We start from the raw sequence: 57117 nt of genomic DNA on the forward strand, positions 1-57117 counted from the left end.
CCGATCGCCGTACCGCCACCGGCGCCGAGCGCACGCAGGGCCTCCTTTGCCTGGGCCTTGGTCCGCGCATCGGCGACGGCGAGCCTCCCGTTGCCCGGGTAGACCTCCTTGGCGACGTGCGTACCGCCGACCACGGCGAACGAGGTGCCGTCGCGCAGGGTGTTGATGGCCGCGGCCGTCGCATCGCGGGCGTTGCGCATCTTCGTCGGCGGATAGTCCATCGAACCGGAGCAGTCGACCATGATCACCACAGCGGCTTTCGGCGCCTGCCCCGGTACGTGCGTGGGCGTTGCGGCCGCACCGGACAGCGGGACGCCGCCGGTGGTACCGCCTCCGGTCGAGGTGACCGTGACGATCGCGTTGACCTCGCGACCGCCCTCCGGAAGATATTCGTTCTGGTACACCTCGACGGAGAACTGCGGCACGTTCGACTTGGAGAAGTTGGCCATCTGGTCGGCTCCTTGAGGCTCCAGGTGTCAGATGAAGACAGCTGTGAGGGCAGAAATGCGGGCGAAAGCGGGTGAACGTGGGCGAGGGCGCCGGGGATGGAGTGGGCGGACGGAAACGGAATCAAGCGCTACGGAACGGGACTCATGTGGTGCCGCAGGCCGATCCTGCCCCCTGAGGCGGTACCGCGAACGGCAGCAGAGCCACTGTTACGTTGTCGTGGCCCCCACCGTCGAGTGCATGACCCACCAGCACCTGGGCGCCGTGCAACGGCCTCAGCTGGGCATCGGCCGGCACCGCCGCGGCCATCTCGGCCGCCGACTCCGCGTAGTTCCACAGGCCGTCCGTGCACACCACCACGAGACCGGACCGGTCCGGCTTGAAGGACGCGGTGTGCGGCTCCAGTTCGTACGCGTCGGCGCCGAGCCACCCCGTGATGGCGTGCGCGCGCTCGTCCGCGTACGCCTCGGCCTCGTTCATCAGGCCCGCCGCCACCATCTGCGCGGCCCAGGAGTCGTCCTCGGTCAGCCGGGCGGGCGGGTTGGTGCGGTCGTCCGGCACCCAGTAGACGCGGCTGTCGCCGACCCAGCCGACGACCAGCAGACCGCCTGCCATCACCGCGCCGACCAGGGTGCACGCCGGGGCGTTCTGGTGGCGGTGCGGGTCGTGCTCCATGGCCCGGCCGGGCTCCTCGGCCAAGGAGTTGACCGACTTTGAGGCCGCGACGATCGCCTCGTGCATCGCCTGTTGCGGATGGGTGCCGCGCGGCAGCGACTCCAGAAGCGCTTCGTTGGCGGCGCTCGCGGCGGCCGCCGACGCCTCGTCGGGGCGGCTCGCCGATGAGACGCCGTCACAGACGATCGCGACGACGGCCGGTGAACCGTCGGGCAGGGTGGTGGTCGACACCGCGAACGAGTCCTCGTTGCGGTGGTGGCGCAGGCCCCGGTCGCTGACGGCGGCCACCGAACCGAGCTCCTGCTCCATGTGGTCGCGCTCGCGCGGCTGGGCGTGACCGCAGTTCTCGCAGTAGCCGTCGTCGTCGACACGGCCGGCGCGACAGGCCACACACAGTTTGCTGCCGGCCGGTGGCGTGGAGGGCAGTTCCACGGCAGGGGTACGGGGGTCGGGCGCGGGCGCGGACGCCTCGGCGGCCGGCGTGGATGCGGGAGCGGCCCCAGGTGCGGCCCCGGGTGCGGCCAGCTCGAAGTCGCCCGATCCGCCCGGCTCGTCGAACCGCACCGCTGCAGGGCGGGCCGCCTGAGTGCGGGCGGTGGCCGCCGCGCCGCTCTCCGCCGGCACGGCCATGGCGATCGTCGGGTGGTCCTGCGGCGGTTCGGGCACGACCGACAGGTCGTACCCGCACGCACCGCAGAACAGGTCCCCCGGCTCCAACGGCTCCTCGCAGCCGGGGCACTTCGACAAGGCCGTCTCCTGGGGCTTCTGCGACATTTTCACACCCACGTCCGGGGGCGGAAACGGTTGGCCCGCTCCACCAGTTCGATCCTCTCGTCGCCGGGCTCCGCAAGCCGGGCGAGCATCCGGTACGAACGCTCCAGCCCGAAACGCAGGCCGCGCTCGTCCAACTCACTGCCGAGCAGTGTTCTCGGCCCGGGCGACCCGGCAGGCGCGTGTGGCTGCGGGGCCGAGGGGTGAGCCGTTGGACCACCGGAGAGTACCCAGTCGAGCGCCGTCCCCAGCACCTCTGTCGACAACTGCTCGCGACGCACCGCGTCCAGACCGAAACCGGCCAGCCCCCAGACCTGGTCGGCGGCGGCCGTCAGATCGGCGATCAGCGGCTCGTCCGGGGACCGTTCACGCAGCCGCGCCCGCACCGCGGCGACCCTGGCCGCCGTGTAGTGGATCGACGCCTCCGGCACGGACTCCAGCGTCGTCACGGCGCCGGCCCGGTCCCCGGCGGCGATCTGCACCCGGGCCAGGCCGAACGCGGCGCTGACGAAGCTCGGGTCGGTCGTCCACACCAGGCGGTAGTACTCGGCGGCGTTGTCCAGCTGGCCCAGGACCTCCGCGCAGATCCCCAGCGCCAGCTTGGGCGCCGGCTCGCCGGGGAACGCGTCGTACACCGCGTCGAAGGAGAGCGCCGCGTTCTCGTTGTCACCGGTCACCAGCGAGGTGATGCCGCGGTACCAGACGACCCGCCAGTCGTCCGAGTACTGGCCCTCCAGCGCCGTCAGGGTCTGTCTCGCGGCGCCGGCTTCGTGCATCTCCAGACGGGCACGCAGCTCACGCAGCCGGGTCTCCAGCGAGGCCGCGGGTACGGCGCTCAATGCGGCAATCAGTTCGGCGGGGGCGGTGGCCATCAGTCCGGCGAGGAAACCCGCGTTGGGGTCGCTCGCGTCGACCCGGGGTACGGGCAGCGCGAGCGAGGTGGCCCGTGCGTCGAGCCCGGCCAGCCGGGGGCCGTTCGGGACGTACGGCCCCGATGGCGCACCGGGATCGGCGGCCGGGACACGGGGGGCCGGAATCGCGGCCTGGGTCTGCGCGTACGAGAAGGCCGCACCGCTCTGGCCCGGCCCGTTGCCCGCCTGCACGTGGGTGGGCGGCGCGGTCAGTGGACCGGCACCCGCCGCGGCGTACCCGGGTGCGGGCGGAAAACCCGCGGGCAGCGCGCCCGGCCCCGGCCCCGCAGGCGGCACGGCGGCTGCGCCCGGGGTCGCACCGGCCACCGGCCCGTTCCGCCGCCCGAAGCGCCCTGAGGACGCCGGAGCGACAGCCCGTGCCCCCAGCCGCGACACATCGGCCGTCAGCTCGGCGAACAACTGCGTGTCCGTGACCCGTACTTCCGTACCGAACAGCGTCGACAGCGCAGGCCGCGGCCGCCCCGTCTGCAGCGACACCACCTCGCGCAGCACACCCGTCAGCTGCTCCGCCATCTCCTCCGCAGAGGCGAACCGCCGCGCCGGATCCGGGTCGGTGGCCCGCACCAGCAGCCGGTAGAACGACTCATAGGTCCGGAACACCTCGATGTTGTCCGGGTCCGGCAGCGAGTCCACGAAGACGTTGGTGTAGCCCTGGAAGTCGAAGGTGAGTACCGCGAGCGTCCGCGCGACCGTGTACAGATCGGAGGCGACCGAAGGGCCGACCTCCGCGACCTCCGGCGCCTGATACCCCACCGTGCCGTAGATGGCCGACTCGTCGTCGTCCATTCTGCGGACCGCGCCCATGTCGATCAGCTTCAGCTGGTTCTCGGTCTGGATCGCGTTGTCGACCTTGAAGTCGCAGTACAGCAGGTTGCGGCTGTGCAGATGGCCGAGCGCCTCCAGCGCCTCGATGCCATAGGCGCACGCCTGCTCGACCGGCAGCGGATCACGCTTACCGGCCGGGGTACGGCGCTCGTTCGCGATCTCCTTGAGCGCCTTGCCGCCGACGTACTCCATCACGATGTAGCCGTCGAGCGAGCCGGTGCGCTGGTCGAGATGCTCGACGAAGTTGTAGATCCTGACGATGTTGGAGTGCTCGATCTCGGCGAGGAAGCGGCGCTCCGAGATGGCGGCCGCCATGGCGTCCTGATCACCTGTGTCGAGCAGGCCCTTGAGGACCACCCAGCGGTCGGACACCGCACGGTCGACCGCGAGATAGACCCAGCCGAGCCCGCCGTGCGCCAGACAGCCCACGACCTCGTACTGGCCGTGCACGATGTCGCCCTCGTGGAGCTTGGGCACGAAGGAGTACGGGTGGCCGCACTTGGTGCAGAAACCCTCCGTGCGGCCCGCCCGTTCGCCGCGCGCCCGGCCCACCGGGGCTCCGCAGTCCGAACGCGAACAGAAGCGCTTGCGCTCCGGCACCTCCGGGTTCTCCATCACCGCGGAGCGCGGGTCGGGACGCGGCACGTCCGGCACCTGCACCAGGCCCGCGCCCAGCCTCCCCCGGCCGGACGTCGCGCCCGTGGACGAACCGGAGGAACGGACCGACACCGAGCGGGACGTGGCGCCACCGGACAGCGAGCGCGAGAGCCGCCCCGAAACGGAACGCCGCGAGGTCGACGAGCGGGACGAGGAACGCGAAGACGCCCGGGACGAGGCCCGCGAACTGCTGTTGCTGTCCCGACTGCCCCTGCTGCTCGTGCCACCGCCGCCCGCGATCCCGGTCGGCGGCGAACTCACCATGCCCGTCGGCGACACGACCGGAGCCAGACCGCAGGTGTCGCAGTACAGCTCACCGCCGCCCACGTCCTCGTAATCGCCCTCGCACCCGGGGCGCTGGCACTGCGTACTCATGGTCCTTCCCCCTGTTCGCCCCGCCGCCGCGGCGGCCCTTCCACCTTGCACATGCCTGTACTCATCGCCGGTCCTCCGGTCCCGAGGTCCGGCGCTGGGACAGCAGTTCGGCCGCCGCCTCCTGATAGCGCAGCACCGCCTGCGCGGCGACCCGCAGATCGCACGGCGCGCTCCACAGCATCCGGCGCGCCGCGTCGTACCGCTCGATCAGCAGCGGGTCCTCGGCCATCCCGTGCCGGGCGACCTTCGCCTTGTACGCGTCGAGCCTGCCGCGCAGCTCCGCCCGTACGGCCAGCGGGGCCGTGACCGCGGTCAGCGACTCCCGGGCCCGCAGCAACTCCTCCTCGGCCTCCCGCTCCAGCGTCTCCAGGAGCGGGGAGAGCCGGTGCCACTGGGCATGCCTGCGGTACTCCGAAGCGGCGGCCAGCCGCTCCTGGAGCGCGGTCGCCGGGCCGCTGACCGCGGGCACCTCGGAGGCGGCGATCTTCGCCAGCACTTCGCCGCGCGCGGACCGGGCCTCGGTCAGGGTGCGGTCCGCGCGGGAGAGGACATCACGCAGGTGGACCAGACGCTGCTCGGCGTCCTGCCGGACCGCGAGCACCGCCTCGATCTCGCGGCGTACGTCGTCCAGGGCGCGGGCCGCCCGGTCGTAGCGCGTGGTGTCGGGGCGTCCGCCGCCGGGCGCCGAACTGCCGGGGCCCGACAGCCAGAAGGCGAGCGGATCGGAGATCACCTGCACCCGCAGCGTGGTCAGTTCATGGGTGATCGCCTCCAGGTCGTCACCCGCCGGGTGCTCCCCGGGCCGTACACCGACGGAGTGCGCCAGCGAGCGGGTGCGGTGCAGCTCGGCGGCGAGCAGATCTATCCGGGCGGGCAGTGCCGACCACACGGAGTCGGAGGCGACGACCATGTCCAGCGAGCGGGCGTACAGGTCGTTCATCCGGGCGACCAGCTCCTCCAGCGTGAACCGTTCGGAGAGCTTGGCCGGGCCCGTGATCGACGGGCCGGGGTGGCCGGCCGCGTGCGCCACGGTGACGCCCTGGCCGCGCAGCAGTTCGGTGAGGGCCACCAGGTCGTCCCGGTTGGGGTGGCGCCGGCGGGCCCGCACCGCGCGGGCCTCGGCCAGCGCCCCCGCGTAGGCATCGAAATACCCCCACAGCAGTGTGATCGACTGCTCGGTGGAGGCCCAGCGTTCCTTGGTGACACCGGTCAGATCGGCGCCCTCCAGGAGCCGGCGGCCCGCGTGGTCCTGCAGGGCGAGGAGCGAGGTCTCGATCGCCTCGTGCTCCGCGCCCAGCCGGGCCAGCGCGCGGTCCGCCTCGTCCCGGTCCATGACCGGGCCGGGGGACCTCCCCGCGTAGCCGGGGAAGGGGCCCGCGACGCCCATCGATCACCTCTCCGCTCTTCCTGCCGGGACGGGCCCCGCAGGATCAGTGCCACTGCCTCGCCGACCGGGTCCGCGCCGTCGCGCACACCCGGCCGGCCCGGCACTAGTTGCTCCGGTACTTGGGTGCCGGCGGCGCCGATATCCCCGGCAGACCGGCCTTCAGCCACTTCCGGTACGACGTCATCCAGGGGCTGTTCGCACCGCCCCTGCGGTAGTCGACCAGCACCTGGTTGACCCGGGCCACCAGATCGTTCGCACCGCGCTTCGTCGCCACGCCGTAGTACTCGGTGGTGAACGGCTTGTCGCCCTTGAGCTCGACCGCCGGGTCCTGGGCGGCCTGGCCGGCCGCCAGCGCGTTGTCGGTGACCACGGCGTCGACCTCGCCCAGCTGGAGCCGTACCAGGCAGTCCAGCTGGTTGGGGACGGTGAGCTGGTCCTCGTCCGCGTCGGTGCCGTCGTGCGGGTCCTTGAAGACCGAGCCGAACGACTGCTTCTGCAGGGCCTCGTACGCGGTGGAGCCCTCGGCGGTGCAGATCCGCTTGCCGGCCAGGGACTTGTCGAACCCGGTGATCAGCGACTCCTTCGGCGCGAGGACCTGCTGCCCGGTCTGGAAGTAGGCCGTGGAGAACGAGACCTGTTCCAGCCGGGCGCAGTTGATCGTCATCGTCCGGACGACGACATCGACCTTGTCGTTCTCCAGGGCGGCGATCCGCTGGTTGGTGGGGATGGCCCGGAAGATCACCGCGTCGGGATCGCCCAGGATGTCCTTGGCGATGGCCCGCACCAGATCGATGTCGAAGCCTTCGAGCTCGCGGTTCTCCGGATTGCGGTATCCCCAGCGGAAGCTGTTCTGGTCGACGCCCGCGATCAGCTTTCCGCGCGCCCTGATCTTCGCGATGCTCGGACCGTCGGCACTCGACGGAAGCAGGCTCGCCTCCGGGTCCGTGCAGTCGCCGGCCCTGGCCTGCACCGCCTGCGCCGTACCCGGCCCCGAGATGTCCCCGCCGAAGGCGCCGGCGCCGCCGTGGGAGAGCGGCAGCAGGGTGAGCGAGGCCGTCACCGCGCAGGCCACGGCCATGGCCGCCACCCCGCCCCAGCCGCGCAGCCTGCCGCGGGTGGACCCAGGGCCCGTGCCGGGCTTCCCGCCGGGCTCACGAGGTCTGGAACCTCCGCCTCCGGCGTTGTCGTCAGTCGCCGACGCTCCGCGTCGACTCCTTCCTCCGCCTTGGATTCGAAGGCCCCGGACCCCGCTCCCTGATCCGGCGGGAAACTCGGCACGGGCCCTCGCGCCCGTGCGCTTCCTGGTCATCGCTCCCCCTCTCACCGGTACTCCGAGAGCCTGCGGTTGACCCCGACGATCGCGGCGAGGGCACCCAGCGCGGCGAGCGCGGCGGCCCCGATCGGCAGCCCGCCCAGCGCCCCGCGCCCGTCCTTCGCGGCCCGGGTGAACTCGCCCTGCTCATGGGCGAGCGCCTGCTTCAGCGCCTCGTCCACCCGGTTGAAGGACTCACCCGTCGAGTTCCTCGGCCCGATGATCTGCTTCAGCGCGCCCTCGTAGTCGCCGTTGTCGTCGGTCGTGCGGGCGGTCCGGTGGCGGCCCTGCCACTCGGAGACACCGTTGATGGCGGTCGCCACCGGCCCGCTCCCCCGGGAGTCGTCGGCGAGCTTCCTGGCTTTCCCCAGCTCTGCACCAAGGGCCTTCATGCCCGTGTTGTAGTCGGACTCGTACTTGTCGTTCTTGCCGTCCGGAGTGAGTACCGCGCCGCGGGCGACAAGAGTGAGGTTCTCATTGGCGCGCGCCTTCAGCGAGTCGATCCGCGCATGATTGAGGACATCGAGGGACTGCTGCCCGTGCACATCGGCGTCCAGCAGTTCGGACCGCGCCACCGTGTGCCCCACGGCCAGCCACAGCAGCACCACGGTGGACGCGGCGGTCGCGACGAGCAGCCCGTGGTTGAAGACCCGGTTCGTCCTGCGGTAGTTGCGCCGCTGCGCCCAGAACAGTGCGGCCAGTGCCACGACACCGAGCCCGAGCGAGAGGAACGGCCAGGCCCTGGCCGAGTCGTTGTCCCGGTCGAGCCGCCCGGTCTCCGCCGTGTACAGCCGCTCGGCGGCCGGCAGCAGTACGTTGGTCATCTTCTGGTTCGCGTACCGGAGATAGGCGCCGCCCAGCGGCAGGCCCTGCCGGTTGTTGGCGCGGGCCCGTTCGATCAGACCCGCATAGCGGGGGAGTTCCTCGTTGAGCGTGGTGATCTCGTGGCCGGAGCTCGTCGACGCGTCCGTGTTGGCCGCGGCCTTCACCAGCAGCCGGGACGCTTCCTTGATGTCCTTGTCGTACCGGTCGTGGACATCGCGTGGCTCCTGCGCCCCGGCCAGGAAGCCGCTCGCCGCCGCGGTGTCGGCATCGGCCAGCGAGCGGTAGATGTCCGCCGCGTCGGCGCTCAGCGGCTGGCTGCGGCTCACCACGTCGTCGGCCGCGGCCGCCCGGTCGGCGATCTCGAACGCCGTCACGGCCCCGAACGCCACGACGAGCAGGGCCAGTACGGCCCCGATGATCTGAAGCCTGCCCGGTTCGGTCGTCCCCGCGGCCCGCAGCCGGTCCGCCGTCGCGGACCAGGCACCGCGCTGCGGCGGAGCGGGTACGGTCGCGGGCACGGGCGGCTGAGCCCGCGCGTGTTCCGGCGCCGTGCGCACATTCGGCGGGTATGTCACTCGACCTCCCCCTCGGTCACTGACGGTGGCCCTGCCCCCCGGCCGATCGGAGGACTGGTACCCGGCCAGAAGTATGGCCGCAGGGACCGACATCCACACCAGGAACGCCTGGATCCTGCACCGGTCCACGGATGGCAGTCACACGCATTCGATCAAGGCCTGAGCCGCCGATCAAGCCGATCGGCGGACCAATCCCCGAAGCGGACCGATCTCCCCACTCATGAACACGTCCGGGACAACTGAACGGTTCCCGTGCGCAAGGGGCGTCCTGCGACGCGAAATGCCGCAGGACGCCCCTTGAGGCGGAAAACCGTCTCAGCTGTACTGTGCACGCAACCTCTCGTGCACCCCGGCAGCCGCCCCCGTGTGATCCAGGCCGAGCAGCGCGGCCCCCAGGACCGGAGGCTCCGTCACCACCCGGACCACCGCCTTCGGGGCACGTACCGCGAGGAGTTCGGCGATCCTGTCGTCCAGCTGCGGGTGCTGGGCCGCCAGCACCCCGCCGCCCAGCACCACCGGCGCCTCCTCCGCCAGCAGACCGAGCCGGGTCAGCGCGACCGACGCCATCGCGACGACCTCCTCCGCCAGCCGGTCCACCAGCGCACCCGCCACCGGGTCCCCGGCCGCCGCGGTCGCGAAGAGCACCGGAGTCAGCTCGTGCCTGCGCTCGAACTCGACCCGGCCCAGATGCAGCGCCTCGATCAGCGCGTACATCGAGTCGAGCCCGAAGTGTCCGGGCAGCGCGCGGGCCAGCTCGGTCGGCTCACCGCGGCCGTCCTCGGCCCGCGAGGCGAACCACATCGCCTCCTCGGCCAGCCCCGAACCGCCGCCCCAGTCACCGGATATCCGGCCTATGGCGGGGAAGCGCGCGGTCCGCCCGTCCGGCACCATGCCGACACAGTTGATCCCCGCACCGCAGACGACGGCCACACCCCGCGGCTCGTCCACCCCCGCACGCAGAATCGCGAAGGTGTCGTTGCGCACCTCGACCGTGGATCCCCAGCCACGGGCGCGCAGCGCCGCCGCCAGCTGCTCCTCCTCCACCGGAAGATCGGCGTTGGCGAGACAGGCCGACACATGTGCGACGGAGTCCACCGGTTCGCCGGACAGCTCCAGCGCCCGGCCGACGGCCGCACCGAGAACGTCCACGGCCGTCTCGATCCCCACGACCGGCGGCTGGAAGCCACCGCCGCGAGCAGCCGACAGCACCGTTCCGTCCTCACCGATCAGTGCCACATCGGTCTTGCTGTTCCCCGCATCGATCGCGAGGACCGAAGCGTTCACGCCCACGCCAGGTGCTCCCGGTTGTGCGCGATCAGCTTGTCGGTGAGCGCCTCGGCGTACTCGAACTGGCCGATCAACGGGTGCGCCAGCAGCGCCTTGAACACCCGGTCCCTTCCTCCACGAAGCGCCGCCTCCAGGGCGAGATCCTCGTACGCCGTCACGTTGGCGATCAGACCGGCGTACAGCGGGTCCAGCTCCGGTACGGCGAGCGGTGTGGCGCCCGTCCCGTCGACCCTCGCCTGCACCTCGATCACCGCGTCGTCCGGCAGGAACGGCAGCGTGCCCCTGTTGTACGTGTTGACCACCTGCACCGGGGTGCCGCCCGAGCCGAGCAGCGAGGACGCCAGGTCGACCGCCGCCTCCGAGTAGAAGGCGCCGCCGCGCTTGGCGAGCAGCGCGGGCTTCTCGTCCAGCGCCGGGTCGCCGTACATGGCGAGGAGTTCCCTCTCCATCGCGGCGACCTCGGCCGCCCGGGACGGCTTGGTGCCGAGCTCCCGTACGACCTCGTCGTGCGCGTAGAAGTAACGCAGGTAGTAGGAGGGGACGACGCCGAGCCGGTCGACGATCGCCCGGGGCATGCGCAGGTCGTCAGCGATCGTGTCGCCGTGTTCGGCGAGCAGCTTCGGCAGGACGTTCTCGCCGTCCGGGCCGCCGAGGCGGACACCGAGCTCCCAGGTCAGGTGGTTGAGCCCGACATGGTCGAGGTGCACCTCACCGGGCGTGACATCGAGGAGCCTGGCGAACTTGCGCTGGAAGCCGATCGCCACGTTGCACAGGCCGACGGCCTTGTGCCCGGCCTGGAGCAGCGCCCGGGTGACGATGCCGACCGGGTTGGTGAAGTCGATGATCCAGGCGTTCGGGTTGGTACGGCGGACCCGCTCGGCGATGTCCAGGACGACCGGGACGGTGCGCAGTGCCTTGGCGAGGCCGCCGGCCCCGGTGGTCTCCTGGCCGATGCAGCCGCACTCCAGCGGCCAGGTCTCGTCCTGGTTGCGTGCGGCCTGGCCGCCGACGCGCAGCTGGAGCAGGACCGCGTCGGCGTCGGCGACACCCGCGTCGAGGTCCGAGGTGGTGACGATCCTCCCCGGGTGGCTCTGCTTGGCGAAGATCCGCCGGGCGAGGCCGCCGACGAGTTCGAGGCGGTCGGCCGCCGGGTCGACGAGCACGAGCTCCTCGACGGGCAGCGTGTCCCGCAGCCGGGCGAATCCGTCGATCAGTTCAGGTGTGTAGGTGGACCCGCCACCAACTACTGCCAGCTTCATAGGTCAGCCCTTTACTCCGGTCAGTGTGACGCCCTCGACGAACGCCTTCTGGGCGAAGAAGAAGACGAGGATCACGGGGGCCATGACCAGTACGGTCGCGGCCATGGTCAGGTTCCAGTCGGTGTGGTGTGCGCTCTTGAAGGACTCCAGGCCGTAGCTGAGCGTCCAGGCGGCCGGGTTCTCCGAGGCGTAGATCTGCGGGCCGAAGTAGTCGTTCCAGGCGTAGAAGAACTGGAAGAGGGCGACGGCGGCGATGCCCGGCTTGGCCATCGGCACGACGACCTTGAGCAGGGTGCGCAGCTCGCCGCAGCCGTCGACCTTCGCCGCGTCGAGGTACTCGTTCGGGATGGTCAGCAGGAACTGCCGCAGCAGGAAGATGGAGAACGCGTCGCCGAAGGCCATCGGGATGATCAGCGGCCAGAGCGTGCCGGACAGGTCCAGCTGCTTCGCCCAGAACAGGTACATCGGGATGACGACGACCTGCGGCGGCAGCATCATCATCGAGATGACCAGCATCAGCGACAGATGCCGGCCGCGGAAGCGGAACTTGGCGAGCGCGTACGCCACGGGCAGCGAGGAGACGACCGTGAGGACGGTGCCGAGCCCCGCGTACAGCAAGGTGTTCTTCCACCAGGTCAGAAAGCCGTCGGTGTCGAACACCCGCTGGTAGTTGCTCCACTCGAAGGGGTGCGGCCACAGATCGCGGGTCAGCGCCTGCTGGCCGTTCATCAGCGAGGTGAGCACCAGGAAGACGAACGGCAGCACGAAGAAGAGCGCGGCGGCGACCCCGAGCGAGTGCACGGCGATCCAGTTCAGCAGCGACTTGCGGCGCGCCCTGCGTTCGGCCGGGGTGACCGGGCCGGTCGCGGGGTCGGCTTCCTTGACGGCGTCGAGTACCTGCGCCACGTCACTCACCTGCCTGGATCAGTCCGCTGCGGCGTCGCATCAGCAGTGCGGTGAACGCCATGGCGAGTACGAAGAGAACGAGCGCGACCACGCAGGCGGAGCCGTAGTCGAAGCGCTGGAAACCGAGGTTGTAGACGACCTGCGGAAGCGTCAGTGTCGACTTGTCGGGATAGCCCGGTTCGAACTGCTGCCCGGAGCCGCCCATCACACCCGAGGCGACCTTCCCGGCCACGAATGGCTGGGTGTAGTACTGCATCGTCTGGATGATCCCGGTGACCACCGCGAACATGATGATCGGCGAGATGTTCGGCAGGGTGACGAAGCGGAACCGCTGGAACGAGGTCGCCCCGTCCAGCTCCGCCGCCTCGTACTGTTCCTTCGGTACGTCCAGCAGGGCGGCCATGAAGATCACCATCAGGTCGCCCACCCCCCACACCGCGAGCGCGGTCAGGGCCGGCTTGGACCAGGCGGCGTCGGTGAACCAGCCGGGCGTGGGGAGCCCCAGCTCGCCGAGGATCGAATTGACCGGCCCGGTCCCGGGGTTGAGCAGGAAGACGAAGCCGAGCGTCGCCGCGACCGGCGGGGCCAGGTACGGCAGGTAGAACAGGGTGCGGAAGACCCCGGCGCCCGTCTTGATCCGGGTGATCAGCAGGCCGACACCGAGGCCGAACACCACCCGGCAGGTGACCATGACCACGACCAGCCAGAGCGTGTTGCGCAGCGCCGGCCAGAACAGCGGGTAGTCGTTGAAGACGAAGGACCAGTTCTTCAGCCCGCTGAACACGGGGGCCGAGAAACCGTCGTAGTCGGTGAAGGAGAAGTAGACGGTGGAGATCAGCGGATAGGCGAAGAAGACGCAGAACCCGATCAGCCACGGCGACATGAAGGCCGCGGTCCGCAGCGCCGACCGGCGGCGCTTCGAACGGAGTGTGTAGGTGGTCATCGCGGTTCTACTTCGCCTGTGCGATCGCCGCGTCGATTTCCTTGGCGGTGTTCTCCAGGCCCGCCTTGACGTCCTTCTGCCTGCCCTTCTCGATGTCGAATCCGAGGTTCTGCAGGGACACCAGGTACGCGCCGCCGTTCACCGAGGGCGGGGTGGTGGTGCTGTTCGGGTTCGCGGCGATGTCCAGGAAGGTCTTGAACCGCGGGTCGTACTTCAGCTTGGGCGACTTCAGCGCCACCAGGGTGGACGGCACGTTGTGGATGGCGTTGGCGAAGTTCACCACGGCGTCGGTGTCGGTCGTCATGAACTTCACCAGCTCCCAGGCCGCGTTCTGCTTCTTCGAGGTGGCGGCGATCCCGGCGATGGTGCCGGTCAGATAGCCCTTGCCCCAGGTATCGGCCTGGTCGTCGGCGACGGGCATCGGGGCGACGCCGATCTCGAACTTCGGCTTGGTCTCCTCGGCCATCCCGAGCCGCCACTCGCCGTCCAGCTGCATCGCCACCTGGCCGGTGTGGAACGGGTGCTTGGCCCCCCACTCGTCACCGAAGGACGTGCGGTACTTCTCCAGCTTCTCGTAGCCGCCCAGGTCGTCGACCAGCTTCTTCTGGGTCGTGAGCATGGCGGCGAACGACGGGTCCTTGGCGATGTTCGACTTGCCGTCCGCGTCGAAGTACTTCGGGTCCCAGGCGCCGAGGTAGTGCTCGGTCGTCGTCTCGTAGCCGTGGTAGTTCGGCATGAAACCGAGCCGCTCGTACGAGTCGCCCTTGGTCTTCGTCAGCTTCTTGGCGTCCTCGGCCAGCTCCGACCAGGTCCTCGGCGGCCTCGTGATCCCGGCCTTCTCGAAGGCGTCCTTGTTGTAGTAGAGGCCGTACGCGTCACCGAGCAGCGGCACGGTGCAGCGCACCCCGTCGAACTGGGTGTACTCGTTCATCGCCTTCGGGAAGGTCTTGTCCGGGTCGATCCCGTCCTTCTTCAGGAAGGGGTTGAGGTCGATGAACGCCTTCGACGAACAGAACTTGCCGACATTGTTCGTGGTGAACGACGAGACGACGTCCGGGGCGTTCGAACCGCCCGCCCGCAGTGCCTGGTTGACCTTGTCGTCGGTCATGTTGCCGACGACCTTCACATGGATGTTGGGGTGCGCCTTCTGGAAGGCGTCCACCGTCGCCTGGATTCCCTTGACCTCGTTCGGGGAGATCCAGCCGTGCCAGAACGTGATGGTCGTCTCCTTGGACGGGTCATCACTGGCACCGGAGTTGCTCTGGCCCGTACAGGCCGAGGCGAGCAGAGATATGGCGGCGGTCGCGGCGAACGCGGCGGCCGTCTTCCGGCGGTTTCCGGACATGGCGGTCTCCCGGTGAAGGATGGGGGCGGGGGTACGGAGGGAAGAGGGCGGGCCGAGAAGGATCAGCGGGACGTGTCGAAGACCTCGTCACGGGTGGTGGCGAGGGCGCTCTCCAGCGCGCCGCGCAGTACGGGGCGGTGCTTCACTTCCCCGGCGATCAGCCGGGGCCGGGAGGCCGCCAGTTCGGTGAGCTCGGACGCCACCCGGCAGCGCAGCGGCTCCCCGCCGGCCGCGATCACCTCGCCGGACAGCACGACGACTTCCGGGTCGAGCACGGCGATCATGGAGGCGAGGCCGGTCGCGAGGCCGGTGGCGAAGAGATCGAGGAGCCGGGGGTACGGGCCGTCCTCGCCCGCCTCCGCGGCCTCGGCGGCGCGGGCGAGCAGCCGTGCGGCGACCTCGTGGTGGGTACCGGCGGCGCGGATCAGCTCGTCGTCGATGCCGAGCTTCCGGCCCAGCCGGGACAGCACCTGCGCACCCGCCAGCTCCTGGAAGCCGCCCGCGTTCACCTTGGTGACCTGACGGACCAGCGGGGCGCCCGGCACCGGCAGGAAACCGACCTCGCCCGCGCCACCGGTGAAGCCGCGGTGCAGCCGTCCGTTGATGACGAGGGCGGCACCGAGCCCCTCCTCGTTCCACAGCAGGACGAAGTCCTCGTGCCCGCGCGCCGCGCCCGCCCGCTGCTCGGCCACCGCGACCAGGTTCACGTCGTTCTCGTATTCCACCGGCATCGGCAGGAAGGCGGCCAGCTCCTCCAGCAGCGTGGGGGAGTGCCAGCCCGGCAGGTGCGAGGCGTACCGCAGCCGCCCGGTGCCGGGATCGAAGGCGCCCGGGGTGCCGATGACGACCCGGTGCACATCGGAGCGGGTGAGCCCCGCGTCCTTGACCGCCCCGTCCAGCGCATCCGCCACCTGGCGCACCACGCAGTCGGCGCGCCGCCCCGGGGTGCGCAGCTCGAACTCGCCGACCGTCTCACCGGTCACATCGGCGACGGCGGCGACGATCCGGCGGGCGTTCACATCCAGCCCCGCGACATGGGCGGCCCGCGCGTTCACCGAGTACAGCTGGGCATTGGGCCCCGGCCGCCCCGCCACGGTCCCGGTGGCGACGACCAGCCCGGCGGCCTCCAGTCGCGCCAGCAGCTGCGACGCGGTGGGCTTGGAGAGCCCCGTCAGCTTCCCGATCCTGGTCCGGGAGAGGGGCCCGTGCTCCAGCATCAGATCGAGGGCGGCCCGGTCGTTCATGGCCCGCAGAACGCGGGGGGTACCCGGTGTGGTTCCGGCCATGAGCACTGCACCTGCCCTCTGTTAGGAAAGTTTCCTATTCGGTGAGAGGACGGTATGCGCACGTCACCGGACCGTCAATGGGAAGTGCCCCGGTGGCAACCAAAGCGTTACCTGGGGCGCTTTTGGAACGTGTGGGTCCTTGGTTGTGCATTCCCAACCAGGTTGTTGAAGAACCGAGTTGAGGTCACACCGACTTGCTCACGAGTGAGGGGCGTCCCGCAGAGCCTGCGGGACGCCCCTCACTCGTACGGCCGGGTCCGGCTTCGGCCGAGTTCTACTTCGACATGTTCGGCGGCGTGATCGGTGTCGTGGCCAGGGACTGCGGAGAGGTGGCCGACGCGTACGCCGAGGGAGCGGCCATGGCAGCCGTCGGGTCGGCCGACGAGGGCTCGTCCCCCTGGGCCGGGACGCCGCCGACCATGCGGATTCCGGCCTCGTCGAAGGACTGCTTGATCCGCCAGCGCAGCTCGCGCTCCACGCCCAGCGCCTTGCCCGGCATCGTCTTCGCGGTCACCCGGACCGTCATCGAGTCCAGCAGCACGGAGTCCAGGCCCAGGATCTCCACGGGGCCCCACAGCCGCTCGTTCCACGGGTCCTCCTTGGCCATCGCCGCGGCGGCCTCGGAGATCACCGTACGGACCTTGTCCAGGTCCTCCGTGGGGCGCACCGTCACATCGACACCGGCCGTCGACCAGCCCTGGCTGAGGTTGCCGATCCGCTTCACCTCGCCGTTGCGGACGTACCAGATCTCACCGTTGTCGCCGCGCAGCTTGGTGACCCGCAGGCCGACCTCGATGACCTCGCCGGAGGCGACGCCCGCATCGACGGTGTCGCCGACGCCGTACTGGTCCTCAAGGATCATGAAGACACCGGAGAGGAAGTCGGTGACCAGGTTGCGCGCACCGAAACCGAGCGCCACACCGGCCACACCGGCGGAGGCCAGCAGCGGGGCCAGATTGATCTGGAACGCGCCCAGGATCATCAGGGCGGCCGTGCCGAGGATCAGGAACGACGCGACCGACCGGAGTACGGAACCGATCGCCTCGGAGCGCTGACGGCGGCGTTCGGTGTTGACCAGCAGCCCGCCCAGCGTGGTGCCCTCCACCGCTTGGGCGCTGCGGTTCATCCGGTCGATGAGCTTGGTGAGAGCACGGCGGACCGCGATGCGCAACACGATCGCGATCGCGGCGATGAGCACGATGCGCAGACCGATGCTCAGCCAGGTGGACCAGTTCTCCTCCACCCAGCTCGCGGCGTTGCCGGCCTGCTCGGCGGCCTCGTCCAGCGAGCCACCGGGCCCGGGCGACGGAGCTGCGGCCAACAGGGCGGACGGGAACACGGTGGAACCTCCAGATGGACGACGGCGGACCAACCACACTAACGGGGTATCGGGAGTGTTCCGTTGCCGCGATCGGGGGGAGGGCGCCTCTCGCGAGGAGAGCGCAGGCGGCGTGTGGCCGATCGCACATCGGGGCGCGGCCGCTGCGGCAGAGGCCCCGAAGCACCTGTTCCGGCGTGCGGCGACGGTGCGGGAAGCGGGGAGCGGCGAAAAATCCTCCCGGCCCGTTACCCGCACGTGGTGGCGCTTTGACCAGGCGTGAGTAGAGACTGAGATCGGATCGTCCCGGCGCGAGCCACGCGCCGCCGGCGTACAAGGAGGCATCCACCGTGCCGCATGTCCTGGTTCTCAACGCGTCGTACGAGCCGCTCGGCGTCGTACCGCTCCGCCGCGCGCTCGTCCTCGTGCTCGAAAACAAGGCCATCTGTCTTGAGGAGTCCGGCGCCTTCATGCACAGTGCCACCCGGGCCGTCCCGGCCCCCAGCGTCGTCCGCCTGAAGCGGTTCGTACGGGTTCCCTACCGGGGGCCCGTACCGCTGACCCGCAGGGCGCTGTTCGCCAGGGACGGGGGCCGCTGCATGTACTGCGGCGCCGCCGCGACCAGCGTCGACCATGTCATTCCGCGCAGCCGCGGCGGACAGCATGCCTGGGACAACGTGGTGGCGGCCTGCCGCCGCTGCAACCACGTCAAGGCGGACCGGCACCTGCCGGAGCTCGGCTGGCGGCTGCACCAGCAGCCCGCCCCGCCGACGGGTCTCGCCTGGCGCATCATCGGCACGGGACACCGCGACCCGCGCTGGTTGCCGTACTTGCAACCGTTCGGCGCGGACGACGCGATGGCCCGGATCGACGGCATCTCCGCCTGAGAGATCCGGGCCTTTGTCGTCCCCGGGGCCGGACGGGGGTCTTCGGGGACGACAGCCGCGTGCGACCGGGGCGTTACTCCGTTGCGGCGACGGCGTACACCTGAACCGACCAGAGCGAGTATCCGAACTCGGTGGCCCGGGCATCGCCCTGCACCCTGATGAAGCGGGTGTCCTTCGCGTCCATCCGGACCGACTCGCGCCCGCCCTTGCCGTCCCGCACGGTCGCCGCCGTGCGCCAGCTGCGGCCGTCCGCGGAGACCTGGATGCGGTAGCGGGAGGCGTACGCGTCCTGCCACTGCAGCACCACCTGGCCGACCCGGGCCGGCTGCGGCAGTTCCGCCTGCCACCAGGCACCGTCCTCGGCCGGCGAGGACCAGCGGGTCTCCGGATCGCCGTCGGAGGCGGCCGTCGCGGGGAAGTCCGGGGTCTCGTCGCCGGACGAGGAGACGGCGGCGGTGCGCACCAGGTCGGTGCCCGCGGTGCGCGGGTACGCCCGGACCGTCAGCGTGCTGCGTTCCTCGCCGAAGCCGATCGGCACCTCGTACTCGCCGGCCGGGGTGCCCGCCGGGACGGTGATCTCGACGGGGACGTCGGTACGGGAACCGCGCGGCACCCTCGTCTGCTTCGGGACGCGCACCTCGATGCCCCCGGGCGCCTTCGCGGTGAGCGCGCCCCGCACCTCGGCAGGGCGCCGGGCGGCCAGCCGCGCCTCGACCCGCTGTGGCCCGCCGCCGATCTCGGCGTCCGTCTCGCCGCGTACGAGATCGAGCCGGGCGGCGGGCTCGTCGCCGAACCACGGCACGAGCGCGCGCACCTGCGGAACCCGGCCCCGCGTACTCCCGGAGGCACCGGTTCCGATGCTGCTTCCCATCCGGTTTCCCGGGACGATCGGCGGCATCGTGCCCGTGATGACCGGCGGTGTCGACGGACCGCCGGTGGGCCAGCTGATCCGGATCGCGTCGGCCCGCAGCCCCCTGGCCGGCGTCTGGGTCCAGCCGGTGGCCGACACCGGGCCGAGGCTGCGCCAGCCCTCGCCGGGCACATGGGCCTCCAGGGTCGCACCGGCCACCGCGCCGCTGCCGGGTACCGTCATCGCCGTCACGGTCTCCACCGGGCGGGACCGGTTCAGCCGGACCGTATGGCTGCCCAGGGCCTCGGTCACCGTACCGGCGTCGCGGTCCGCGCCCGTCCAGGCGTCCGCCTCCCCGCGCACCCGGTCCAGGAACGGGCCGAGGACGCCCTTGCCGACCGTCGCACCGCTCGCCTTCGCGGCCTTGCGCACCGGCTCCAGCGCCAGCGAAGCCTGCCACGCGGCAGCGCCGTCACCGCGCGACTGGGCCTGCAGCAGATCGACGGCCAGCTCGCCCGCCCGGCCGTACCGGGACAACTGCTCCGTCCACGGCCGTACTTCGCCGTCCAGGCGCCCGTCGGCCGGCCCCTTCAGTCGCTGCGGGGCCTCCCGCATCACGGTGAACGCCGCCCGCAGCCTGCGCGCCGCATCGGCCTGCGCCGTGGCGTCGGTCGTCGTACGGGAGTGCCAGAAGGCGGCCAGCAGCGGCTGCAGATACGCCGACTCGTCTCCGCCCAGCACGGACGTCGCACTGTTCCCGGCCAGCGCGCGCAACGCGTCCCTGGTACGGGCGTCGCCGCCCGCCAGATCGTCGATCGCCGCCTGCCAGGACTCCTGCGGCCGGTAACCCTTCGGGTTCCAGGCGAAGTCGGCGGCGGTGAACAGCGGTATGCGGGACGCGGACGGCTGCTCCATGGCATTGGCGAGCAGTGCCGCGGAACCCATCGCCACCGCCGGGTCCCGGCCGGTGTACGGGCCGAGGAAGATGCGGTCCTGCGCGTAGTCGTTGACCGGGTAGTTGTCCATCGTGACCAGCGGATGCCGGAACGTGGCGCGGGCACCGGCCAGTTCCCCGCCCGTGATGGTCCTCGGTACGACCCCGACGCCGGTCCAGGCGATCTGGACCCGGTCGTCCAGCTCCTCGGCGAGCGCCCTGCGGTAGTCGGTCGACCCGTCCTGGTAGAACTCCGTCGGCATGACCGACAGCGGCTCCGCGTCCGGGTAGCGGTCCGCGAGATGCCGCGCCACCTTGCTCGCCACCCGCGCCTGCGCCCTGGCCGCCGCCTCGGGCCCGCTGCCGAAGGTGTCGGCGTCGCTGTCGCAGTGCCACTCGCTGTAGCTGACGTCCTGGAACTGCAGCTGGAAGACCCGCACGCCCAGCGCCCACATCGCGTCGAGCTTCTTCGTCAGCGCCTTCACATCGTTGTCCGACGACATGCACATGGCCTGGCCGGGGGCGACGGCCCAGCCGAGCGTCACATGCTCGGCGCGGGCCCGCTCGGCCAGCGCCCGGAAGTCGGCGCGCCGGTCGGCGGGGTACGGGTCGCGCCAACGGGCCTGCCGGTACGGGTCGTCGCCCGCCGCGTACAGATACCTGTTCTGCTTCGTACGCCCCATGAAGCCGATCTGCGCCAACCGTTCCGCACGGGTCCACGGCTGCCCGTAGAAGCCCTCGGTCGTCCCGCGTACGGCGCTGCCCGGCCAGTCCCTGACGGTGACCCCGGCGACGCTCCCGTCCCGGATCAGCTGACGCAGTGTCTGTACGCCGTGGAAGAGGCCGTCCTCGCCGACGCCGTCCATGGCGACGGTGTCCCGGCCCGCGACCCGGCCCACCGCGATCCGGTAGCCACCGGACGGCAGATCGCCGCGGTCGGGGGCGTGCAGCGTGCGCAGGGCGTCCTGGGCGCCGTCGCCGCCGAGCCGGATGACGGGTCCGCGGCCCGGCAGCGCCTCGTGGACGGTCCGCACGCCCGTGTCCCGCAGGATCTGCCGGAGTGCGTCGACGGCGTACGGATCCGCGTGCGCGCCGACCGCGAGGGTGACCTCGGCAAAGAGCGGTACGGAGGGACCGGACGCCTTGATGGACTGGGGCCGCGGCCATACGGCGGGCAGCGTGCCGTCGTCCGTGCGGTCGGAGGTGGCGGCGGCGGGGGAGCCGGGCGCCGAAGGGGCCGCGACGGCAGCCGGCGTCCCGGCGGAGAGCAGCCCGCCGAGCACGGCGACCGCGACGGCCGTTGCCTGCTTTCTGCGCCTGAGCCACATCGCTCTTCTCCTTCGCTCCCACCGGTGGGCTCCGAGCCCACCACCCGCGCGCGAGGGTGTCAATGCGGGTGGCTGTTGTGCCGTAAATGCCCTATGCGGCGGGTGGGGTGAGGGGCGGTCGGGTGTTGACGGGCGACGCCAAGGATGACGTCGAATGGCCGAAAACAGTGGACAACTCAGACCGGCCGGCACATGGGGGCGGCGGCGCGGGGCTGGGCACGCACACCTGCGGCGTTGTCGTCGGTCGACAACTCCCCCATAGCCCTGAAGGGCCCTGAAGGCATGGGGGGACCCCCTTCGCGTCGCCTCCCTCCTCCGCCTTGCAGCTGCACGCACAAAGCCCCGCTCCTTCTCCCACCCCCCATGTGCCGGTCGGTCTTACGGAGAACCGGCCTCCAGGGAACGGAATGTGACCCAGAGCACGTTGAAGTCGTTGTGGTAACGCCTACGTCTGCGGTCGAGCCCGCTGGGTAGGTCTGCTGTGTCCTGTTCCTCCACGGCCGGGAGGCCACCATGCCCGCTGCCGCACAGCTTCTGCTCTCCACCCTCTCCAAACAGGAACCCGGTCCCGCCCCGCGGCCCGGTGTGGTCCCGGCCGCCGGGCCCGGCCCCGGTCCGCTGACGAGCGAGCCGCCGCTCGCCGATGCGATACCTCTCACCAGCGAGCCGCCGCTCGCCGACGCCACGCCACTGACCAGCGAAGCCCCGCTCGCCGTCAACGCCCCGCTGACCAGCGAGCCGGCCGCCTCCGGCGGCGCGTGGGGCATGGAGTTCCCAGGAGTCTGAATGGGCTTGTCCCGGCTCGCCGCACTGCACGGCGTCGCCACCTCCTATTCCCCGTCCGCCGATGTCACGGTGTCCGTTCCCGACGACACCGTCATCGCCGTGCTCGCCGCGCTCGGTGTGGACGCCGCCACGCCCGAAGCGGTACGGGAATCGCTCGCCGCCGCCGATTCCTCGGCCCGGTCCCGGCTGCTGCCGCCGACGCTGGTGGTGTGGACCGGGGAGCCACTGCCCTTGGCCCTGACCGCCCTGCCGCCCGGCACTTCGCTGGACATCGGACTCGATCGAGGGGAGGACGGCGGATCGCCCTCGCCCCCAAGGATGCACATTCCGGCCGGCCGGCCGGATCCGGCCGTTTCGCGACGGGGCGCCGCCGACGCGCGCACGGGTGCGGGCGGGAAGAGCGGAACGGGCGCGGCTGAAGGCGCGGGAGGCGACACCTCGACGGGCGTGCCCCCGACCCCCGCCTGGTGGGTCCAACCGCCGCTCGGGGTGCACCGGTTGGCGGTACGCGCTCCGGGCGGCCGGAGCGCGACCGGCACGCTCGTTGTCGCCCCGCCCCGGGTGCCGCAGCCGCCCGCACGCTGCCACGGCTTCCTCGTCCAGCTCTACTCCCTGCTCTCCGCCCGCTCCTGGGGCATGGGCGACCTCGGGGACCTCGCCGACCTCGCCGCCTGGTCCGGGCGGACCTTCGGCGCCGGATTCGTCCAGGTGAACCCGCTCCACGCCGCCGTGCTCGGCAACCCCACCGACCCGTCCCCGTACCGCCCGTCGTCACGGCGCTTCCCCGACCCCGTCCATCTGCACATCGAGTCCATCCCCGAGTACGGACACGTGCCGGACCGGGGCACCCTCGACGATCTGCGGCAGGACGCGGCGACGCTCAGCGACACCGTGCTGAACAAGGGCGCCCTGATCGACCGGGACGCCGTCTGGGAACTCAAGCGCCAGGCTCTCGAACTCGTGACGAAGGTGCCCCTCGCCCCGGGCCGCCGCGCCGCGTACTGCGACTTCCTGGCCGAGCAGGGGCAGGCCCTGGAGGACCATGCCCTGTGGTGCGCCCTCGCCGAGGTGCACGGCTCCGACTGGCACACCTGGCCGGCCGCGCTCCGCGACCCCCGCTCCAAGGAGACCGCCCGCGCCCGCCGCGCACTGCTGGACCGGGTCGATTTCCACTGCCGGCTCGCCTGGCTGACCGACAGCCAGCTCGCCGCGGCCCAGCGCGCCGCCCTGGACGCCGAAATGGCCGTCGGCATCGTCCACGACCTCGCCGTCGGTGTGCACCCCGGCGGCGCCGACGCCTGGGCCCAGCAGGACGCCTTCGCACACGGCATGTCCGTCGGCGCGCCTCCGGACGCCTTCAACGCGCGCGGCCAGGACTGGGGCCTGCCGCCCTGGCGCCCCGATGTCCTCGCCGCGTCCGGCTACGCCCCGTACCGAGGACTGCTGCGCGGACTCCTCGCCCACGCGGGAGCCCTGCGCATCGATCACGTCATGGGCCTGTTCCGGCTCTGGTGGGTGCCCGAGGGGTGCCCGCCCACCGAGGGCACCTACGTCAGCCACGACGCCGAGGCGATGCTCGCCGTCCTCGTCCTGGAGGCGCACCGGGCCGGCGCGGCCGTCATGGGGGAGGACCTCGGCACCGTCGAGCCGGGCGTACGCGAGGCACTGGCCCGGCGCGGCGTGCTCGGCACATCCGTGCTCTGGTTCGAACGGGACTGGGCGGGCACCGGCCGCCCGCTGGCCCCCGAGGAGTGGCGCGAGGGCTGCCTGGCCACCGTCACCACGCACGATCTGCCGTCCACCGCCGCCCGGCTGACCGGCGACCATGTGGCACTGCGCCACCGCCTCGGCCTGCTCACCCGCAGCCTCGCCGAGGAGCTGACCGCGGACGCGACCGACACCGCCGAGTGGCTGGGACATCTCGCCCGGCTCGGCCTGCTCCCCGAGGGGGAGGCCGACGAGGAGGGCGCCGTCCGCGCACTACACCGCTTCCTGCTGCGCACCCCCGCCCGCATGGTCGGAGTCTGGCTGCCCGACACACTGGGCGACCGCCGCCCGCAGAACCTCCCCGGCACCTGGGACCAGTACCCCAACTGGCGACTGCCCGTCGCCGACGCGGAGGGCCACCCGGTCACCCTGGAGGAGCTGGCCGCCGCACCCCGCCTGCACCGGCTGATGGAGATCTTCGGACCTCGCGGGATCCGCCCGGGAACCCACCCGGATCCCCACTCGGAAATCCACCCGGAATGCCGCCCGTGACCCCGTACGGCACCCCCGGGCGCGCGCCCGTCCCGGGCGTTCGCTACGTTTGCACCGTGGACAAGAAGAACGCTATGCGCGCCGGCGCCGTCGCGGCCGGAACGACGCTGATGATGCTGCTCATGTCGTCCCCCGCGCTCGCGCTCACCCGCGACGCCGGTGACGATCCCGGTCCGGGCCTGAGCGTGATGGAGACCATCGGTCTGTACGTCGTGGCCCCTATCGCCCTGTTCGTGGTCATCGCGGGCCTGGTCATGATCTTCGACAAGTCCAAGAAGCCGGCCTAGCACCCACACTCTTCCCGAGTGCGCCGCAGGTACCCCCGTACCGTGCGGCGCACACGCATGTCCGGACCCGGATGCCCGGTCCGGACCCCGGGTAGGTTGCGGCCATGATCGAGTGGGGCGTCAAGAAGCTCCGCATCCTCCGTACCCTGCGCGACCGGGGCACGGTCACCGCGACCGCACAGGCCCTGCTGATGACTCCGTCCGCGGTCTCGCAGCAGCTGTCCAACCTGTCCGGACAGCTCGGCGTACCGCTCCTGGAGGCCCAGGGCCGACGGGTCCGCCTCACCGACGCGGCGCACCTCGTGCTGCGCCACGCCGAGGCCGTCTTCGCCCAACTGGAGCGCGCCGAAGCCGAACTGACCGGCTATCTGCGCGGCGAGGCCGGCGAGGTACGGATCGCGGCGTTCTCCACGGCGGTGCCCGCCCTCGTCGTACCGGCGATCCAGCGGCTGCGTGCCGAAGAGCGCCCGGGGCCGGACGTACGGGTGCGGGAGGCGGAGGCCGCGCAGGCGTACGAACTCCTGGCCGCCGGTGACGTGGACCTCGCCCTGTCCCTGGCCGCGCACGCCCCGACGGCCCGCGACCCCCGGTTCGCGGTGCTGCCCCTGCTGGCGGACCTGCTGGACGTGGCCCTGCCCGCGGACCACGGCCTCGCCGCGGCGCCCGCCCTTCGTCTGGCGGATCTCTCCGGCGACCCCTGGATCTTCGGCGGCTCCGGCCCCTGGTCGCAGATCACGACGGCCGCGTGCGAGGCCGCCGGATTCGTGCCCGACCAGGCGCACAGCGCCTCCGGCTGGACGGCGATCCTGGCCATGGTCGAGGCGGGCATGGGGGTTGTGAGCTGCTGTCGGTTTGCTGCGTCGAAGTGCGTTGCAGTGAGCGTGAGTGAGTTCTGTCGGCGGGGGTTCGCGGGGCGGGAGCGGAAGTTCTGGGGCCGAATGGGTGACCCCCGTTCGGGATGCGCCCAGTACACATCGGTGGGTCCAGGACTCACTCATGCACACTGGCTAGGAACGGTTGCCCTGATTTCGCGCATGGCGTCGGCGGAACGGCACAGCCGGGGCGGCGTGGTGATGCGCGCACTCGAAGCCGACCAGCCGCGACGCCATGTGGTGGCGGCGGTACGACAGGGGGCTGAACGGGGCCCGGCGGTGGCCAGGGTCCTCGCGGCGCTCACCGAAGCAGCCTCATCGTTCACTTCATCTGCCCGCGCCGTGAGCCCGGCCGCCGGGTGGGGAGGAAGGAAAGGGGCGCCCCCGCAATCGCGGAAGGCGCCCCTCACTGCTTCAGCCGTTACGCCGTGGCCGCCGCCGCGTCCGCGGCCTGGGCCTTCAGCGCGCGCTCCACACCCGAACGCGACTCGGACATCAGACGGCGCAGGGCCGCGTTCGGCTCCGCCGAGGACAGCCAGGCGTCCGTGGTGTCCAGCGTGGCCTGCGAGACCTGGACGGCCGGGTAGAGGCCGACGGCGATCTGCTGCGCCATCTCGTGGCTGCGCGACTCCCAGACGCCCTTGACCGCTGCGAAGAACTTCTCCGTGTACGGGGCCAGCAGCTCGCGCTGGTCGGTCTGGACGAAGCCGGCGATGACCGCCTCCTGGAGGGAGTTCGGCAGCTTGTCGGACTCGACGACCGAGGCCCACGCCTCCGCCTTCGCCCCCTCGGTGGGGCGGGCCGCGCGGGCGGTCGCCGCGTGGCGCTCACCCGCCGCCGTCTTGTCGCGCTCGTACTCGGCGGCGATCTCGTCCTCTTCGAGCAGGCCGGTGGCGGCGAGCCGCTCGACGAACGCCCAGCGCAGCTCCGTGTCGACGGCCAGGCCCTCGACCGTCTCCTTGCCGTCGAGCAGCGACTGCAGCAGATCCGTCTGCTGCGGGGTGCGGGCCGTCGCCGCGAAGGCGCGGGCCCAGGCCAGCTGGTGGTCGCTGCCCGGCTCCGCCGCGCGCAGGTGCGCCAGCGTGGCCTCGGTCCACTGCGTCAGCCCGGCCTCGCGCCACTCCGGCGCCGCGTACAGGTCCAGCGCCAGCTTCACCTGACGGTGCAGCGACTGGACGACACCGATGTCCGACTCCTTGCCGATGCTGGAGAGCACCAGGGAGAGGTAGTCCCGGGTCGCCAGCTCGCCGTCGCGGGTCATGTCCCAGGCGGAGGCCCAGCACAGGGCGCGGGGGAGGGACTCGGTGAAGTCGCCGAGGTGTTCGGTGACCACGCGCAGCGACTCCTCGTCGAGACGGACCTTCGCGTACGAGAGGTCGTCGTCGTTCAGCAGGATCACGGCGGGGCGGGCGGTGTTGGCCGGGAACGGCACGGTCGTGCGCGCGCCATCGACGTCCAGCTCGATCCGGTTCGTACGGACCAGCTTGCCGGAGTCGGCGGTGTCGATGGCATAGCAGCCGATGGCGATGCGGTGGGGCCGCAGCGTCGGCTCGCCCTTCGCGCCGGCGGGGAGGGCCGGGGCCTCCTGGAGGACCGTGAAGGACGTGACGTGGCCGTTCTCGTCCGTGGCGACCTCAGGGCGCAGGATGTTGATGCCCGCCGTCTCCAGCCATGCCTTCGACCAGGTCTTCAGGTCGCGGCCGGAGGTCTCCTCCAGTGCGCCCAGCAGGTCGGACAGCCGGGTGTTGCCGAACGCGTGCGCCTTGAAGTACGACTGGACGCCCTTGAAGAACTCGTCCATGCCGACGTACGCCACCAGCTGCTTCAGGACCGAGGCGCCCTTGGCGTACGTGATCCCGTCGAAGTTGACCAGCACATCGTCCAGGTCACGGATGTCGGCCATGATCGGGTGCGTGGACGGCAGCTGGTCCTGGCGGTACGCCCAGGTCTTCATGGAGTTGGCGAACGTGGTCCAGGAGTGCGGCCACTTCGAACCTTCCGCGTACGCCTGGCAGGCGATCGACGTGTACGTGGCGAACGACTCGTTCAGCCACAGGTCGTTCCACCACTCCATGGTGACGAGGTCGCCGAACCACATGTGGGCCAGCTCGTGCAGGATCGTCTCGGCCCGCGTCTCGTACGCCGCGTCCGTCACCTTCGAACGGAACACGTACTGGTCGCGGATGGTGACCGCGCCCGCGTTCTCCATCGCACCGGCGTTGAACTCCGGGACGAACAGCTGGTCGTACTTGGCGAACGGGTAGTCGTAGTCGAACTTCTCCTGGAACCAGTCGAAGCCCTGCCGCGTCACGTCGAAGATCGCGTCCGCGTCGAGGAACTCGGCCAGCGAGGGACGGCAGTAGATGCCGAGCGGTACGGACTGGCCGTCCCTCTCGTAGCTGCTGTGCACCGAGTGGTACGGGCCGACGATCAGGGCCGTGATGTACGTCGAGATGCGCGGCGTCGGCTCGAAGGACCAGACGTCGTCCTGCGGCTCGGGCGTCGGCGAGTTCGAGACGACCGTCCAGCCCTGCGGCGCCTTCACCGTGAACCGGAACGTCGCCTTGAGGTCGGGCTGTTCGAAGCTCGCGAAGACGCGGCGTGCGTCGGGCACCTCGAACTGGGTGTAGAGGTACGCCTGCTGGTCGACCGGGTCGACGAAGCGGTGCAGGCCCTCACCCGTGTTGGTGTACGAGCAGTCGGCGACGACCTTCAGCTCGTTGGAGCCCGCGACCAGGTGCGGGAGCCTGATGCGCGAGTCGCGGAACACGGCCGCGACATCCAGCGACGTGCCGTTCAGCTCGACCTCGTGCACGGCCGGGGCGACCAGGTCGATGAAGGTCTCCGCACCGGCTTCGGCGGAGTCGAAGCGCACGGTGGTCACGGACCGGTAGGTGCCGCCCTCCTGCGCTCCGGAGAGGTCGAGATCGATCTCGTACGCGTCCACGGTCAGCAGGCGCGCCCGCTCCTGTGCCTCTTCGCGGGTCAGATTGGTGCCAGGCACGCGGTCATCTCCTTGGTATGTGACGTTTCCGGTCATCCTTCCACGTCGCATGCCCGAATGGAGTGGCTATAGGTGTGCCACTGCGGTAGCATCGATGGTATGAAGATCAGTGTGAGCCTGCCGCAGGAGGATGTCGCCTTCGTCGACGAGTACGCCATGAAGACCGATGCGGATTCCCGGTCCGCGGTGATCCATGCCGCCATCGAGCTGCTGCGTGCCGCCGGTCTGGAGGCGGAGTACACGGAGGCGTTCGAGGAGTGGGACGCGAGCGAGGACGCTGCGCTCTGGGACCGCACGGTCGGGGACGGCATCGCCGATGCGTAGAGGTGACATCCATCTGGTCGATCTGGAGCCGGCCAGGGGCAGCGAGGCCAACAAGGTCAGGCCGGCCGTGATCGTGTCCAACAATGCGGCCAACCGGTCCGCCGAGTTCAGCGGGAGAGGCGTGATCACCGTAGTGCCACTGACGTCGAACACCGCGCGTGTTCTCACGTTCCAGGTCCTGGTCACGGCTGACGAGAGCCGTCTGCTGAAGGACTCGAAGGCCCAGTGCGAGCAGGTACGGGCGGTGTCCCCCGACCGTGTCCTGAAGCGAGTCGGCACCATCCCCCGCCGGCGCATGGCCGAGATCGACGCCGCCCTGCGACGGCATCTCGCCCTCTGACGCATACGGAAGGGCGGCCACCGAGCACCGGTGGCCGCCCTTCCGTATGCGTCGGGCGTCAGCCGTTCAGCTCCGCCGCCACCAGCTCCGCGATCTGTACCGCGTTCAGCGCCGCGCCCTTGCGCAGGTTGTCGTTGGAGACGAAGAGCGCGAGGCCGTTCTCCACGGTCTCGTCGACCCGGATCCGGCCGACGAACGAGGCGTCCTTGCCGGCCGCCTGCAGCGGGGTGGGGATCTCGGAGATCTCGACTCCCGGGGCGTCCTTCAGCAGCTCGTATGCGCGCTCGACGCTGACCGGACGGGCGAAACGTGCGTTGACCTGGAGCGAGTGGCCGGAGAAGACCGGCACCCGGACGCACGTGCCGGACACCTTCAGCTCCGGGATCTCCAGGATCTTGCGGGACTCGTTGCGGAGCTTCTGCTCCTCGTCCGTCTCGAAGGAGCCGTCGTCGACGATCGAGCCGGCCAGCGGCAGCACGTTGAAGGCGATCGGACGCTTGTAGACGCCCGGCTCGGGGAAGTCGACGGCCCCGCCGTCGTGGGTGAGCCTGTCGGCTTCGGCGACGACCTTGGACGCCTGGCCGTGCAGCTCGGCGACACCGGCCAGGCCGGAGCCGGACACCGCCTGGTAGGTGGCGATCGTCAGCGTCTGGAGGCCGGCCTCGTCGTGCAGCGGGCGCAGCACGGGCATGGCGGCCATCGTGGTGCAGTTCGGGTTGGCGATGATGCCCTTGGGCCGGTTCGCGATCGCGTGCGCGTTGACCTCGGAGACAACCAGCGGGACCTCGGGGTCCTTGCGCCAGGCGGAGGAGTTGTCGATCACGACGGCGCCCTGCGAGGCGACCTTCTCGGCGAGCGCCTTCGACGTCGCGCCACCGGCCGAGAACAGCACGATGTCCAGCCCGGAGTAATCGGCCGTCGAGGCGTCCTCGACGGTGATCTCCCGGCCCTCCCACTCGATGGTGGAGCCCGCGGAGCGCGCGGAGGCGAACAGCCGCAGTTCGTCGGCCGGGAACTTCCGCTCGGCCAGGATCCTGCGCATGACTGTGCCGACCTGACCGGTGGCGCCGACGATTCCGACCTTCACAGGGACTCCTTCAAACGTACGAACTGGCACGGTTGCCGCTCCATGATGCGTATGTGAACGGCTTCCTTGTCCAATCCATTGTCCGCGCTGCGGACACCTCCCGCCCGGCCGGGCGGGCAGAGCAGTGGGGCGGGCGCTCCACTGAGCACCCGCCCCACTGTCGTACGGATCACACGGTGACCGCGGTCACCGCGGCGATCACGGGCTCCGCTACGGCGTGACCTTCTCGATCACGACGCTGCCGGTGCCCGCCGCGGTCCCGCGGCTGTTCACCAGGTGGACCTCGCCGAAGAACTGCCGGCCCTCGGGGGCCGCCCCGGCGACCGAGACCTCGGCACCGATCTGGGCGGAGGCGCCGTTGGCCAGGTTCACGGCCTTCGACTCGTCGACCTTGATCGTGCCGAGCGACGGTGCGTAGTACACGTCGCGGTAGTCGTACGTGGTCGTCCCGGCCGGGACGGAGTAGCCGTCGATCACGATGGTGTACGTACCGGCGGCCGGCTTCACCAGGCTGACCGACTCCTCGGACCCGGCCGTGGTGGACTTGCCGACCTCGGTGTTGCCCTTCTTGACGTACAGGTCGAGGTCGGCGTTGGCGTCCGACGTACCGCCGATGGCGACGTCCAGCTTCTCGACGCCCTCGCCGATGGTGACCGTGTACTCCTGCTCGTCACCCGTCCTGATCGACGGCTTGGCGACCTTGGCCGAGCCCAGCGAGCCGCCCTTGAGGGTGCCCTCCAGGTCGCCCGCGTTGTTGGTGGCCTTCCAGCTCACCGGGGCGGGCGTGCCGATCTTCGCCTCGGCGATGGTCTGCACCGCCGGGTCGAAGGTCGCGCCGAGCAGCGAGACGTCCAGCTTGTACGGGTTGTCCAGCAGCGGCGACGTGCGCCGTGCCTCGACCTCGATCTCCCAGACGCCCGGCTGCGGGTCCTTGTAGGAGCGCACGTCGGGGCGGCAGGTGTTGGTCGGGCTCTCGTAGTTCGGGTAGCAGAAGATCGTGGAGCTGTTCTCCATCTGCACGCCGTACGGGTGGATCGAGATGAAGCGGGTCTGGCTGCCCGAACGCAGCGCGCCGAGGGAGACCTCAAGGGTCTTGGCGCCCTCCGGAACGGTCAGGAAGTACGACGTGGTGCTGTTGCGCTGCACCGAGCCGGACGCCTTGAACGCGTAGGCGGGCTTCACGAGCGGTGTGGAGACGACCACCGTGGTCAGGATCTGCTGGTCCACGCCGACGGTCCTGCTGTCGTCCACCCGCAGGATCGCGCTGTGCACGCCCGCGCTGCCCGGCTTCGCCTCGACCTTGACGGTCACCGGCTTGCCGAGCGGCAGGGAGACCGTGCTCGGACCGGCCAGCTTGAAGGTGCCGTCGTTGTTCTTCCACGACAGCTGGTGCTTGACGGCCTTGTCCGGACCCGTGGTGCGGGTGATCGTGACGTCGTACGACTTCTTCTGGCCGGCCTTCAGGCCGCCCTCGCGGTCGTACAGACCGGTGCCGAAGCCGGGGGTCTTGAGCGCGAAGTCGATCGCGGTGTCGACCGGGGCCTTCACCGAGTACTCGTGCGCCGGGGCGCCCTGCTTCTCGATCTGCTTCCAGGCACCGACGATGTCGATCAGACCGGAGCCCTGGGCGTGCGCCGGCACACCCTTGATGTGGGTGGCGGTGCTGGTCAGTGCCGTACGCAGATCGGCCGGCGGCAGCTCGATGTGCTTCTGCTTCGCGGCCGACAGCAGCAGCGCGGTCGCACCGGCGGCCTGCGGCGAGGCCATCGAGGTGCCCTGCAGCATGGAGTAGCCCGCCGGCAGGCTGTAGCCCGCCTCCTTGACCGGGCCGCCGGGCAGCCAGGTCTGGGTGGTGTTGATGGACGCACCCGGGGCCGTCAGGATCGGCGCGAAGCCGCCGTCCTCACGCGGACCGCGCGAGGAGAAGGGCAGCATGTCGTACTTCTTGGTGACGTTCGAGCCGTAGTTGGCGGCCCACGTCTCCTTGGAGATGGACGCACCGACGGAGATGACGTGGTCGGCGAGGCCGGGGTCGCCGATGGTGTTCACACCCGGGCCGTCGTTGCCGGCCGAGATGACCAGCTGGACGCCGTAGATGTCGATGAGCCGCTTGTAGAGCTCCGCGCGGGCGTTGTTGCCGTCGTTGAGCGGCGGCAGGCCACCGATCGACATGTTGACGACATCGACACCGCGGTTCACGACGAGGTCGATCATGCCCTCGGTGAGCGCGATGTTGGTGCAGCCGCCGGACCAGGTGCAGGCACGCGAGGAGACGATCTTCGCGCCGGGCGCGGCACCGTTCATCTCGCCGCCGAACAGGCCGTTCGCGGAGGTGATGCCCGCGACGTGGGTGCCGTGCTCGGACTCGATGACACCGATGTTGACGTAGTCGGCCTTGTCGCCGGCTGCGTTGTACACGACGTTCTTGCGGGTCTCGACGACGAACGGGATGCGCTCGACGACATCGGTCGCCGGGTTGTCCGTGCCGAAGTAGCCGACCTGGTGGCCGTCCTTGTACGGCTTCATGACGGCGTCGTTCGTGAAATCGGCGTCGTTGTTCAGGTCGACGCGGGTGGTGCCGGTGACCGGGTCGTAGAGCACGGCCCAGACGTCGGTGGTGTCACCGTCGCGGTTCAGGTCTCCGGCCATGTCGCCGCCCTTGGTGGCGGCCTCGGAGAAGAGCTGGATCTTGTACGAGCCGGCCGGCGCCGAGTAGGTGCGGCCGCCGATGGTGAAGGTCGGGCCGGTCACCGAGGCCGTCATCCGCAGCCAGGTGCCGTCGCCGTCGCTGACCGGGTCGGTGGCCGTCACCCAGTCGACGATCTTGCGCTCGCCGGTGGTGGTCTTCTGGAGCGCCGGGTGACCGAGGTCCACACCCGAGTCCAGGATGCCGATGGTCACGCCCCGGCCGTCGGCCTTCGGGTGCTGCTTGACGAAGTCGACCGCGCCCGTCTCGAAGGACGGGTTGTACGGGTTCTTCGCCGGCGTCTTCTTGCCGGGCGCCGGGTAGGTGCCCGTGGACTTCGTCGTCGCCCCGGCGGCCCGGTCGGCCGTGGGAGTCGGGTCGTCCAGCTTGATCTCCTGCTTGAGATCGATGCCGTGGACGGACGACAGCTTGGAGGCTGCCTTGATGGTCGCCTCGGCGGACGCGGTGGGCACGGTGGCCCGTACGTAGCCGAGCTTGTCGTACGCACGTCCCAGCACGGACCCCTTGACGGCGTCCAGCTGCTTGGTGACCTGCTCGGTCGCACCGGGGGCGGTGGCGACCATCATCGTGATGTTCTTCTCGCCCTTGGCCTTGGCCTTGGCCAGAAGGTCGGCGTCGGCCGTGCCGAGCTTGTCGGCCGTAGTGTCCTTCGCGGCGGACTTGACGGGGGCGGGGGCGGGGTCGTCGGCGGCGAAGACCGGGGCGGCGCCGGTGGCGGCCAGCGCGGCCACCAGACCGGCGGCAGCCGCGACTCGGGCCGCGCGTCTCGCCCCGGGTATGGAACTGGGGGACTCGGTGGTCATCAGCATCCCTGAAGTGAAAGAGAGAGTCCGGAATTCGGTACCGGATGACCGCTCACCCTTTCGTAAATGACAGGGGTTTGTGGAGAGTTGTAGGGGGTGAGATGTGGACATGGCGGGCTTCCGCCAGTGGTGCTGATGTGCCATCAGGGATGAAACGGTGAATAAGTGGCCTCCGTGGCCCGCCCTCAACGAGGCAGGATCATCACATACGCGGCCGGTTCACGGTCGGCCGCCGCCATCAGCGCCGTACGCACCACGACCGCCTGCTGCTCCCGCGCGTCGCGGAGCTTCTTCGGCGAGAGGTGGACGACGGTGACGCCGAGCCGCTCCAGATGTTCCCGCTTGGCGGCGTACGCGGACCACTGCGCAGCGTGATCCTCCTGGCGCCGGGTGTCGTCGAGCCTGCTGTGCCGTGGCGCCCTGGTGTCGAGCACCACGGCGACCGCCTCCTCGAGCCAGTAGGCGTCCACCCCGCCCAGATGCGGGCCGCCGGGCAGCCGCAGGTCCACATTCCAGAGCGGCTCCGGCAGGCCGTACGTCCGCACCATGTCGTACAGCCGGCCCTCCGCCAGTGCCCGGCCCTCGGCGAGCAACGAGTCGACGGCGGCCACCACATGGGGGCGGCCCAGCAGCCCGGCCCGGCTCAACTCGCCCACGACGGCGGCCGGCTCGCAGTGCCCGCCGCGGACCGCCTCGGTGAGCAGGCGGCGTACGGCCGAGGTGTCCCCGAGCCCGGCGACCGCGTCGGCAAGTGCCCGCTCCACCGGGGCCACGGGCAAGCCGTTCACCTGCTCGGGGCGGGGTGGCTCGGAGGTCCGTACCAGATGTACGTACCGGACCGAGCGCAGTCGCCGGATGCGCGGCACCAGTACATCGATCCGGCCCGACGACGCGGGCGGCGGCGCGGCCACGAAGCCGTGCAGGGCGAGCGCGGCAAGCCCGGTGACCATGGCCGCGCCGTACCCGGACTCCGTGTCCGCCCCGGGCTGCGCGGGTACGCCCCGGCGGCCGGAGGCCGGTGGCCGGCCCGCGTACAGCAGGGCGGAACGCAGCCGTTCCTCGCCGGTGGGCGGTCCCGGGTGCAGGACATACACGCCGGGCAGCGGCTGCTGCCACGGCCCACCGGTCCTGCACCGCGCGGCGACCTCCGCGGCGGACACGCCGTTTGCTCTCAACTGCGCTGCGGACAGCACACGTTGGCGGACATCGCCGGTGGTACGGAGTCGGCAGGGAGAGAGTGGGGTGTTCTGGGTCATGTTCCGGGATATCCCGCACGCGGTCGCGGCACTAACCCCTGTTACACGCCCGTCGACAATTCAGGACAACGCCGTCCTGAAGTACGCACGTTCGACGACCGAAAAGGACTGTCCTGGCGGGAGTTTCCTCCCGCCAGGACACGTCCGGCCCGTCCGGTGTCCGAGGACGGAGCCGGGGCGTACGGCCCCGGCGCATCCGTCAGATTCCGGCCCCCGCTGCCGCCGCCGCGTCACACTCCTGCGCCCGCAACGCCCGAGCCAGATCGTCCCGGGCCTCCAGCACCAGCCTCCGCAGCGCCGGCGCCGCGTCCTCGTGCGCGGTCAGCCACGCGTCCGTCGCCGCGAGCGTCGACGGATCGTCCTGGAGCGCCGGGAACAGACCCTTGACCACGATCACGCCGATCTGGATCGACCGCTCGGCCCACACCCGCTCGATCGCCTCGAAGTACTTCTCCGCGTACGGCGCCAGCAACTCCCGCTGCGACGACTGCTCGAACCCCGTGATCGTCGCCTCCACCAACGCGTTGGACAGCGCGTCCGACTCCACGACGCCCGCCCACGCCTGCGCCTTGACCGCCGCCGACGGCCGCGAGGCCAGGCACCGCACCTGGTGCCGCTTACCGGACGCCGTGTCGTCGCGGGCCAGCTCGGCGTCGATCACCGACTCGTCGGCCACCCCGTGCGCGGCCAGCGGGGACAGCAACGCCCATCGCAGCTCCTGGTCGACGTCCAGCCCGTCGATCCGGGCCGAACCGTCGAGCAGCCCGGACAGCAGCTGGAAGTCCGTGTCCGAGTCGGCGACCGACGCGAAGAACCGCGCCCAGGCCAGCTGGTGCTCGCTGCCCGGCTCGGCGATCCGCAGCTCCCGCAGCGCACCCTCGGCCAGCGCCCGGCCGCCCTCCTCGCGCCACCCCGGCGCCGCGTAGTGCGTGAGCGCGGTCCGGGTCCAGGTGTGCAGCATCTGCAGCACACCGATGTCGGACTCCCGGCCGGAGAAGGACAGCACGAGGGAGACGAAGTCGCGGGCCGGCATCAGCCCGTCCCGGGTCAGGTTCCACAGCGCGGACCAGCACAGCGCCCGCGCCAACGGGTCGGTCATGTCACCGAGGTGTGCCCGCAGAGTGGCCAGGGACACCTCGTCGAAGCGGACCTTGCAGTAAGTGAGGTCGTCGTCGTTGACCAGGATCAGCTCGGGCCGCTCGGCACCGGCCAGCTCCCCGACCACCGTGCGCGGCCCCGCCACATCCACCTCGGCGCGCGCGTACCGCACCAGGTCGCCGTCGGCGGCCCGCCGGTACAGGCCGACCGCGACCCGGTGCGGCCGCAGCTCCGGGTGGGAAGCGGCCGCCTCCTGGAGAACCGCCAGCTCCGTGATCCGGTCCGCCGAGTCGTACGTCGCCACCGGGGTCAGCGAGTTGACGCCCGCGGTCTGCAGCCACGACCGGGACCAGACGGTCATGTCCCGCCCGGACGTCTCGGCCAGGACGGAGAGCAGATCGCCCAGCTGCGTATTGCCGTAGGCGTGCTTCTTGAAGTAGCGCCGCGCGCCCTCCAGGAACGCGTCCCGTCCCACGTACGCCACCAGCTGCTTCAGCACGGAGGCGCCCTTGGCGTAGGTGATGCCGTCGAAGTTGAGCTTGGCGTCCTCCAGGTCACGGATGTCGGCCGTGATCGGGTGCGTGGACGGCAGCTGGTCGGCGCGGTACGCCCAGGACTTGCGATTGTTGGCGAAGGTGATCCAACCGTCCTTGAAGCGGGTCGACTCGACCATGGCGAAGACGCCCATGAAGTCGGCGAACGACTCCTTCAGCCACAGGTCGTCCCACCACTGCATGGTGACGAGGTCGCCGAACCACATGTGCGCCATCTCGTGCAGGATGACGTTGGCCCGGCTCTCGTACGACGCCTGCGTCACCTTGCCGCGGAAGATGTACTCCTCGCGGAACGTGACACAGCCCGGGTTCTCCATCGCGCCGAGGTTGTACTCGGGCACGAACGCCTGGTCGTACTTCCCGAACGGGTACGGGTAGTCGAAGTTGTCGTGGAAGAAGTCCAGGCCCTGCTTGGTGACGAGGAAGACGTCGTCCGCGTCGAAGTGCCGGGCGAGACCCTTGCGGCACAGCGCGCCGAGCGGGATCTCCAGCTCCGTGCCGTCGTCGAACGTGCGGGTGTAGGAGTCGGTGACGTAGTGGTACGGACCGGCCACGATCGCCGTGATGTACGTCGAGATCGGCTTCGTCCCGGCGAACCGCCGCACCTCGCCGTCCCGCGACTCCTCGGCGCCGTTGCTCCAGACCGTCCAGCCCTCGGGCGCCGTCACCTCGAAGCGGAAGGGGGCCTTCAGGTCGGGCTGCTCGAAGTTCGCGAAGACCCGCCGCGCGTCGGCCGGCTCGTACTGCGTGTAGAGGTAGACCTCGCCGTCCTCCGGGTCGACGAACCGGTGCATCCCCTCGCCGGTCCGGCTGTACGCGCACTGCGCGTCGACCACCAGGACGTTGTCGCCCTCCGGCAGCTCCTCCAGCGCCACCCGCGTCCCGTCGAAGACGACGGCGGGGTCGAGCGGCTGCCCGTTCAGCGTCACCGTGTTCACGCTCGGCGCCACCAGATCCGCGAAGGTCGACGCCCCCGCCCGTGAGGTGCGGAACCGGATCGTGGTCACCGAGCGGAAGGTCCGCGGACCGGAGGAGGCCCCGTCGCCGTCCCCTTCGGGCCCACCGACGGCGGAACGCAGATCGAGAGCGACCTCGTAACCGTCGACGGTCAGCAGCTCGGCCCGCACACGGGCCTCGTCGCGGGACAGGTTCTCACCGGGCACGGCACACTCCTTTGTGTCACGTTCGAATAGTTTGATCCTCCCATGTCGCTACTCGGCCCGGCATGCGGGAATGGCCGGTGCGTCCTGAGGCGTTCTCGCGCACAGGTGCGAATGCCCTTACGAGGAGAGACATGTCTGAGAACAGCACGGCGACCGGCAGGACCCCTGCCGATTTCTGGTTCGACCCGCTCTGCCCCTGGGCCTGGATGACCTCCCGCTGGATGCTGGAGGTGGAGAAGGTCCGTGACGTCGAGGTCCGCTGGCATGTGATGAGCCTCGCCGTTCTCAACGAGGACAAGCTCGACGAGCTGCCCGACGAGTACCGCGACCTCCTGGAGAACAAGGCCTGGGGCCCGGTACGCGTCGTCGTCGCCGCCCAGCAGAAGCACGGCGACGAGATCGTCGGCCCGCTCTACACCGCGCTCGGCACCCGCTTCCACAACCAGGGCGAGGGTCCCACCCGCGAGGCGATCGTGGGCGCGCTCGGGGACGTCGGCCTGCCGGCCGAGCTGGCGGACTTCGCGGACTCGGACGTGTACGACGCCGAACTGCGCGCCTCCCACAAGGAGGGCATCGACAAGGTCGGCCAGGACGTCGGCACCCCGGTCATCGCCGTCCCGGGCTCGGACGGCGAGCAGATCGCCTTCTTCGGCCCGGTCGTCACCCCCGCCCCGAAGGGCGAGGAGGCGGCGAAGCTGTGGGACGGCACGCTGCTGGTGGCATCGATCCCCGGCTTCTACGAGATCAAGCGGACCCGGACCCAGGGTCCCATTTTCGACTGATCGCGCACGGTGCGGTGCGGGGTCCGGCCGCCGTCCGGGCCCCGCACCGCTCCACCTCACGTGTACAGCGCGTCCAGCTTCGGCAGCCGCAGTGCGACCCGCTCCGCGTCGTCGAAGTCGAAGTCCCACTCCGGGTCCAGGCCGGGATAGTCGATCGTGAACGAGTCGTCGGGCATGTCCTCACCCGTCGCAGCCCGATGCGCGTCCCAGGCGATCCCGAGCGTCCGCTCGCACTCCATCTCCAGGCCCTCGGGCGCCGCGGCCCTGATCACCGGCAGCTCGGCCAGCGTGTCCGGATCGGCGACGACCCGCTCGAACACCTCGCGCCCCTGCGCTATCAGCCAGCCCCGGAAGTAGTCGAAGCCGTCGTCGGAACAGCCCCCATTGATCGTGTACGCCGCCGCCCAGAGCGGAGCCCGGTAGGAAGCGGCCATCAGGTCCCAGAGCAGCTGCTGCGCGGCGACGATCTCGTCCCGGGGCCGGGCGGCGAGCAGCGCGGCGGCCCGCTCGACGACGGCCTCCGCATCCGCCGGGTCGGTGACCTGCGCGCGGGCGTCGTCGATCAGATTCCAGAAATCCGTGGTGTCCATACGGTGCAGCATGCCGGAGGGGTCTGACAGTCTCGGGTGCGCGAGCTGCCGAGGGTGCTGAGGGAAGGGATTCGGGCGGACATGAACGTACGACCGGCACGGCGGTCCGAGGCCGGGATGCTGACCGAGCTGGCCCTGGAATCGAAGGGCCACTGGGGTTACGACGAGGCGTTCCTCGCCGCCTGTCGTGAAGAACTCACCATGCACCCGGCCGACATCGACCGCCGCCGCACCACGGTCGCCGAGGAGGGCGGACGCGTCCTGGGCTTCACCACCCTGGACGGCACCCCGCCCGAGGGCGCCCTCGGCATGATGTTCGTCGCCCCGGACGCCCTGGGCCGGGGTATCGGCCGGCTCCTCTTCGAGCACACCACGACGGAGGCCCGCCGCCTCGGCTTCGCACGCCTCACCATCGACGCCGACCCGAACGCGGAGCCCTTCTACCTTGCGATGGGCGCGGTACGGATCGGCGCGACCCCGTCGGGCTCGATCCCCGGGCGCGAACTGCCGCTGCTGGAAGTCGGCCTCATGTCAGGCTGACCTCCTGCCGGGGGCCGGGGCAGGGCCATCAGGTGTTCCCGGGGCAGACGTACCCGCGTCAGTCCGGCACGATGATCAGCTTGCCGCGTACGTGGCCGCCTTCGCTCTCCCGGTGAGCGTCGGCTGCCTGGGACAGCGAGTACGTCCGTGCCACCGACAGGGTGAGTTCGCCGTTCACGACCAGCGCGGCTGCCTGCTCAAGACGCTCACGGATCGCACCGGCGCCGGCGAACACAAAGCGCACGCCGTGTTCCTCCGCCCGGTGGTCGGCGATGGTGACCACGCGTTCCGGCCCGCCGGTCACGTCGACGAGTGCCGGCAACGAGCCCTTTCCTGCGGCGTCGAATGCCGCGTCCGCGCCGTTCGGCGCGATGGTGCGGATCCGCTCGGCGAGCCCCTCGCCGTAGGTCACGGGCTCGGCGCCGAGCGAACGCAGGTACGCATGGTTGCGCTCGCTCGCCGTACCGATCACGGTCGCGCCGAGATGCCTGGCGATCTGCACGGCCACGGACCCGACACCGCCGGCGGCTCCGTCCACGACCAGCGTCTCCCCGGCCTTCACACCGAGGTCGTCGAGCGCCTGATAGGCCGTGTTGACCGCCACCGGCAGCCCGGCCGTGATCTCCCAGGGCACGTTTCCGGGCCTTCGCGCAAGCTGCGCCGCGGGGGCCGGCACGAACTCGGCGTAGCCGCCGAAGCCGATCGAACCGAAGACCTCGTCACCCGCCGCGAAGTCGGTCACGTCTTCGCCGACGTCCACAACGACACCGGCGATGTCGCCGCCGGGCACTGCGGGGAACTCCACCGGCATCATCGTCGCGACGGCCCCGCTGCGCAGCTGCCAGTCCAGCGGATTCACCCCGGCAGCCCGGACCTCGACCAGCACCTCCCCAGGACCTGGGCGCGGCACCTCGCGGTCCACAACGTGCAATACCTCGGGTCCGCCGTACTTCGTGAACTGCACAGCGCGATACGTCTTTAACATGTTTTCCTTTGCCCATTCGGGTTTTACCGAGACCGGTCAGGAGCGCGGATGCTCCGCCAGGACGCACCCAAAACTACCGAGCGATGGCCCGACGGGGCACCCGAGTTCACCCGGACGACCACCACCGGGCGCTGTCCCGTCTCGGGTCCCTGCCGCACAGCAGCAGGAGCCGGTCACGCTCGTCGACCAGCAGAACCCGCGACGTCCACCGCTTCCGAAGTCCCATGGGGCTCCAGGTTGTCCGCCGCTCGCGCAGCCCGGCGTCCGGCCGCGGCCAGGGCCAGGGTGACCGCGAGGGAGGCCACCGCCATCACGGTCATGGCCGTCCCCGGTGAGGTCCGCTGGGCGATGGCACCGGCGAGCGCGGCCGCGACGCCCTGCATGGTGAGCATGCCGGAGGAGTGCAGTCCGAGTGCCTGACCGGTCATCTCCTCCGGGGTCAGGGCCATCAGCCGCTCCTGGAGCAGCAGACTCGCCGAGAAACCGACCGAGGCGAGCGCGGCCAGAGCGAACGCCACGGGCAGCGCCGGTCGCGCGGCGAAGAGCAGATACGGGGCGGCCAGGAGCAGCTGCATCGGCATGGCCAGCCGCCCCCGCCAACGCTGTGCGACGAACCGGCCCACCACCGTGTCCCCGACGAGCATCCCCAACGCGCCGAACGCGAAGAGGAGCCCCGCGTGCTTCGGGGAGTACGGGACGAACAGCGACTCGCAGCCGACGATCAGCCCGTTCGGCACCCAGAGCGCGAGATAGACCCGGCGGCGCGGGCCCGAGGACCACAGAACGGCATTGGTCCGCCACGTCTGCGCGACCGACGGCCGCCCGGCGGCGCGCGGCGGACGGCGGGCCAGCCCGAACCGGGCCACGGCCGCACCCATCAGATACAGAGCGGCGGCGACGAGCAGCGTGCCGCGCGCGGACAGCGCCGTCACCAGCAGCCCGCCGAGCGCGAACCCGCCGATCTGCATCAGGCCGACGCACATGTTCAGTACGGAACGCCCCAGCAGGTAGCCGTCCTTGGGCAGGACCTCATTGAGCAGGCCGTACCGCACGCCGCCGCCCACCGCGGCGACCACACCCTCCAGCAGGATGATCGCGAAGACCACCGGCAGCGGAAGCCCGGGGACGGCGAGTACGGCGGTGGCCAGCCCGAAGGCGAGCGCCATGCCGGTCATCGCGGCCCGTGGCGGCAGCCGGTCCGCCGCCGACATCAGCACGGTCGCGCCGATCACCTGGGCGAGGGAGGAGCCGAACATGGACAGGGCGGCGAGCAGCGGCGATTCGGTCGCGGCGTAGACGAGGGTGCCGAGTGCCAGCCCGCTCATCGTCGACCCGGCGACCTGCACGGCACTGGTTGCGAAGAGCGGTCCGAACTGCGGTGTTCGGAAGAGTTCCCGGTAGGTGCGCATGCGGGGAGTCTCAGTGGCCGTCCGCGGCGACCGTTACTCTTTCGCGTGGAGGCGAAACGTGGAGGCATGACGCCGTGAGCCTGTGGCAGATCAACACGGACACGCTGGCCGGGAGCCGGTTCGTCGTCTCACCGCTCGCCGAGACCATCTCCGCCCTGAACTCCCTGGAGAGGGGCCGGCCCGAGCACCCCGGCGAACGGGCCTGGCTCGACGCCCATCTGCCGGTCTACCGCGCACACCAGGCCGCCGACCCGGTCGCCGCCCGTCTCGTACCCGCGGCCCTCGGCGGCAGCTGGAACGCGGACTTCATCACCCCCACACCGACGGGCGAGGGCACACCGTCCTTCGAGGAGGAGCTGGCCCCCGTCCGGGCGACCACGCCCGAGCGCGCCCGAGCCGACCTGGAGGTGTCCCTCGGAGGCGGCCCCCTCCCGGCCCTCCTGGACCGCGACGACCTGGCGCAACGCGCCGCTGAGGTGCTGGAGTGGGTCTGGCGACGGACCGTGCTGCCGGACTGGCCGCGCCGCCGCCGGATCATCGAGGCGGACATCGTCGCGCGGACCGGACAGCTGAGCCACGGCGGCTGGGCCGCCGCCCTGAGCGGCCTGCGCCCGGGGATGCGGTGGCTCGGCGGGAGCCGGCTCCAGATCAACGCGCACGACTATCCGCCGAAGCAACTGGCGGGTGCGCGGCTGCTGTTCGTCCCGGTCACCCAACGCATGGGCTGGGTCTCCTGGGACGACGACGCCGAGCGGTACGCGGTCGTCTACCCCTGCTCGGGCACCCTGGCCGATGCGGGACGGGCGCAGGTGCCCGACAGCCTGGGCCGCCTGCTCGGCCCCGCTCGGGCGGCCGTCCTCGTTCTCCTCTCCAGCCCGAAGAGCACCACCCAGTTGGTGGCCCTGACCGGCCAGGGGTTGGGGTCGGTGGGCCGCCACCTCAAGGTCCTTCTGGACGCGGGCCTGGCGGACCGCCGCAGGGCCGGTCGGTCGGTGCTGTACTTCCGTACGGACGTGGGTGACGTGCTGGTGGAGGCGCAGCGCCACGGCTGAGGGGGTGCGGGCGTTTTGGCCGCCGGGGGCGGGCTTAGGCTGCGGGAGGAGCATGGGAGCCGGGACACGGCGGGCGACAGCCGGAGCGCTGTGCGCTGAACTTGCTTGTATCCAAGGTGATGTGATGTTGAATCAGGTCATGGGGAGGGGTCATGGCAGATCAGGGCAAGAGGAGCGGCGAACAGCGGCGGACGGTGGATCCGGCCGAACTGGGTCCGGTCCTCGCCCGCTACCGGGAACGCCCGACGATGGGCAAGCTCGCCATGACCGTCGTCCCGGCGGCCGCGTTCTATCTGTTCCTGGACGAATCCCTCTCCACGCACGGCATCGGGCACCTCATATTCGACACCGTCTGCCTGATGCTGTCGGTCTGGGGGCTGTGGAGGCTGATCCGTTCCTTCGTCTCCTGGGTGGATCTGTACGAGGGCGGGATCGTCTACCGGGGCCGGCGCAAGGTGCGGTGGGCGCACCGCTGGGAGGATTTCCACGACGTCGTCCTCTCTCACGAGGTCACGTACTTCGGCGGATCCTCCCGGCCGATCTCGGACAAGATCGTCGCGCGCCTGTGGACGGCGACCGGCCAGGGTGCCCGTGAACTGTCCGGCAACTATTTCCTGACCGACGTCGGCGCGGGCCTCCTGCGCACGTTCCTGCGCTCCCCGGGGAACCTGACACCGATGTTCGGCGAAATCATCGACCGCGTCGTCGAGGCGCGTGTGCGGCACGACATGCGCGAACTGGCCACCGAGGGCGGCAAGGTCCGGTACGACCCCTTCGAGCTCGGCGATACCTACCTGCACGTCAAGGGCGCCGCCGACGAGATCCCGTGGGACGAGGTCACCCGGCTGACCGTGGACGAGGAACAGGTCGCCATCACCATTCCCCACCTGCGGCGCCGCATGGAGGGCATCAAGCTCAAGGCGGACGGTCGCCGGGGGAGCTACCGGGTCGGCGGGGACAACACCCTGTACATCGAGACCAAGGGCCTGAGCGGTTGCCGCAAGGCGATCATCTGGTCCGTCATGTCCCACATCGCGGATTCCCTCGACACGGAATCGCGGTGACCGTGGCTACGGGCAAGGCCCGCACGGGGCGCGCGGACCAGTTGATCACGCTGGCACCCGCCCGTGCCGTGTAGGCGTACGGCTCGCCGGCCCTGAGCCGTATGACGGCCTCCCACTGGCCGTGGTCGAGCCAGCGGAAGGTGCGCTCGCGGTCCTCCGCGTCGAACCCGGAGAGCAGGGTCCGTACGGAGACCCGCATCCAGATGAGCGCCTGCGTGGGGGTGGCGGCGTGCTCGGTCCGTACGAGTAGCCCGTCGACGGTGACCTCGCAGCGCCAAGCGGTCTTGAGGAGCTGTCTCATGTCAACTCCGCTTGACCGATGGCCAGATGCACCCAGACGGTCTTGCCGGGGTCGCGCGGCCGTACGCCCCACTTCGCCGCGATCGCGTCCACGATGACCAGGCCCCGGCCGGAGAGGTCGTCGAGCGCGGGGGTGCGGAGTTCGGGCATGCGCCACTGGTACGAGTCGGACACCTCCAGGACGAGCGTGCCGCTGCGACGGCGTAAGCCGAGCTCGAAGTAGTCGCCGGTCCCTTTGGCGTGGTTGACGGCATTGGTGCTCAACTCGCTGGCGAGGAGGGCGGTTTCGTCGATGAGCCCGCCGAGTCTCCATTCGGTCAGGACGTATCCGACGTGGCGCCGGGCGGCGGGGACGGAGTCCCTGCGGGCCCGGAATCTCTTGATGTGCGTGCGCCCGGACATGGGTCCCCCAAGGTCGGTGGGCAGGCAGGATTGGCGGTCACTCAGTGCGTCCGATAGGACACTTGCTGTGACGCACTCCACGCTAGAGCGAGACTTCTGTTTTATGCAATCGAACTACATCGAGAATTTGCATATTGCTCAAGGTCTCAAGCGCCTGGCGTGTAGCGTCCGTTGACGTGCAGACTGGTCACACGGAGTAAGAGGAGGGGACATGCCTGCAGGTGGACGCCCTACTGTGCGCAGCAGGCGGCTCGGTGCGGCGCTCAGGAGGTATCGCGAGGCGGCGAAGCTCGACCAGCACCATGCTGCCGACCACATCGTGGGATCGAAGGCCAAGATCAGTCGGATCGAGGCCGGCCAGGTCTCGGCGCGCCCCGGTGATGTCCGACTGCTCCTGGAGCTGTACGGGGTGGAAGACAGCGCCGTGTACCAGCAGTTGGAGCAACTGGCGCGGGCTTCCAACAAGCGTGGATGGTGGCTCAACTATGAGTGGGCGGCCAAGCCGGAGTATGCGGACTTCATCACGCTCGAATCCGACGCGACGTACATCCGTACCTGGCAACCGTTGTTCCTGCCGGGACTTCTGCAGACAGACGACTACCTCAGGGTTCTGCTCGGTGCCGGCCTGAAGGTTCATACGCCCGAGGCGGTTGACGAAATGGTGGCCATTCGTCAGACGCGCAGGAAGGTGATCGAGGAGCATGGTGCCCGGTTCGCGGCAGTCATTTGGGAGCCCGCGCTCACGGCCCCGATGCCTTCCGCGAAAGCGCATCGCGACCAGCTCCTGCACATCCTGAACGTGGCGCAACGGCAGAATGTCAGCGTTCAGATGCTCCCGGCCACGGAGTGGGAGGCCGCGCATATGGCATCGCACTTCGTCATGTTCAACTTCGGTCCTGAACCCGCCCCGGAAGCGGTCGCTTTCGACAGCACGACGAGCACCGTCATCATCGAGGACCTTGAAGAGATGGCCACGCATGCGCAGATCTTCGAAGCCCTCAGATCGGCGGCGCTGACGCCCGCACAATCGCTCACCTTCCTGCGTGAGCACATCGCAAGCATCCCTGAGAGCGAGAAAGAGCAGTAATGAGGAACCAGCAGATCGTCACCGAGTTCAAGAAGTCCAGCGCCTCTCAGGGAGGGCAGCAGGACTGCGTCGAGGTCGCCCACACCGCCGACGGCGGCCGGGCTGTCCGGGACAGCAAGGACCGCGATGGCGGGCTTCAGTTCTACGCCCCCGAGGGGTGGGCCGCGTTCGTCGACGGGGTGAAGGGCGGGGCCTTCACGCGCTGAGCCACTCCGCGACCTCGGCCACGTCCCCGACGGTCACCACGCCCTCGCGGACCACCGCGTTCTTCGCACCGAAACTCACCTTGTTCTTGTACTCCGGCTCGCGCCGGTACGTCGCGAGGGTCCGGACCGGTTCCGGGCCCGCGCGACGGCCGGTCTGCTGGTCGACGAGTGGGACGTTGCACCGCATGGCCCGTACCGAGTAGGCGAGTTCCGTCGTGCCGAGAGACATCCGGCGTACCCGGTCCTCGAAGTGCGGCTCGTCGTTGCCGGTCAACACGATGTTGGCGCGGAAGCGGTTCATCGGCACCGGCTCGGCGTCGCCCCGGGCGGCGATGCGGGTGTTGAGGCCGTCCAGGGAGGCCGTCGAGGCGACCAGCACCGCGTGCGCGTCCGCGAAGTTGACCTTGCCGGGGGTCTCGCCCCAGCCGTCCCGGTCGAAGCCGGGCGCCACCCGTACCAGGCGCGACTTCACGCCGAGCGCATCGGAGAACCATTCCGCCGCCGCGTCCCCCTGGTCGGCCGCCGCGCCGAGCGGGCGGTCGAACATGCTGACCTCGCGGCGCGGGCCGTCCCGGTCGACGTCCAGACGCAGCGGCTCCACCCCGTCGGCGGACAGGGCCAACGCAGCCCCGTCGCACAGGACTTCGACCCTGATCGCGGCCATCGAAGGATGCGTACGCTGGCTGCGGAATGCGCCGTCCGCAGCGTCCACGACCATGAACGTCCGGTCGTGGACAAGGCCGGTCGCGCCGACCCGCGCGGAATCGACCGTGATCCCGGCACAGCCCTTGACCGGGTAGTAGGCGAGCTCTCGAACAGTGATCGTCACGATGTCCCCTCCGGGGCAGCCGCTTCGAGGTCCTCGACGCTGCCGGACATGATGGTGCGGATGTGTCGGGTGAGGTGCTCGGTGGGCCAGTCCCACCAGGCGACGGCAAGGAGCCGGGCAGTGGTCTCGTCGTCGTACCGGGTACGGATCAGCCTGGCCGGATTGCCGCCGACGATGCCGTAGTCGGGTACGTCACCGACTACGACCGCGCCGGCGCCGATGATCGCGCCGTGCCCGATCCGTACCCCCGGCATCACCATGGAGTTATAGCCGAACCAGACGTCGTTGCCGACGACCGTGTCACCCCGGCCCGGCAGCCCGGTCAGCAGGTCGAAGTGCTCGGCCCAGGAGCCGCCCATGGTGGGGAACGGGAACGTGGACGGGCCGTCCATCCGGTGGTTGGCGCCGTTCATGATGAACCGCACTCCGGTCCCCAGCGCGCAGAACTTTCCGATGACGAGCTTCTCCGGGCCGTAGTGATACAGCACATTGCGGGTCTCGAACGCGGTCGCGTCGTCGGGGTCGTCGTAGTACGAGTAGTCGCCGACCTCGATCAGTTCGGACTTCACCAGGGGCTTCAGCTGGACGACCCGGGGCTGGCCGGGCATCGGATGCAGAACGGTGGGGTCGGCGGGAACGGAACTCATGGCGCCCATCATCGCATTCACCTCGCATGATGTAAGTTCCTTTTAGGAACTCGCGCGATACCGAGAGAGGAACCTGCCGTGACGCTGGCGCAGTGGACCGAGGTCGACGACTACTTCAACGGCCTGCTGGTGGGCCCGGACGAAGCCCTGGACGCGGCCGTCGAGGCCAGCGACAAGGCCGGGCTCCCGGCGATCCAGGTCGCCGCCAACCAGGGCAAGCTGCTGAACCTGCTGGCCCGGCTCCAGGGGGCGCGCACCGTGCTGGAGATCGGCACCCTGGGCGGCTACAGCACCATCTGGCTGGCCCGCGCGCTGCCCGAGGGCGGCAGGGTCGTCACGCTGGAGGCCGATCCGGCGTACGCGGAGGTCGCGCGGGCCAACATCGAGCGGGCGGGGCTCGCGGATGTCGTCGAGATCCGGGTCGGCCGCGCCCTGGACACGCTGCCGGAGCTCGCGGCGGAGGGGCACGGGCCGTTCGACGTCGTGTTCATCGACGCGGACAAGCCGAGCAACCCCGACTACCTGGCCTGGTCACTGAAGCTGACCCGGCCCGGCAGTCTGATCATCGCCGACAACGTCGTACGCGACGGCGAGGTGGTCGACGGCAGCAGCGACGACCCGAAGGTGCAGGGCGTACGCCAGTTCACCGAACTCGTCGCGGCCGAGCCGACGTTGACCGCGACCGCGCTGCAGACCGTCGGGAGCAAGGGCTACGACGGGCTGATGATGGCGCTGGTCACCGGCTGACATCCTCATGGGATGCTTGCGCGATCAAGCGGGCGGCCAAGGGGTGGGGAGTGTCAGGGGTGGGGATCGGGAGAAGGGTGGCGGCGGTTCTGTCCGTTGCCGCGATGATGGGCGCGATGGCCGGATGTGGCGACGGCGGCAGCCGGGCCGGGGACGGCAAGCCGTCGGCTGCGGCCTCCATGAGCGCGGATCGGCGAATGAGTGAATCGCTCGCGTTGCTGAAGGGCTACCGGTCCCTCGGACTGAAGGGCGAGTTCCGGGGGGACATGACGAGGAAGGTCGACCTGCACGCCGATCGGCAGGGGAACTGCGTCGGCACGTACACGGAGCCGGGTACCACCACCAGGGTCATCACCACCAAGGTTGTCATCATCGGTGACCGTGGCTGGGTGGCCTACGACGACGCAGGTCTGGAGAGCATTCGCTCCTTCGCGAAATCCTTCGTGCCTGACAAGGTCGCCACCGTCGAGAAAGCGGTCAAGAGGGCCCGTGGAAAGTACGTCGAGTACCCGGCCCGTGAGATGTTGCAGTTCCCGAGTGTGATCCTGTGCGCGCTGGACCAGGCGTTCGCGGGGGTTCCGGGAAAGGTGAGCAGCGCCAAGGAAGTGGGCAATCCGGGCACCAGGGCCGGCGAGCGGCTCGTCCAGCTCACGCACGGCTCCGGCGGCGATGAAGTGTCGGTGCACGTACCGGAGAAGGGAGGGTCCGTGCCCCGGGGTATCGACTTCAGTTTCGGTGACGCCCCGGTGCTGCTCGAACTCGACGATTACGACGAGCCGGTGCGGGTGAAGCAGCCCGACCGTGCGGACATCGTGAGCGCCGAAGAGGTGCAGGGGCTGGACGCGATTTCTGGCTGACTGCCGGCCGACAGTAGCGCTCCGGAACAAAGCCGAAAAGGGCTTTTCGCTGCTTCGGGGCGAGCCCCTGCCTGCTTGCCCCGAGCCGGACAGCGTTCGGCGTCGGGCGGGAAAAGCGTTCGACGGGTGTGGTGGGGCCAGTCATGATCGGGTGCGTGAGTTTGCACATGGTCGACCCGGTTCGCCTCGGTACGGACCAGCTGCCGGGAGGGCGGCTGCTGGGCTGGGCCGAGTGGGGGCCGCTGGACGGGGTGCCGGTGCTGCTGTCGCCCGGTGCGGCCACCAGCAGGCATCTCGGGTTCGGTGCCGATGCGCTGGACGGGCTCGGTGTGCGGCTGATCTCCGTCGACCGCCCCGGCCTGGGAGCCTCCTCGCCCCTGCCGGGCCGCACGTTCGACGACTTCGTCGACGACATCCGCGCGTTCGCCGGCCATCGCGACCTGGGCCGGCCCCTGATGGTCGGCAACTCGCAGGGTGCGCCCTTCGCGCTGGCGTGCGCCGCCGCCGGAGCGGTCGACGCGCTCGCGGTGGTCTCCGGCGCGGACGAGGTCGCGGCGCCGTGCTTCGCCGACGCGCTTCCGGGCGAACTGCGGCGCCTCGTGGACCTGGCCGTGTCCGACCCGGCCGCCGCCGAGCAGGTCTTCGCCGGGTTCACCCCGCAGGGGATGTGGGACATGGTCATGTCCGGCAGCCCGGAGTGCGACCTCGCCGTGTACCGGCAGCCCGCGTTCGCCGCCGCCTACCGGCGTGCCCTCGATGAAGCCTTCGCGCAGGGAGCGACCGGGTACGCCCGGGACACCGTCCTGGCCATGGGGCACTGGGGGATCGGGCTGTCGGGCATCGCCGTCCCCGTCGACCTCTGGTACGGGGAGAAGGACACCGGCCACTCGCCCGACCAGGGAGCCGAACTGGCCTTGCGCATCCCGGACGCGGTCCGGCACCTGGTGCCGGATGCGGGCGGGGCGGTGCTCTGGACGCATGCCGAGCAGGTGCTGAGCACGCTGCTGGGGCGCGCCGCAGGCCGTTGAGGCGTCGGACGCACAGAAGGACCCCCGCCTGTCACGTCCAGGCGAGGGTCCCCCCTTCATCCGCCTGCCCGGTGAAGGTTGAGAAGACGATCACGAGGCAGGACGTTCAAGCGTGCCTCCCGGTCAGGGGGCGAGAAGCAGCACGTCGGCGCGCTCCTTGGCGGCCGCGTAACGCTTCGCCACGTCCTGCCAGTTGACGACGGCCCACATCGCCTCGATGAAGTCGACCTTCTGGTTCTTGTACTGGAGGTAGAAGGCGTGCTCCCAGGCGTCGAAGACCAGGACCGGGACGGAGCCTTGGCCGACATTGCCCTGGTGGTCGTAGACCTGCTCGACGATCAGCCTGCCGCTGACCGGCTCGTACGCGAGGACGCCCCAGCCGGAACCCTGAGTGGTGGCCGCGGCCTTCGTCAGCTGTGACTTGAAACCGGCGAACGAGCCGAACGACTCGGTGATCGCGTCCGCGAGGTCACCGACACCGTCGGCCGCGAGGGGCTCGCCGCCACCGTCGCCGGTCATGTTGTGCCAGTAGATCGAGTGCAGGATGTGGCCGGAGAGATGGAACGCGAGGTTCTTCTGGAGCCCGTTGATCGCTCCCCAGGCCTCCTTGCCGCGTGCCTCCTCCAGCTGCTCCAGGGTGTCGTTCGCACCCTTCACATAGGCGGCGTGGTGCTTGTCGTGGTGGAGCTCGATGATCTGCGGATTGATGACCGGTTCGAGCGCCGCGTAGTCGTAGGGGAGTTCCGGAAGCGTGTACGTGGCCATGTGGTCGAACCCTCCAGCTGCTGTCCTGTTGTTATTGCAACCTATGTGCAAGAGCAGGCTAACAGCAGGAACGGTCGAAGGTGATCAGCCCTTCGGACCAGGACTCGTCTCTCCTGCGGCCGAGGACGGAGCGATGCGGCGCCGCTGCCAGGGCAGAGTCGCATCGAGAGCGGCGGCGAACAGCTCCGGGAGATCGGCGCGGAGCTGGCGCTCGGCGTGCTGTCCGCCGAGGACCGGGCCGGGGTGATGGGACACCTGGAGCACTGCCCCGCCTGCCGCGAATACGTCCACGAGCTGACGGCCACGTCGGACGCGCTGCTGGATCTTGTCCCGGGCAGCGAACCGCCGGTCGGCTTCGAGGACAGGGTGATCGACCGGCTCGGGCTCTCCTCCGGGCGACGGCCGCGCCGGCGTGTGCAGTGGCGGCGGTTCGCCCTCGCTGGGGCGGCAGCGGCAGCGGGCCTCGCCCTCGGTGGCGGCGGTTGGGTGCTTGGCGCATCCGTCGGTCGTCCGGTCCCGGTCGCGCCCATCGTCTCCCCGGTGCAACCGCGGCTGCTCACCGCCCCACTCGCCCACGCGGGCCAGTCGTTCGGGCAGGCCTACCTCTACACCGGGCCCTCGCCCTGGTTGTACATGGCGGTGGACGCCGACGGGCACCCCGGCACCGTCCGCTGCCAGTTGCAGCGGGCCGACGGCTCCATCGTCAAGGTCGCTTCCTTCACGCTCAATGGCCACGGCTACGGCTCCTGGGGTGGGCCCTACCTCGCAGGCACGTCACCGGTCACCGGCGTCCGCCTGCTCAACGCGGACGGCTCCCTGCTCGCAAGTGCCACCTTCAACCAGCCCCACGGCTGAGGGGCGGGGATCGGCCGGCGGTCCGTGTCCTGGAACCGGGAACGAGTGCTCATGCGCGGGCGCGCCTACGGGCCGCGGCGAGCCGGGCCAGATGGTCCTGGTACGCCTTCGCATAGAACACCGCCCGCTCCGGGTCCGGTCCGACGACCGTCGTCGGGGCCGTCCAGGCAGCCGTGTCCAGCTCCGCACCGAAGCGCCGCGCCGCCGCGAGCACCGCGCCCCGCGCACCGACCTCGCCCTCCACGATCCGGACCGGCCGGCCCAGCACATCGGCGAACAGTCGCATCCAGGCAGGGGAGCGGGTGCCGCCGCCGCACAGGGCGAGGGTGCCGGTGAGGCCCGCGGCCTCCAGGCAGTGGCGGGCGGCGAAACCGATGCCCTCGCAGACCGCGCGGATCAGATCCGCCGGGGTGGTCTCCAGGGACACACCCGTGAACTCGGCCCGCAGGCGCGGCTCGACGAACGGCGCGCGTTCACCGGACGGGGCGAAATAGGGGAGCACGTGGACACCGTTCGCGCCGGGCGGGGTGGCGGCGAGGAGCGAGTCGACCTCAGTGTGGCGTACGCCGGTGGTGGCCAGGATCCAGTCGAGGGCCGCGGTGCCGACCATCGCGGGCATGGCGCGCAGCCAGTGGCCCGGGCGGTCGGTGGAGATGTGCAGACCCGCCGGCTCGCCGTCCAGATCGAGCCGCTCCGTGGCCACCAGCGCGGCCAGGCAGGTGCCGACGATCAGCAGACCGTCGCCGGGACGGGTGACGCCCGCGCCCAGGGCGGAGGCCGGCAGATCGTACGGGCCGTTGGATATCCGTACCCCGGAAGGGAGTTCGGCAGTGGCGACCGGATCGCTGACCGGGGCGAGGAGCGAGGCCCGGTGGCCGAGGCCGAGCGCGGCCACGACATCCGAGGAGTACATACGGGTCATCGGGTCCAGGAACGGCATCGACGCATCGGAGACATCCGTGGCCCGGACCCCCGTCAGACGCTGGAACACCATGTCCTTGCAGTACAGGGCGGTCGTCGCCGCGTCGAGCGAGGCCGGGTCATGACGGTCGAGCCAGGCCAGCACCGGGCCCGGACAGCCCGGGAACATCGCGCTGCCGGTGCGCCGGTAGACGGCTCCGAAGACACCGGACGCCAGCCAGGCGTCGACCAGTTCATGGGCTCGGCCGTCCATCCAGGAGATCGCCGTACGCACCGGCCGGCCCGCCGCGTCGACCAGCCAGACGCCGTCGCCCTGACCGGTGAGGCCGGCGAACGCGACGCCGTCGGAGCCCAGCGCGGCCAGGACCTCGCAGACCGCCCCGTACACCTCGTCCATGTCCTGCTCCACGAAACCGCCGCGGATCGTGAGCCCCACCGGGCGGGACTCGACGGCCAGCGTGCGGCCCCGCGGGTCGAAGGCCGCGGCCTTCACCATGGATGTGCCGACATCGACGCCGATGTACCTCGTCATGGGACAGGCTCCCCTCACAGCGCGTGGGCGAGCGGTTCGCCCCGCACATAGCGCGCCACCTCGGCCGCGGCGATCCGGGCCGCCTTCTGCGCGACCGACCGGCTGGCGCCCGCCACATGCGGGGTCATCAGCAGACGCGGGGTGCGCAAGAGCCGTGACGTGGGCGGGGGCGGCTCCTGCTCGTACGTGTCGAGCGCCGCGGCCCGCAACTGCCCCGAGTCCAGGGCGTCGCACAGCGCGTCCGTGTCCAGCAGCCCGCCCCGGGCCGCGTTCACGAGGACCGCGCCACGCGGCAGCAGGGCCAGTTCGCGGGCGCCGATGAGATGCCGGGTCTCCGGGGTGAGCCGGGCGTGCAGGGTGAGGACGCGGGAGCGGTCCAGGAGCGCCTCCAGCGAGGTGGCGCGCATGCCGTGGACGTCGCCTCGCACATACGGGTCGTACACCTCGACCTCGGCGCCGAACGCGGAGAGGACCCGGGCCACCCGGCTGCCGACCGCGCCGTAACCGATCAGGCCGACGGGAGTGTCCTCCAGCTCCAGGCCGCAGTTCTCGTACGTGTAGTGGGAGGCGTCCCAGCGGCCGTCGGCGGCCAGGGAGCGGTGGGCCTCGGGGATGCGGCGCAGGGCACAGAGCATCAGTCCCACGGTGAACTCGGCGGTCGCCGCCGCATTGCGTCCGGGCGCGAAGCACACCCGCACACCCCGGGCCCGTGCCGCGGCCGCGTTCACATTGACCGGGCCGCCCCGGCAGACCACGACCAGCCGCAGATCGGGTGCGGCGGCCAGGACCCGTTCCGTGAACGGGCCCATCTGCGTCACGCACACCTCGACCCCGTCCAGGGCGCGGATCAGTGCGTCCTCGGCGTCGCTCGCCTCGTCGACCTCGGCGACCTTGCCGAAGGGCTCCAGGGGCCAGGGGAGGGTGAGTTCGGTGAGATGGTGCTCCGGGCCGAGAGCGTGGTGCAGGGCCCCGGCGATCAGGGAGTTGCGGACGAAATGGTCACCGGCGACCAGAATCCTCGTCGCGGGGCGGACCGTCATGGGGCGGGTCATCGCAGAGCGTCTCCTGTCCGGGCGTCGAAGACATGGATGTGCCGGGGATCGGCGGTGATGCGTACGGTGTCGTCGCGGTCGAGCCGTACCTCCGGACCGGTCGCGACGACCAGCGGCTTCGTCACCCCGTCGAGCGAGAGCGTGGCGATGCCGGATTCCAGCAGGGGTTCATGGGCGGCGACCCGGGCCCGTACACCCGTGTCGTCCAGGCACAGGTCCTCCGGGCGGATGCCGAGCACCACCGCTCGCCCCGCCGCGGGCCGCTGCGGTACGGGGATGCGCACGGAGTCCGAGAGGCGCACCCGACCCGCCCCGTCGGCCGTCCCCGGCAGCAGATTGATCGCCGGTTCCCCGACGAAGTCGGCGACGAACAGATTCACCGGGGCGTCGTAGATCTCCTCGGGCGTGCCGAGCTGCTGGATCTCGCCGTCCCGCATCACCGCGATCCGGTCGGCGAGCGACAGCGCCTCCTCCTGGTCATGCGTGACGAGGATGGTGGTGTGGCCGCTGTCCCGCTGGATGCGTTTCAACTGACGCCGGGTGGTGTCCCGTTGGGCTGCGTCCAGATGGGAGAGCGGTTCGTCGAGGAGCAGCACGTCGGGGGTGCGGATCAGGGCGCGGGCCAGGGCGACCCGCTGCTTCTGGCCGCTGGAGAGTCCGGCAGGCCGGGCGCCCAGGAGGTCCGTGATCCCGATGCGTTCGGCCATGTCCGCGACCCGGCGGCGGATCTCGGCCCGCCCGTACCGGCGCCGGGCGGAGAGTCCGAAGCCGAGATTCTCCGCGACGGTCAGCGGCGGATACAGGGCGTAGTTCTCGAACGCCACCCCGATATTGCGCTGTCGGGCCGGGAGCGGCACCACGGACGAGCCGCCGATGAGGATGTCGCCGTCGGTGACCGACTCCAGTCCGGCGATCATCCGCAACGTTGTGGACTTGCCGCAGCCGGACGGGCCGAGCAGCCCCAGCAGCTCGCCGGAGCGCAGCTCGATGTCGATGGAGCGGACAGCTTCGACGGCCGCCCGGCCGCGTCCGGTGTAGGTCTTGCGCAGTGCGCGCAGGGTCAGTTCAGTCACCCGTCATCGCCGCCTCCCGTTCCGGGTTCCCGGCCGGTGCCGCAGACCTCGTAGGGCACCTTGTGCTCGTCGAGTTCGCGCAGTGCCCGGTCGGACGCCCCGTCGTCGACCAGCAGCAGATCGAAGCGGGAGAGCGGGGCGAGCCGGTGCAGGGCCACCCGGCCCAGCTTGGAGTGGTCGAGCAGCAGCACATTGCGGCTCGCCGAGTCGAGCATCGCCCGCTTGACGGAGACGATGTGCTGCTCCTGGTGGTAGGCGTAACCGCCGGACACGGCGGAGGTGGAGGTGAAACAGATGTCGACCTGGAGCGACTGCACCGCCTCCACGCACGAGACGCCGAGGAACGAGGAGTGCAGCGGGTCGAAGTCGCCGCCGAGTCCCATCAGATGGATGCCGCGCTCCTGCGACAGCAGGTTGATCGCTTCGAGGAAATTGGTGACGACGGTCAGCGGCGTGATGGAGCGCAGCCTGCGCGCGATCTCCAGCGTGGACGTCGAATCGTCGAGCATCACCGCCATGCCCGGCTCGATGAGCTGCAGGGCCCGTTCGGCGACGGCGGCCTTCTCGGCGCGCATCGTCTTCAGCCGGTAGGAGACGTTCGACTCGAAGACGCCGGAGGGCTGGGCGGTGACACCGCCGCGGAACTTGCGGACGATGCCCTGCCGTTCCAGCTCGTCCAGATCGCGGTGGATGGTCATCAGGCTGACATCGAAACGCTCCGCCAGTTCGGCGGCGCTCACCTCGCCCTGCGCGAGGACGTACTCGGCTATGGATGCCTGGCGCGGGGCGGGGCCCCGCTGCGGAACGTTGCTCACGTGCTGATCCTTCGTCCTGGACGTGCCGGCCGGTCGGCCTCGAACAGCAGCAGACTCTCAGGCGGTACGGAGAGCCGGACCGGACGGTCGGGTCTCAGGCCCGCCGCGTCGGCGCGCGGGACGACGAGGGACAGCTGCTGCCCGCCGATCCTGACCGTGACCTCGGTGGCCCGGCCCAGCAGCTCGGTGACGTGAACGGTGCCGGTCAGCTCCAGGGCCGGGCCCTTGCCGGTGCCGGCCGGCTCCACGCCTGAGCCCTCGCCGGGCCCCAGGGGAGCGATGTCCCTCGGCCGTACGCCCAGTTGGACCGCGGTGCCCGGCGCCGCGGGCACCGTCAGCGGCAGCTCGTACACCCCGTCCGGCGACCGGAAGTGCCCCTCGGCTGTCACCGTTCCCGGCAGCAGATTGATCCGGGGTCTGCCGAAGGACCGGGCGACGAAGGTGTCGTACGGGCGGTGCCACAGCTCCTCGCGGGTGCCGGTCTGCACCATGCGGCCGTCCCTGATCACCCCGATCCGGTCCCCGAGCGCCAGCGCCTCCACCGAATCGTGGGTGACGTACAGCGTGGTCGTGCGCCGGATGGAGCCGATCGCCCTCAGTTCCGCGCGCATCGCCTGCCGCAGCTTCGCGTCGAGATGCGACAGCGGCTCGTCGAGCAGGAACGCCCGGGCCGGCCGCACCAGCACCCGGCCGAGCGCCACCCGCTGCCGCTGACCGTTGGAGAGCCGGCCCACCGGACGGTCCAGCAGGGCCCCGATACCGAGGAGTTCGGCAATGTCCCCGATCCGCTCGCGCGCCTCGTGCGCGGGGAGGCGGTGGCGCGGCGAGCGGAGCGGGGACGCGAGATTGTCGTACGCGGTGCGGTGCGGATAGAGGGCGTACGACTCGAAGCACATGGCCACGCCCCGGTCGTAC

General features: G+C 70.6%; 49 protein-coding genes and 2 pseudogenes (2 of these 51 only partly in view). 18 read left to right on the forward strand and 33 right to left on the reverse strand.

Annotated elements, in window-relative coordinates; translation table 11 throughout:
- The 13 genes from ACIPEK_RS01870 to ACIPEK_RS01930 form a co-directional block, all read right to left on the reverse strand.
- On the reverse strand, positions 1–449 hold the start of the coding sequence (locus tag ACIPEK_RS01870; RefSeq protein ID WP_401989646.1) for a VWA domain-containing protein. Its footprint begins 910 nt before the window's first position; 449 of the gene's 1359 nt are visible here — the first part of the coding sequence; its start codon is at positions 447–449; its stop codon lies beyond the left edge, outside the window.
- A 142-nt stretch (positions 450–591) separates the two neighbouring features.
- Positions 592–1902 carry a protein phosphatase 2C domain-containing protein gene (locus ACIPEK_RS01875; protein WP_401989647.1) on the reverse strand — a complete coding sequence of 437 codons (1311 nt, stop codon included), beginning with the start codon at positions 1900–1902 and terminating at the stop codon, positions 592–594.
- The gene (locus tag ACIPEK_RS01880) at positions 1899–4682 is read right to left on the reverse strand and encodes a tetratricopeptide repeat protein (RefSeq protein ID WP_401989648.1); all 2784 of its coding nucleotides are present in this window, start codon (positions 4680–4682) and stop codon (positions 1899–1901) included. Before ACIPEK_RS01880 ends, ACIPEK_RS01875 begins: the two co-directional genes overlap by 4 nt.
- Positions 4683–4743: 61 nt before the next feature.
- Entirely contained in the window at positions 4744–6069 is a 1326-nt protein-coding gene (locus ACIPEK_RS01885) for a hypothetical protein (protein ID WP_383072790.1), read from the reverse strand.
- Between the two features lie 103 nt (positions 6070–6172).
- On the reverse strand, positions 6173–7147 hold the full coding sequence (locus tag ACIPEK_RS01890; protein ID WP_401989649.1) for a glutamate ABC transporter substrate-binding protein: 975 nt from the start codon (positions 7145–7147) through the stop codon (positions 6173–6175).
- Between the two features lie 242 nt (positions 7148–7389).
- Positions 7390–8781 (reverse strand): hypothetical protein, encoded by a 1392-nt coding sequence (locus ACIPEK_RS01895; RefSeq protein ID WP_401989650.1) that lies wholly within the window; start codon positions 8779–8781, stop codon positions 7390–7392.
- A gap of 315 nt (positions 8782–9096) precedes the next feature.
- Positions 9097–10071: an N-acetylglucosamine kinase gene (locus ACIPEK_RS01900; protein WP_383072787.1), complete on the reverse strand. Its 975-nt coding sequence runs from the start codon at positions 10069–10071 to the stop codon at positions 9097–9099.
- Positions 10062–11327 (reverse strand): 6-phospho-beta-glucosidase, encoded by a 1266-nt coding sequence (locus ACIPEK_RS01905; protein WP_401989651.1) that lies wholly within the window; start codon positions 11325–11327, stop codon positions 10062–10064. The genes ACIPEK_RS01900 and ACIPEK_RS01905 overlap by 10 nt, the downstream gene beginning before the upstream one ends.
- A gap of 3 nt (positions 11328–11330) precedes the next feature.
- Positions 11331–12233: a carbohydrate ABC transporter permease gene (locus ACIPEK_RS01910; RefSeq protein WP_329838480.1), complete on the reverse strand. Its 903-nt coding sequence runs from the start codon at positions 12231–12233 to the stop codon at positions 11331–11333.
- A 1-nt stretch (position 12234) separates the two neighbouring features.
- On the reverse strand, positions 12235–13176 hold the full coding sequence (locus ACIPEK_RS01915; RefSeq protein WP_401989652.1) for a carbohydrate ABC transporter permease: 942 nt from the start codon (positions 13174–13176) through the stop codon (positions 12235–12237).
- Between the two features lie 7 nt (positions 13177–13183).
- The gene (locus ACIPEK_RS01920; RefSeq protein ID WP_401989653.1) at positions 13184–14521 is read right to left on the reverse strand and encodes an ABC transporter substrate-binding protein; all 1338 of its coding nucleotides are present in this window, start codon (positions 14519–14521) and stop codon (positions 13184–13186) included.
- A gap of 62 nt (positions 14522–14583) precedes the next feature.
- Positions 14584–15807, reverse strand: a complete 1224-nt coding sequence (locus ACIPEK_RS01925; RefSeq protein ID WP_401989654.1) for an ROK family transcriptional regulator — start codon at positions 15805–15807, stop codon at positions 14584–14586.
- 274 nt (positions 15808–16081) lie between these two features.
- A complete protein-coding gene (locus tag ACIPEK_RS01930; RefSeq protein WP_401989655.1) occupies positions 16082–17146 on the reverse strand; it encodes a mechanosensitive ion channel family protein in 1065 nt (354 codons plus the stop codon).
- Positions 17147–17475: 329 nt separating this feature from the next.
- On the opposite strand from ACIPEK_RS01930, the gene ACIPEK_RS01935 reads away from it, so the two are divergent.
- Positions 17476–18012 (forward strand): HNH endonuclease, encoded by a 537-nt coding sequence (locus tag ACIPEK_RS01935; protein WP_018552807.1) that lies wholly within the window; start codon positions 17476–17478, stop codon positions 18010–18012.
- Positions 18013–18085: 73 nt separating this feature from the next.
- Here ACIPEK_RS01935 and ACIPEK_RS01940 read toward each other — a convergent pair whose 3' ends face one another.
- On the reverse strand, positions 18086–21124 hold the full coding sequence (locus tag ACIPEK_RS01940; RefSeq protein ID WP_401989656.1) for a beta-N-acetylglucosaminidase domain-containing protein: 3039 nt from the start codon (positions 21122–21124) through the stop codon (positions 18086–18088).
- A gap of 513 nt (positions 21125–21637) precedes the next feature.
- Between ACIPEK_RS01940 and ACIPEK_RS01945 the strand changes: the two genes are divergently transcribed.
- The 5 genes and pseudogenes from ACIPEK_RS01945 to ACIPEK_RS01965 all read left to right on the forward strand — a co-directional run.
- The gene (locus ACIPEK_RS01945) at positions 21638–21910 is read left to right on the forward strand and encodes a hypothetical protein (RefSeq protein ID WP_401989657.1); all 273 of its coding nucleotides are present in this window, start codon (positions 21638–21640) and stop codon (positions 21908–21910) included.
- Positions 21911–24169 carry a 4-alpha-glucanotransferase gene (gene malQ, locus ACIPEK_RS01950; RefSeq protein WP_401989658.1) on the forward strand — a complete coding sequence of 753 codons (2259 nt, stop codon included), beginning with the start codon at positions 21911–21913 and terminating at the stop codon, positions 24167–24169.
- A gap of 56 nt (positions 24170–24225) precedes the next feature.
- Positions 24226–24456, forward strand: coding sequence for a hypothetical protein (locus ACIPEK_RS01955; protein ID WP_383756108.1), 231 nt, complete (start codon positions 24226–24228; stop codon positions 24454–24456).
- A 104-nt stretch (positions 24457–24560) separates the two neighbouring features.
- Positions 24561–25289, forward strand: a pseudogene (locus ACIPEK_RS01960) (LysR family transcriptional regulator); the annotation flags it as partial.
- Between the two features lie 183 nt (positions 25290–25472).
- Positions 25473–25655: pseudogene (locus ACIPEK_RS01965) on the forward strand (LysR substrate-binding domain-containing protein); the annotation flags it as partial.
- 94 nt (positions 25656–25749) lie between these two features.
- Here the strand turns inward: ACIPEK_RS01965 and pepN (ACIPEK_RS01970) are convergent.
- Positions 25750–28332: an aminopeptidase N gene (gene pepN / locus ACIPEK_RS01970; RefSeq protein WP_401989659.1), complete on the reverse strand. Its 2583-nt coding sequence runs from the start codon at positions 28330–28332 to the stop codon at positions 25750–25752.
- Between the two features lie 99 nt (positions 28333–28431).
- On the opposite strand from pepN (ACIPEK_RS01970), the gene ACIPEK_RS01975 reads away from it, so the two are divergent.
- Positions 28432–28656 carry a ribbon-helix-helix domain-containing protein gene (locus ACIPEK_RS01975; RefSeq protein ID WP_266361474.1) on the forward strand — a complete coding sequence of 75 codons (225 nt, stop codon included), beginning with the start codon at positions 28432–28434 and terminating at the stop codon, positions 28654–28656.
- Positions 28649–28996 carry a type II toxin-antitoxin system PemK/MazF family toxin gene (locus ACIPEK_RS01980; protein ID WP_401989660.1) on the forward strand — a complete coding sequence of 116 codons (348 nt, stop codon included), beginning with the start codon at positions 28649–28651 and terminating at the stop codon, positions 28994–28996. Before ACIPEK_RS01975 ends, ACIPEK_RS01980 begins: the two co-directional genes overlap by 8 nt.
- Before the next feature lie 58 nt (positions 28997–29054).
- On the opposite strand, the gene ACIPEK_RS01985 is transcribed toward ACIPEK_RS01980, so the two are convergent.
- From ACIPEK_RS01985 to pepN (ACIPEK_RS02000), 4 genes are all read right to left on the reverse strand, one after another.
- Positions 29055–30083, reverse strand: a complete 1029-nt coding sequence (locus ACIPEK_RS01985) for an aspartate-semialdehyde dehydrogenase (protein WP_401989661.1) — start codon at positions 30081–30083, stop codon at positions 29055–29057.
- Positions 30084–30293: 210 nt separating this feature from the next.
- On the reverse strand, positions 30294–33599 hold the full coding sequence (locus ACIPEK_RS01990) for a S8 family serine peptidase (RefSeq protein WP_401989662.1): 3306 nt from the start codon (positions 33597–33599) through the stop codon (positions 30294–30296).
- 179 nt (positions 33600–33778) lie between these two features.
- The gene (locus ACIPEK_RS01995) at positions 33779–34849 is read right to left on the reverse strand and encodes a hypothetical protein (RefSeq protein WP_401989663.1); all 1071 of its coding nucleotides are present in this window, start codon (positions 34847–34849) and stop codon (positions 33779–33781) included.
- A 199-nt stretch (positions 34850–35048) separates the two neighbouring features.
- Positions 35049–37664, reverse strand: coding sequence for an aminopeptidase N (pepN, locus tag ACIPEK_RS02000; RefSeq protein ID WP_401989664.1), 2616 nt, complete (start codon positions 37662–37664; stop codon positions 35049–35051).
- Between the two features lie 131 nt (positions 37665–37795).
- On the opposite strand from pepN (ACIPEK_RS02000), the gene ACIPEK_RS02005 reads away from it, so the two are divergent.
- Entirely contained in the window at positions 37796–38446 is a 651-nt protein-coding gene (locus ACIPEK_RS02005; protein WP_401989665.1) for a DsbA family protein, read from the forward strand.
- Positions 38447–38502: 56 nt separating this feature from the next.
- Here the strand turns inward: ACIPEK_RS02005 and ACIPEK_RS02010 are convergent, their stop codons facing one another.
- Positions 38503–39036: a DUF4240 domain-containing protein gene (locus ACIPEK_RS02010; RefSeq protein WP_401989666.1), complete on the reverse strand. Its 534-nt coding sequence runs from the start codon at positions 39034–39036 to the stop codon at positions 38503–38505.
- Between the two features lie 81 nt (positions 39037–39117).
- Here ACIPEK_RS02010 and ACIPEK_RS02015 point away from each other — a divergent pair, with 81 nt between their 5' ends.
- A complete protein-coding gene (locus ACIPEK_RS02015) occupies positions 39118–39576 on the forward strand; it encodes a GNAT family N-acetyltransferase (RefSeq protein WP_401989667.1) in 459 nt (152 codons plus the stop codon).
- Positions 39577–39634: 58 nt separating this feature from the next.
- Here the strand turns inward: ACIPEK_RS02015 and ACIPEK_RS02020 are convergent, their stop codons facing one another.
- Together ACIPEK_RS02020 and ACIPEK_RS02025 are read right to left on the reverse strand one after the other, a co-directional pair.
- Complete coding sequence (locus ACIPEK_RS02020; protein WP_401989668.1) at positions 39635–40561, reverse strand: NADP-dependent oxidoreductase; 927 nt, start codon at positions 40559–40561, stop codon at positions 39635–39637.
- A gap of 173 nt (positions 40562–40734) precedes the next feature.
- Positions 40735–41970, reverse strand: a complete 1236-nt coding sequence (locus tag ACIPEK_RS02025) for an MFS transporter (protein ID WP_401989669.1) — start codon at positions 41968–41970, stop codon at positions 40735–40737.
- 74 nt (positions 41971–42044) lie between these two features.
- On the opposite strand from ACIPEK_RS02025, the gene ACIPEK_RS02030 reads away from it, so the two are divergent.
- Positions 42045–43022, forward strand: coding sequence for a winged helix-turn-helix domain-containing protein (locus ACIPEK_RS02030; RefSeq protein WP_401989670.1), 978 nt, complete (start codon positions 42045–42047; stop codon positions 43020–43022).
- A gap of 152 nt (positions 43023–43174) precedes the next feature.
- The gene (locus ACIPEK_RS02035; protein WP_401989671.1) at positions 43175–44086 is read left to right on the forward strand and encodes a hypothetical protein; all 912 of its coding nucleotides are present in this window, start codon (positions 43175–43177) and stop codon (positions 44084–44086) included.
- Here ACIPEK_RS02035 and ACIPEK_RS02040 read toward each other — a convergent pair.
- Complete coding sequence (locus tag ACIPEK_RS02040) at positions 44043–44387, reverse strand: hypothetical protein (RefSeq protein ID WP_401989672.1); 345 nt, start codon at positions 44385–44387, stop codon at positions 44043–44045. The genes ACIPEK_RS02035 and ACIPEK_RS02040 overlap by 44 nt on opposite strands.
- Positions 44384–44788 carry an ATP-binding protein gene (locus ACIPEK_RS02045; protein ID WP_401989673.1) on the reverse strand — a complete coding sequence of 135 codons (405 nt, stop codon included), beginning with the start codon at positions 44786–44788 and terminating at the stop codon, positions 44384–44386. Before ACIPEK_RS02045 ends, ACIPEK_RS02040 begins: the two co-directional genes overlap by 4 nt.
- 235 nt (positions 44789–45023) lie before the next feature.
- Between ACIPEK_RS02045 and ACIPEK_RS02050 the strand changes: the two genes are divergently transcribed.
- Positions 45024–45875 carry a helix-turn-helix domain-containing protein gene (locus ACIPEK_RS02050; RefSeq protein WP_401989674.1) on the forward strand — a complete coding sequence of 284 codons (852 nt, stop codon included), beginning with the start codon at positions 45024–45026 and terminating at the stop codon, positions 45873–45875.
- Positions 45875–46081 carry a DUF397 domain-containing protein gene (locus ACIPEK_RS02055; protein WP_401989675.1) on the forward strand — a complete coding sequence of 69 codons (207 nt, stop codon included), beginning with the start codon at positions 45875–45877 and terminating at the stop codon, positions 46079–46081. The genes ACIPEK_RS02050 and ACIPEK_RS02055 overlap by 1 nt, the downstream gene beginning before the upstream one ends.
- Here ACIPEK_RS02055 and ACIPEK_RS02060 read toward each other — a convergent pair.
- On the reverse strand, positions 46071–46910 hold the full coding sequence (locus ACIPEK_RS02060; RefSeq protein ID WP_401989676.1) for an MOSC domain-containing protein: 840 nt from the start codon (positions 46908–46910) through the stop codon (positions 46071–46073). The genes ACIPEK_RS02055 and ACIPEK_RS02060 overlap by 11 nt on opposite strands.
- The gene (locus ACIPEK_RS02065; protein ID WP_401989677.1) at positions 46907–47557 is read right to left on the reverse strand and encodes a CatB-related O-acetyltransferase; all 651 of its coding nucleotides are present in this window, start codon (positions 47555–47557) and stop codon (positions 46907–46909) included. The genes ACIPEK_RS02060 and ACIPEK_RS02065 overlap by 4 nt, the downstream gene beginning before the upstream one ends.
- Before the next feature lie 78 nt (positions 47558–47635).
- Between ACIPEK_RS02065 and ACIPEK_RS02070 the strand changes: the two genes are divergently transcribed.
- The 3 genes from ACIPEK_RS02070 (at position 47636) to ACIPEK_RS02080 (ending at position 50189) form a co-directional block, all read left to right on the forward strand.
- Positions 47636–48304: an O-methyltransferase gene (locus ACIPEK_RS02070; RefSeq protein ID WP_401989678.1), complete on the forward strand. Its 669-nt coding sequence runs from the start codon at positions 47636–47638 to the stop codon at positions 48302–48304.
- 197 nt (positions 48305–48501) lie between these two features.
- The gene (locus ACIPEK_RS02075; protein ID WP_401989679.1) at positions 48502–49161 is read left to right on the forward strand and encodes a hypothetical protein; all 660 of its coding nucleotides are present in this window, start codon (positions 48502–48504) and stop codon (positions 49159–49161) included.
- Between the two features lie 167 nt (positions 49162–49328).
- A complete protein-coding gene (locus tag ACIPEK_RS02080; RefSeq protein ID WP_401989799.1) occupies positions 49329–50189 on the forward strand; it encodes an alpha/beta fold hydrolase in 861 nt (286 codons plus the stop codon).
- A gap of 123 nt (positions 50190–50312) precedes the next feature.
- On the opposite strand, the gene ACIPEK_RS02085 is transcribed toward ACIPEK_RS02080, so the two are convergent.
- The gene (locus ACIPEK_RS02085) at positions 50313–50954 is read right to left on the reverse strand and encodes a superoxide dismutase (RefSeq protein WP_327275231.1); all 642 of its coding nucleotides are present in this window, start codon (positions 50952–50954) and stop codon (positions 50313–50315) included.
- An 84-nt stretch (positions 50955–51038) separates the two neighbouring features.
- Positions 51039–51209 (reverse strand): hypothetical protein, encoded by a 171-nt coding sequence (locus ACIPEK_RS02090; RefSeq protein ID WP_401989811.1) that lies wholly within the window; start codon positions 51207–51209, stop codon positions 51039–51041.
- Here ACIPEK_RS02090 and ACIPEK_RS02095 point away from each other — a divergent pair.
- Positions 51171–51809 (forward strand): anti-sigma factor family protein, encoded by a 639-nt coding sequence (locus tag ACIPEK_RS02095; protein WP_401989680.1) that lies wholly within the window; start codon positions 51171–51173, stop codon positions 51807–51809. The two genes, ACIPEK_RS02090 and ACIPEK_RS02095, sit on opposite strands and share 39 nt — an antisense overlap.
- A 49-nt stretch (positions 51810–51858) precedes the next feature.
- Here ACIPEK_RS02095 and ACIPEK_RS02100 read toward each other — a convergent pair whose 3' ends face one another.
- The 5 genes in view from ACIPEK_RS02100 to ACIPEK_RS02120 are tightly spaced (at most 14 nt apart) and all read right to left on the reverse strand, a layout consistent with a single transcriptional unit that may run on beyond the window.
- Positions 51859–53262 carry an FGGY family carbohydrate kinase gene (locus tag ACIPEK_RS02100; RefSeq protein WP_401989681.1) on the reverse strand — a complete coding sequence of 468 codons (1404 nt, stop codon included), beginning with the start codon at positions 53260–53262 and terminating at the stop codon, positions 51859–51861.
- Between the two features lie 14 nt (positions 53263–53276).
- Positions 53277–54314 (reverse strand): NAD(P)-dependent oxidoreductase, encoded by a 1038-nt coding sequence (locus ACIPEK_RS02105; protein WP_401989682.1) that lies wholly within the window; start codon positions 54312–54314, stop codon positions 53277–53279.
- Positions 54311–55387 carry an ABC transporter ATP-binding protein gene (locus tag ACIPEK_RS02110; RefSeq protein ID WP_401989683.1) on the reverse strand — a complete coding sequence of 359 codons (1077 nt, stop codon included), beginning with the start codon at positions 55385–55387 and terminating at the stop codon, positions 54311–54313. Before ACIPEK_RS02110 ends, ACIPEK_RS02105 begins: the two co-directional genes overlap by 4 nt.
- On the reverse strand, positions 55384–56202 hold the full coding sequence (locus tag ACIPEK_RS02115) for a DeoR/GlpR family DNA-binding transcription regulator (RefSeq protein WP_382897904.1): 819 nt from the start codon (positions 56200–56202) through the stop codon (positions 55384–55386). Before ACIPEK_RS02115 ends, ACIPEK_RS02110 begins: the two co-directional genes overlap by 4 nt.
- Positions 56199–57117, reverse strand: partial view of an ABC transporter ATP-binding protein gene (locus ACIPEK_RS02120; RefSeq protein ID WP_401989684.1) — the 3' portion only. Its footprint extends 224 nt past the window's final position; 919 of the gene's 1143 nt are visible here — the last part of the coding sequence; the start codon falls outside the window, past its right edge; its stop codon occupies positions 56199–56201. Before ACIPEK_RS02120 ends, ACIPEK_RS02115 begins: the two co-directional genes overlap by 4 nt.

Origin of the sequence: Streptomyces sp. NPDC088246, assembly GCF_044741025.1 — a bacterium.
Classification (GTDB): domain Bacteria; phylum Actinomycetota; class Actinomycetes; order Streptomycetales; family Streptomycetaceae; genus Streptomyces.

Coding starts and splice junctions, on each gene's coding strand:
- ACIPEK_RS01890 (WP_401989649.1), bottom strand. CDS start 7,147: ATGGCCGTGGCCTGCGCGGTGACGGCCTCGCTCACCCTGCTGCCGCTC.
- ACIPEK_RS02105 (WP_401989682.1), bottom strand. CDS start 54,314: ATGACCCGCCCCATGACGGTCCGCCCCGCGACGAGGATTCTGGTCGCC.
- ACIPEK_RS01980 (WP_401989660.1), top strand. CDS start 28,649: ATGCGTAGAGGTGACATCCATCTGGTCGATCTGGAGCCGGCCAGGGGC.
- ACIPEK_RS01925 (WP_401989654.1), bottom strand. CDS start 15,807: ATGGCCGGAACCACACCGGGTACCCCCCGCGTTCTGCGGGCCATGAAC.
- ACIPEK_RS02015 (WP_401989667.1), top strand. CDS start 39,118: ATGAACGTACGACCGGCACGGCGGTCCGAGGCCGGGATGCTGACCGAG.
- ACIPEK_RS01990 (WP_401989662.1), bottom strand. CDS start 33,599: ATGCTGATGACCACCGAGTCCCCCAGTTCCATACCCGGGGCGAGACGC.
- ACIPEK_RS02100 (WP_401989681.1), bottom strand. CDS start 53,262: ATGACGAGGTACATCGGCGTCGATGTCGGCACATCCATGGTGAAGGCC.
- ACIPEK_RS02055 (WP_401989675.1), top strand. CDS start 45,875: ATGAGGAACCAGCAGATCGTCACCGAGTTCAAGAAGTCCAGCGCCTCT.
- ACIPEK_RS02010 (WP_401989666.1), bottom strand. CDS start 39,036: ATGGACACCACGGATTTCTGGAATCTGATCGACGACGCCCGCGCGCAG.
- ACIPEK_RS01915 (WP_401989652.1), bottom strand. CDS start 13,176: ATGACCACCTACACACTCCGTTCGAAGCGCCGCCGGTCGGCGCTGCGG.
- ACIPEK_RS02065 (WP_401989677.1), bottom strand. CDS start 47,557: ATGAGTTCCGTTCCCGCCGACCCCACCGTTCTGCATCCGATGCCCGGC.
- ACIPEK_RS01975 (WP_266361474.1), top strand. CDS start 28,432: ATGAAGATCAGTGTGAGCCTGCCGCAGGAGGATGTCGCCTTCGTCGAC.
- ACIPEK_RS02035 (WP_401989671.1), top strand. CDS start 43,175: ATGGCAGATCAGGGCAAGAGGAGCGGCGAACAGCGGCGGACGGTGGAT.
- ACIPEK_RS02080 (WP_401989799.1), top strand. CDS start 49,329: ATGGTCGACCCGGTTCGCCTCGGTACGGACCAGCTGCCGGGAGGGCGG.
- ACIPEK_RS01880 (WP_401989648.1), bottom strand. CDS start 4,682: ATGAGTACGCAGTGCCAGCGCCCCGGGTGCGAGGGCGATTACGAGGAC.
- ACIPEK_RS02085 (WP_327275231.1), bottom strand. CDS start 50,954: ATGGCCACGTACACGCTTCCGGAACTCCCCTACGACTACGCGGCGCTC.
- ACIPEK_RS01920 (WP_401989653.1), bottom strand. CDS start 14,521: ATGTCCGGAAACCGCCGGAAGACGGCCGCCGCGTTCGCCGCGACCGCC.
- ACIPEK_RS01940 (WP_401989656.1), bottom strand. CDS start 21,124: ATGTGGCTCAGGCGCAGAAAGCAGGCAACGGCCGTCGCGGTCGCCGTG.
- ACIPEK_RS02075 (WP_401989679.1), top strand. CDS start 48,502: ATGAGTGAATCGCTCGCGTTGCTGAAGGGCTACCGGTCCCTCGGACTG.
- ACIPEK_RS01885 (WP_383072790.1), bottom strand. CDS start 6,069: ATGGGCGTCGCGGGCCCCTTCCCCGGCTACGCGGGGAGGTCCCCCGGC.
- ACIPEK_RS02020 (WP_401989668.1), bottom strand. CDS start 40,561: ATGTTAAAGACGTATCGCGCTGTGCAGTTCACGAAGTACGGCGGACCC.
- ACIPEK_RS02005 (WP_401989665.1), top strand. CDS start 37,796: ATGTCTGAGAACAGCACGGCGACCGGCAGGACCCCTGCCGATTTCTGG.
- ACIPEK_RS02045 (WP_401989673.1), bottom strand. CDS start 44,788: ATGTCCGGGCGCACGCACATCAAGAGATTCCGGGCCCGCAGGGACTCC.
- ACIPEK_RS01945 (WP_401989657.1), top strand. CDS start 21,638: ATGCCCGCTGCCGCACAGCTTCTGCTCTCCACCCTCTCCAAACAGGAA.
- ACIPEK_RS02025 (WP_401989669.1), bottom strand. CDS start 41,970: ATGCGCACCTACCGGGAACTCTTCCGAACACCGCAGTTCGGACCGCTC.
- ACIPEK_RS01995 (WP_401989663.1), bottom strand. CDS start 34,849: ATGACCCAGAACACCCCACTCTCTCCCTGCCGACTCCGTACCACCGGC.
- ACIPEK_RS01905 (WP_401989651.1), bottom strand. CDS start 11,327: ATGAAGCTGGCAGTAGTTGGTGGCGGGTCCACCTACACACCTGAACTG.
- malQ (WP_401989658.1), top strand. CDS start 21,911: ATGGGCTTGTCCCGGCTCGCCGCACTGCACGGCGTCGCCACCTCCTAT.
- ACIPEK_RS02040 (WP_401989672.1), bottom strand. CDS start 44,387: ATGAGACAGCTCCTCAAGACCGCTTGGCGCTGCGAGGTCACCGTCGAC.